Source organism: Bacillus sp. HMA207 (assembly GCF_003402455.1).
Taxonomy (GTDB): Bacteria; Bacillota; Bacilli; order Bacillales; family Bacillaceae_G; genus Bacillus_A; species Bacillus_A cereus.
In genome coordinates, this window is record NZ_BEZT01000001.1 from 3742539 (window position 1) to 3800209 (window position 57671).

A 57671-nucleotide genomic window follows, 5' to 3' on the forward strand; every position below is an offset into this window, starting at 1 on the left:
CGCGCACCAAGAACGACAAAATCTCCTTCCTGAAGTCCACACGTCATCTTATTTAACGATGTATAACCAGTCTCAATACCGGTAATCTCTTTCACATCTTGATGAAGCTCCTCATACAAATCAACTAACGCATCCTTCAAATCAAACTCACATACAGAGTCTTTTTCCTCTAACTCACAAAGTGCCGTAATCGTCTCACCGATAACTTTCTCACTCTTCTCCGCAATAAGACGCTCTCCCATCTTGTGCCCGAGGACACCAGCCTGATACATTTTCCAGGCACCTCGAACAAGCCCCTCATAATAAGAGAAGTTGCTAGTAGTAGGCACACCATCCATTAACCCTATAAAATACTCCATTCCCCCGATCCCCTCTAAAAACTTCGGATCTACCCGAGAAATGAACGTCACAAGATCAATCGGTTGCCCCTCTCCTTCCATCTTTCGCATTAACTGAAATATAGACTTATGTACTGGCATAGAAAAATACTGCTCCGTCAAACGGCACTCCTTAATAAGCTCTCCATCAATTAATAGAGAACCTAACACCGTCTTCTCCGCCTCTACATTTTGAATACTCATGGCCGCCACCCGCGCTCCGCTAAAAAGCGCTGCAACTCTTCCTCAGGTGGCGCATTCTTCTCCCACTCCTCACACCTCGCCAAAAACTCCTCCGTCTCCCCCGTACTAACAGACAACTCCTTCTTCCGAAACTTAGCCGTATCCGCCTCAACCTCACACACTTTCGTAAACCCTTTTCCGTGCCATCCTCTCAAAATCCCCTTCACATAAGCAATCGTCCGCTTATTATTCTCAAACGCAATTTGAAGCGCCTTCAGCACAAGATCCTCAGACAAATCATCCATCCACGCACTCAGTTCCTCTACAGTATGAGGGGACAAACTACCGAAATGTTGCTCATAAAAAGAAAACACGCCACTTCCCGTTTCTTCCTCTATAACCTCTTCTCCATCTTCTGTCTCCTCGCAAACTGGATCAACATCATCCACAGCCAATTCACCAGGCATACCAAAATGTGCTAAAAGTATCGGAACACTCAGCTCCTCCTCAGCGCACTTCTGAAGAAACATATGTACAAACTCCTTATTCTTCACACCCTTAAGCTCACGTAGCACACACTTCTCCACATTCGTATTCGTCACAGGATTATAACGAAGCCAATTCAAAACGAATAACTCCCGAGTATCCGCATCATAAAGAATCTTCCCATAATCAATGAAGCGCTGCACAAGCTTATCAACAGTCTCCCTGTTATAACCCGTCTCCATCTCAGCTAACCGCTTCGGAAAAGGAAAAATCCCGCACTGCGTCGTCTTCGAACAAGTTAACAAATACACATAAAAATACCGCTCCTCCGGCGTCAAATCCAAAACAAAATCATCCTGCCAAAAATTCACCTGCACATTACGATACACCGCCATCCTAATTCCTCCCGTCTCCGTTCAAAATTAAAAGCCCCTTCATAATATATATGGGAGGATGGCCGGGTTTTTGGCGTGTTATTTCAAATTTTTTTCGACTCCTACTACGGTGTTTGTTGGTGTTTTTGTTTTGTTATGTTTTTTCTTAGTGATTTATTACTTGGTAGGGGCTTGTAAGGGGCTTAGGAGGGGTTAGTTATCGGTTACTTCGATTAGATAGACTCGATCTGAGAAGTCGCCTCGTTCTTCTGCTTTCTTTTTACGGATGCTGTTGATTTCTTCTAGTGTTGCGTCTTCATGTTCGGCTAGGGCGTTGATTAGTTCTAGGAGGTCGGATAGTTCTTCTAGTTTATGTTCTTTTGTGTCTGCTTCTAGATATTCGGTTAGTTCTTCTTGTGTTTTTTTGCAGAGTTCTTCTATGTATTCATCTTGGTTTAAGATTCTTGTTTTGGGTGTTTTTCCGTTAGCTTTTATGATTTGTGGGATTTTGTTTCGGATTAGTTTGTTGTAGGTTGGCATGGGATTTATTCAAGGCGTAGCACATGCACCAGTATTTGCTATATCCCTAGCTTTAGTAAACTATTTCTATGGTAATGGTGCGATCAAAGGTGAGGTAGAAATATTCGTCTCTGAGATTGAAAAAGCACTCGATACAGCGTTGGGAGAAGAAGAGGCTTACAAAAATTCTGTAATACGCAATTTAATGGGGCACTTAAACAGGGTAGATAATAAATTGTAACACCCACTACTTTGAGTAAACCGAACCTTTAGCACAATAAAGTCAACAAAAAAGGAGTTATTCCTCACTGGATTAACTCCCACTTTAGTTACACAGCTAAATAGAGAGAATAGCTCGTATTTTCATAAGGTCATTACTTATCTCATTGATTAAACATCTGTTCTCCTCAACAATTTCCCCAAGGTCATTAATCACTTTTTCAAGACGATAATCTATTTTCTCTGTTGCTCCATCTGAAGCGCCACCATCTTCATCAAAATTCATATATCCGTAATAGACTTTTACTTCACCATATGAAAGCCGATCTTCATTCTTATGAAGTTGTATCCAAATTGAATCTGTATCATCATTCCTAGGATCAAGTTGACCTACAACCGTAAGCTTAACAGTATTGTCATCCAAATCATTAAAAGTAAGTAACTCACTAATTTCGAAGTAATCCTTATATTTAATGCTATCCAGCGAGGATTCTAAGGATTCTACTGGACACAAATAATCATTCACAAATTCTAAAACAGAGTCTCTTACTTCTTTTTCTGTAAAGCTATTTTCATAACTAATTTGCAAAAAGGGTGAATTTACATTGTAAGTCTGTATTTTCACAATTAAGTCAGCTACAGGTTTTTCGTTCATATCCTTAACAAATTGGTCATACTCCTCAAGACTCTCCTCAATATCAACACTAAGAGAAGATAGTAATGATTCAGTGATACTGATAAACTCCTCCATTTCAGCGCTTTCACTAATTCTTTCAATATAAATTTGATCGGAGGATAATGAAGCTAAACCTGCCGATTCTCTCTCCATATCATGTAGCTCTTGACGTAAGTCCTCAATCATTGCTCTTCTTTCTTCTTCAGCCTCTTCCATTAATGATTGATAGATATTAGCCTCCTTGGCTTCTTCAGAAAAGTCCTCTAATAAAGTTTTGGTGTAGAGCGACCTATAGTGAAACAGCTGCAATAAGTCTTTTTCTATTAGTTGTTCTTCTATATGAGGATGAATTGAATCTCTTTCTTCCTTACTATTTCCTTTAGAAAAATCGGTGTGATTTCTGGTAACAAGATAAATTTGATCTTCGTCTTGAATTTCTATAAAATCACGGATATTAATTAGTGTCTCAATAATCATTGCGTCTGCCCAGGATTCCTTATCTTCAAGGTGAAACGGGCATAATTTATACAATTTTCTTTTCTGTACATTAAGCAGCAAACTGCTATTTTCTTCAATTCGTATTACATTTTTATATCGCATTAAGTCTGTTATTTTATGAGATGCATCATTAATGTACCGCTCTTCATTTTTACCAAATTCGTCAACCATATTTCCTAGTGTTTGGCTAAGCGGTTTAATTTTTTCGTTATATTTCTTGATTTCTTCAATATGATTAATCCAATAAATTTCATTTATTGATTTTCTAGCCTTTTGAACTAGTTTTCCAACATTATGAATCTCACTTGCAATATGCCTTTTAATCTCTGTTTCAATAATTGCAGGTAATAAGATTTTTACCTTATCATGATCTAACAACATCTTCAGTAGCTCATAGGAATCCGCACTATGTGAAGAGTTCCTTGAAACAATCATATCGATGTAAATATTGGTGTCAAGCAATAAATACTTCATTGAAGTCCCTCCAATTTCATTAAAATCTCAATCTATAAATGTAAGCCTTTCCCTGTGAAAAAGAAGTAAATAATAATCTCAAGCGAAAAAAACATCCATATTTATCACCAGATATTTTTAATAGCTGAAAAACCAATAATTTCTCTTAATTCATCGATTGAATAAGCTGGTTTACGTTTATGAAGCATTGCATGACAGTTAGGGCATACTGGTTTTAAATCGTTTATCGGATCAACTTCATACTCTTGTCCAATTGTACTAATCTCCACTTCATGGTGAACATGAATATAGCTTTTCCCTATATCTCCATAAACTTTTTCAAAGTTAACGCTACAAACTGTACAACTATAACCATAATAGTCTAGACATTCTTTTCTAGCAGCTGAATTTCGTTCATATCTAGTTACTGTCGATTCTATTCTAGCTCCTTCTATAAATTTTTTACGTTTTTCTCCTTTGAATTTTTCTGGAACATTTGATAAATCTTCTACAAGTCCCCACACTACATGAGCAGGTTTAGAATCCTCATAGTCTCTTACATAACCAAGCCCTTGAAAAACGAAATTGACATTACTACTATTTTCTCTAGTAAAAATATAAACCTCAGTTTTACCACTCATCATTTGCTTTAGAGTTGGTGTATAAAGTGAATCAGTTCTCTTACTAAACCAATATAAACTTCCATTAACCAGGAGATTAGGATAATCGTGACCCGTTCTGCCTGCAGTACCTAAATTTGCAAATATAAAGTAGGAATCTTCAAAAGGAGCATATCCTGTTCCCCATATACCTCCAACACTATCTGGCTCAGGATGATGAATATATGCTTTTACATCTTTTCTGCTGTATTCTTGACCAATTTTAAATTTAAACTTCATTCTCTATACTCCCTCTCTATAATACACATTTTTATTTCTCCATTCTTCAGCTATAAAGTGTCTTTAATCTTAATAAAATCGATATTTCATTAACTGCTTCAAAGTTGAAAAGCTAATAAAGTGTGCTTCCCCCTACTATATACTGGTTCACTAAATATGAAGCTATAATACGAGAAATCTCTACTTTACCATTTTAGTACTAAAAGACTTTTTTAAGGCTTATAAGTTAATATATTTATCTACCTTAAAATCCAATATCATAATATTGTTTAGGAGTCCAACCAGAACTTTTAATAGAAGATGCATACTTAAAAGTTGTTTTTAAAAATTCTGCTCTTAATTTCCTATCCTTTCCTGTCTTCATTATGATTGTTTCTTTAAGCGGATGATTACTTTCAATTAGATACTCATTACGCTTGTATAAGCGTTCTAGCAAAGATTCATGTGGTACTCTAGCAAATTTACCATTGTGTTCTCCCCTATTACATTCTTGACAAGTTAATACAAGATTCCATACACCATTTAAATCCATATCCACCGTTGATAAATATTGAATAGAGAGCGGTATAAAATGATCTACATCACAGGTATTTGGTTGACCACTCCCAATAGAAATACTTTTATAACAATAAAAACATTTTCCTTTTTGATATCCATTTAGCGGTTTTCTTACAGACGTTAAATTTACACGTTCATGAGAGTGCAAATATCTCTCTGGTGTAATAGACTTCAAAAAGAAGAATTGCTCAAGCTCCCCATCAAATCTAACTTCTAACTTTGGATTTCTTTCCGTCCAAGCGCTTTCTACTAAGTTCCATCTACCTTCAATCTCATTGAACAAATTCGCTCGTTGTTCACTTCCATTCAAGATATAGATACTATCAGTTAATGTGATACCTAACGTTTTTCCCTGAACAGATTTTTCATAGAATACTGTATTAAGTTCCCCATTAGGAATGTTATGAAAAGCATCTATTACATTATTGAAGCCTACTTTTTCAGTAACTTGCAACAACTGTTCCCATGTAATTTTCTGTTCATTGTACAATTCTAACGCATTAATAAACTTGGATGAGGCACTAGTAATTTGCCTTTTGCCATTCCCTATATGCTCTAACATATACTTAGCAAATATCGGTGACAACTCCTCAAGGCTTACAAAACTCTTATCACTTTTCCCTAGCTCTAATAGTGTCTTTGCAAAAGCAAACTTATATGTAGCTACATTTCTTCCAAACAAGTAAACCGATCGAAATTTAGATTCTAATGTTTGGTCATTCTCAAGGAAATTATTCATGCAATGCCCCTTAATAATTATTAGTCCTGTACATCAATAAGGTAGATAGCTTTCTCAAAACCACCTCGTTTTTCTTTTTTCTCCTTACGAATCGCTTCCAGCTCTTCAAACTTTACTCCATAAGCTCCCAATGAAGCATGAATTAATTCTAAAATATCTGCAAGTTCTTCAACAGCTTCCTTTTTTTCAACAGCTTCCTTAAACTCATGTGCTTCCTCAATCATTTTTGTTTTTATTTCCATTAGTAACTCATCAGGTGTGAGTATTCTTGAACTGTAGCTTAAACCCTCGGCTTTAATGATTTCTAAAATATTATCTCTTACTAATTTGTTATAGATAGGCATATTTACTCTCCTTTACTTCCGGCTCTTCTTCTCATGAACGTTCTTTTTGCACTCCCCATTATTACGTTAACTTTCTTATATGTATGTAAGTTTATTTCATTAGGTCTTAATCCATACATCACATATATTTTACCAGATCATATCCAGTATGTAATAACTTTCCATCCTTTTTTTCACCTAAATCATGGTGGAGCCACAGAATATTTATATCATAATTCTTCAAATAAGAAGCCACTTCTTTTATTGTTCTTGCTACTATAAACCCCTTTACATATCCCCTTAGATTATTCAAATATAACTTTACTTTTCCTTTTGGTTCTTACACTACGATCAACCTCTTTATACTAGTAAATAAATAACCCCTTTATACCAAGTACAACATGTAGTATAAAGGGGATTAATTAATCAACATTCCATTCATTTGTTATCCAAGAATAACAATTAATTCTAAATCCGATTTGTAATATTTTCAGTTAGCAAATTTACAATCATATTAATTCCTTTGCCACTTGAATATCCACCAAAGCTTTCACTTTTCCAATCAATTATTAATTCCACCTCATTTTCACCTTTTCCTATGCTTAAAAATTGCCTATTCCCTACTCCAGTCTCGAAAAGTTTCTCGTAAAAAAATTAGAACAGAGAATCGAACATCTTTACATAATCCACAATTAATTTAATGAACCGTAGTCGATTCAAATTAATCTGATTCTCTGATAAGAATTCTGAGATATCTGCATGGAGGCATGTCCTGTGCTCAACTTGTGCATATTTAGTGATAATTGAGATTTGTCCCCAGCTCACTACGTTGGATTAAAAATTTTTTTATTTTATCTAAAGAGATTTTATAGGTAACCTCCGTTGTCCCTTCTATAACTGGCTGACGGGGAAATCCTTCCTGTACCAAGTAGACTTCTTTCAATAGGTGGATAAAACGATACGTTTTTTCTTCTGATGGCAATTCCCCTATATACGAGAGTAAATCATAAAATTCCTCTAAATCTTCCACAGATAGCAATGGAATAATTTGATCAATCAAGTCATAGATCGATTCTCCATGATTATGTTCGATAAAATGTAGAACAGTTAAGAACAGTTCTTCATCATGATGGAGCTGTTCTGATCCATTTATTTTTATGAGCTCCTTTGATGTTGCTAAACGAGATTTCACTTCCAAGTGATGGTCTACACATTGAAAATCATGATGATCCCCAAAAGGTCCTCTCCAACATGAAAATGGTTTACCGTCTTTCAAATAACTAATTAGTATTTTTAATTCGCCAAGGAGACCCAACTGCTTTTCTTTTCCCATTACCTTATCAGACGTGCTTCTGTAATAGGATACCCAACGTAACAACTGATGACGAAGCCACGCAACATATTTCTCTTCTTGGTAGTTTTCGAATAATGCTTGTTGATTAGGCTGTAAAAGATCTGCTACTAGACTTAGCAGCAAATCGCTATCCTTAAAGGAAGAGATTAGTGTAAACGTATTGAGATCCGTTTTTGAAGTAATTCCCTTACAGAACAACACCGGAAATACATATTCCTTCTCAAATGTAAACCGGATAAACACATGTGTGACTCCATCACCAATTAAAACATGAACCGGAATATCGGAAATCTTGCGGTAAGATATACAAAGTCCATTCCCCTTTACTTCATCCAGCAGATGATTCAGTTCCATCTTCATACAAGGCATCCTTTCTTGTATGCTCATTTAAAAAGGCATTAAAAAGTTGTCGATATGTTTCTTGATAAACTTCGTTAACACGTAATTGTGCACTATTTTTAGGTCTTGGCAACAGTAAATGGTAACCAATTGCAGGTATACGAATTCCATTTACAATTCCATATTCTTTTTCAAGACCCTCATTAATACTGTCAACGTCAAACACGTAGATAAGGAAGAGAGCCCTTGGACCAGATGGGCTTTCCCACCTTACCCTGCTCACCACTTTTGATTCTGGGGTGGCTCTATCTTGGAAAGTGGTTCCACTGAGTTCTTCTGTCATCCGAACTTCTTCATCCGTTAATCCATATTGATAATGTCGGACGGATACTGCCCGTCCCTGTGTCAACTCGAATATTCCAGTTTCAGGGTTATATACTAGCTTATTTCGTTCTGCTGGTAACACTGCTATATTCTTTGCAAAAGAATAGCATCCGTTTTTCCCACTTCTTTTCATGGTTACTATTCCCACATCTATACTACTTAGCTGTCCCCCGGTGCGTAGAGCCTTTAATCGTATAGCAAGCTGTTCCCCCGGTAAACTACGATTATTGCCAATGTTAGGCCAGTGTTGAATCCAATCTGAAAAAGTTTCTACATCAACTTTTGGATATAAAAAAACACCCTTATGTTTTTCCGGCTCACCGAGTTTTTGAATGAGAATATTTATTCTTTCAATACGAGCTTCTAAGTTACTATTATCAATTGGAAAAATAGCATCATCGTAATCAAAGCGATAATGGAGTTTTCTACGAGTAGATGTACTATGAACCATTTTATTTCGAGCAGTAGGTAACATACCTCGTTTTTCTTCGATTGCAAATCCAAATTCCAGAGGTGTTTGCCCCCTATTGCACATTTCCTGAAATTGCTCGAACAATTGTGTCGTAATACCACTTGCATAACACATGACATTTAGGACTGTCTTGGTAGTGAATAATCTAATAAGGTCCTTATATAATTCATGGTATCCGAACCATCGGCAGCATTGAAGCATTAAATCCGCCTGCGAACTTTGCCTTGTAAAATAACTAACAGATAACCCTTTTAAGGTATAGCCTCTTGATAAAATGGTACCTCCTACTGCGATGGCATGAAGACCCTCCGGATATGCATCATAATTCAAAACATCATCACTATCTGAATTTACCATTACAATCTTAGAACGCCGACTGGTTAGATACTCCCTCACTGCATCCTTAACTTCATCGAATGAAAAGTTCAAATCGTAATTTTGCAAACCATGTTTACCCTGATAATCATTTATCTTTTGATTCTTTTCCATTGAATTTTGATAAATGTCCTTTATTTGACCCCAAAATTCTAAAGCAGTTCCATCTTTTACGCTTTTAATCAGGTCTTCAATATATTCATTCAAAAATTTCACGACGCTTTTATGTGGCGTTTTTCGGATATTGGTATGTACTAACATCGTATGATGCATTTTCCCATACCCGCGAAGTTTACATATACCACCGTTAAGTAAATATTGGTGTAGGGCACGTTTTAGACTTTGAGGCATAGACAACATTTTACCTTTCGAATCAAAATACTCTATTTCATCATCGTCGTATTCTTCAATTTCTTCAATGAAAGGTAATAAGCCTACTTTTGATTTAGGTGTACCAAAAAAATGGTGAAACCCTATATAATTCGTAGGTGTACTAATACATTGGATGAAATGCTTTGGAAATAAATCAAAGTCGACAATACGCCGATCAGGTGGATCGTTTGAAATAAAAATATTTGCGAAAGGCGTTGCAGTATACCCAATATAGATGCTCCGATCAAATGTATCCAGCAGCTCTCTTATACACTGGTTAGTTGATGTTGTTTCTCCATTATCTTTTGTATTAACACTGTAATAATCACACTCATCGTCCAAAATTACCAGTGTCACTTTACGGCATTTCCCTGAAGGTTTATGGAAAAATTCCTGGTCTTTAAACCAATTTGTAAGGGTTTCAAGAACGTTTGGAAGCTTTTTAATGATAAAAAGATACTTCCTCCCAGGTTCATATCGAGTCACGTGAGTCCACTGTGTAGACAAATCACCACTTTGAACAACAATCGGTTTTCCTTTCGAAAAATCAATTAAATCTTGAGCAGTACCACTAATGACTGCATCCATTTGATTATTTTTCAAGTACTCGTACAATGAATTAAATTGCTTTGTACTTGAGTTGTAGCCGGTTACATGTCTCTCTCCTCGGTCCTGTGTTTGATTGCGCAAAGTATTATTAGCACCGGATAAAATCACAATAAAATCGGTGTTCAGGTCAAATAATTTATTTGCCAGTGCCATCATGTGATTCGTTTTTCCGCTTTGTACCAGTCCCACGACCATGCCAAATACATGAAAAACTTTTTCTTTCCATATCTCTGGTAGGTATTTTAGAACATTGTTTGTATCAGTATTTAAGGTCTCCAAAACCTTTTCAGGCAAGCCCTCGCTACTCAAAACATTTTTCAAAGATTCAAACCGCTTCCATCTTCCTTCAAATCTCTTTAAATCCATTTTATTCCACTCATTACAAACCATCGTATCGCCGATTCCTTGTGTTGTATTGATTTGTTCTTGAATACAATTCTTTATATGTGTTATAAGCCCAGGGTTATTCCTTAAAAGTTCATCTACACTTTCTTCCATAAAGCCTGCTATCCTATCTACTATCTTGTCTGATTCCTTGACAATGTCACCCTCTAAAAGCGATTTACGTTTCATGTGCTTAATCCCCATACGAATCAATGGATTGAAGATTAAATAATTTGTCATGATTGACCTCCTTCCAAAATTTATCTTATCCACGGCCAGAAGAAAATATACCCATCTTTCATTCTGGCCGTAATACAAAAAAGAGGTAGTTCTACTGTCTAAAACAGCAGAACTACCTCCTATTATTTTTGGACTAAGCTTAGTTTAATGAAATAGAAAAGCCAACCACCATAAGGTTATTTGCCTCCTTTTTATGTATAAAAAATAACTCTCTTCTCCCTCTCGCATTTTAAAAAGTTTTCCGAGAATGGAGAGAAAAAGAAAAATATCTTTGTTGCTGATGGGGGTAAAAGAAGGCATTAGCAAAGCTGAGTTTGAACAAATTCAGAACGGAATGTCTTATGATGATGTAGTTGCAATTATCGGTGGCGGTGGCGATGGTGAACTTGGTTCTGAAGTCACTGCTGAGGAATATAAGATAAGCCTTTATACGTAGGTAGGTCAACGTGGAAATGGTTCTAACGCTAACGTAACATTCCAAAATGGTAAAGTAATGGCTAAGGCACAATTCCGTTTAAAATAGGACGCTAGAAATAGCGTTCTTTTTATTTTACATCTAAATAAAAATATATTAAAAAGGATTTTAAAAATATTTCGTGTAATTTCTTTCAAAAGCACAGCTTTTTACTAATAAATTCAATACTATCTATTTACTACGTAACCCATTTTAAATTTTAATTTCTTAAGTATTTCTTCTTCATCTCTCAAATATAACACTACTGTTTTCAGCATCATGTATCTGTTAAGATAGTGCAATATACTAATAAACAAACGTTAAATACTATACCACAAACAACATTCCTAGTATTTATAACCACCTATTACCTCTCACCTTAAGGAATATATCGTAACTCCTCTTTTTGCAGAGAAATAAATTTTAAAAACACTCTTAAACATAACAAAACGGTGATTTCAAGATTAGTCGGAACCACCGTTTTGTTATTTGAAAATTCTCTTCTGCATAATTATAAATATTTGATTACATTTTATTATAATTCATTTTGTTTTTCCCATTAAGAATAAACAAATTTAAATTCAATAATCCAACATTTCAATCCGTCTTCTGCACCTTTATCTATTTTTTCACAAAGAAGTAATACAATTCTCTCCTATCCTACATACCTCTTAAACTTCAGTAGCTCGAGACCAAAGTTGATTAAAATGTTCATTATAGTTGTTAGTTACTTCTTCATCTCGTATAAAGTGAAAGCTATTAACTTCAGAAAAAGTATTTCTAATAGGAGTACTTTGATTATTAATCAAGTATTCCATCAACCTGCCCTCTTGCCAAGCGAATTGTGTCGGAGTAAAATTTGCCGTGGTTACTAATACCGTATCGTCTACTATAATAAATTTATCATGTACAACGGGATGCCAACGCTTCTGCTGAATATTCTTAACTTTACCGAATTCAATTTCTGTTTTTTCAGTACGACTTCCTTGTTTTTGATGGCTAGCACTGGTTTGTTTCAAAACCTTTATGTCTAAATTTTCATTTAAACTTCCCATCTGAACTATTTTAGCTACTATACTTTGTTTATTAGTTCCATAGGAATCAATATCATTAATGTGCTGTGCGCATACATAAATCCTATTCTTAGCTGTATGGAGAAGTTCAATAATTTTTTGTTGAACATAATTGTTACTTCCAATACCATTGTATTTTATAAAAGGCGCAGTAAAATAGCAGCATAAAAAACTATCCTGTACATTAATTGGCTGAATAATATATTGACAGTCATAATTACTTTTTGAATATGTTTCATAGTTTTCTATTGGCAATGCATTTTGATCTAATAATGTAAAATATGTATTAAACATTGCTATTGTATTAGGACAATCTTCTACAACAATAAAATTCTCACTATGTTTTGGGTCCGCAAAAGCAAAGTTACATGATGAGGAGATACATTTTACCTTGTCCTCAGGAAAAATGGCCATAATTGATTTATTGTGTAAACTATATAAATCATTTCCTCTAGAATATTTTTGCTTGGACCATAGATAAGTATGCGGAAAAACTTTCATATTCATATTTTTTTTCATTTTTACCCTATCATAAGTTTTTTTAGCATACTCATGTTTAGACGAAGAGATATTTCTTTGAGAGTTCCTATAGTAAACAGTTACTGGTTGCATACTATATCCTGCTAGTGGTAAAGAATATATAGTTATGCGTGTCCCTTGATCACTTATTCCCTCAAAAAAGCTATGTAAATGTGGGTTATTATATAAAAATAAAGACACTTTTATTTCAATTGCCCCTTGTAGTTCTCTTACTAAATCATTAAGCAATTTTATAGAACTTCCCGATGAGTAATTTCCATTAAGAGCATTAGGAATATCAAAATAAGCTCGATAAACCATAGAAGATCCCTCCTTATTAATTATTACCCCTTTAATCCATTATAACTATATATTATATTTAACAATTATAAATCTTTCACTAAAAAATGCTAATATAAAGTTAAAAAGGAGAAAAATATGCGCAAGAAAAAAATAATCTTAAGTCGAAAAGGATTCGATGATAGCACTGGTGGTAATCCTAGCCCAATTATAAATGGCAAACTAGTTTCACTACCCATTCCCCGAGTAGAGTCAAATATTTTTTACAAAAATTTATTTTTTGATAAGCAAACTAATTATTTAAAAGTAATGCGGGATTTGAATATTAATTTCTTTTCCGAAGCCCATTTAGATCCTGATTTACGAAAATCTGTATTAATAGACCGTCCTGATAAGTGGAGAGGATTATTCGGACAAAGTGATAAAGCACAAATTTCCTTATTAAAAAGAGAAATTAATCATGGAGATATTTTTTTATTCTTCGGATGGTTTCGGCAAGTTAAAAATGAGAATGGCGTATATTCCTATGCAAAAAATGCTCCAGATATCCATGCTATTTTTGGTTATTTAGAAGTTGATGAAATGCTTGATTTACATTCTGAAGACCCTATTCCTAAATGGGCTTTATATCATCCACATATAAATGAAAAACATATTTATGAAAAAAAAGAAAATGGATTATATATAGCTACTGAACATGCTACATTTAATATAAATAAAAAGGGATGGGGGTGTTTCTATAACAACGAACAATTAATTTTAACAAAAAAAGGTCAGCATAAACGCTCAGTATGGGAACTCCCTCCTATATTCAAGGGAGAAGAAGAGAAATTTCAAGCATATACTATGTTTACACATTTACCAAATAAGAATATTGAAGTTAATTTCAAAGGACGTACAAACCAAGAACTTTATATAAGTGACAATAAACATGTTGTTGAATGGGCTGAAAACCTAATAAATACCTGTAAAACATACGAATAAAAAATTCTTAATAAAAGGAGTATGATAATAGTCATACTCCTTTTGCAATGCAATGCAATTCACATCACCTTTTTATAAATGAACAAATAAGCACCCATATGCAATTATATATTAAGGACCAATTGATCGTCCCGATTTATTGGTTGACTCACCGCATATTCAGCAATTGGTTTAACAACCGCACGAGCTAGTAAGACAGGAACAGCATTCCCAATTTGCTTATAAATCTTGTCTAACCGACCATTGACACTCATTTTTTGATTATCACCATCACTAAACTTATACCAATCCGGGAACGTTTGAATTCGTGCAATTTCTTTTACAGATAACCGACGATTATTTTCTTCTCCATCTGGGAAAATCCATTTATTTTTATCTATATTTTCCATTGGCAATCCACCTGGATGAATTGGTGCTTGGCGACCACTTGCTTGAATTGTAAAACTCTGTTGTTCCCAATTCTTTTTACGATTACGACTCATAAATATCGTTGAATAAGAACCTGTAAAATAAGGTCCTGGTTCATTTTCTAAATCACCAATTGCATCTCTTAAAGTAACATACGGTAGTAATCCCTCGCCTTCACCATGAGTTGGTTCAGGAAATTCATATACAAAATCTATATCATTTCTAACACCTACTAAAAATACTCGTTCTCTCAATTGAGGAACACCATAATCACGAGAATTCACTAGTTTTGTGTATACACGGTAACCAGCAGCCTCAAAATCCTGAACTATCTGTCTAAACACTTCCCCTTTACCTAACGTCAACATACCTTTGACATTTTCCGCAACGAAGAATTTAGGTTGAGTTTGTATTAGACATCTAATAAAGTGTAGATATAAAAAGTTTCGTTCATCATCAACTAATCGTGGACCAGCCTCACTGAAACCTGGACATGGAAATCCTCCCAATACAAGATCCGCATTTGGGAATGTATGGATTTTCCGTATATCTTTATTATGCAAATACACACTTTGAGGGAAATTTTCCCTATACGTTTGCAATGCCTCTTTAAAAAAGTCATTGGAATATGTTTTATGGAAGATGCTTTCATGACGAATAGCATTATACATTTCCTTGTTTTGAAAAGCTTGCATTGCTCGTTCCGTCCCTACAACTGCTTCTAATCCGGCCAACTCGACACCTAGATCTAAGCCGCCAGCTCCACAAAATAAACTTGTGACATTATATTTATTCTCATCGTAGCTCAAATCATCTCCAGCAAAGTCACTATGTGTATCGACTTTATTTTTTCGTTCTTCTTCAATTTTTTGTAATAAAGTTTCCCGAACCTCTTCCTGGCTATAATCAGGAGCTGGTTTAAATTTCCCTCGACCTCGTTCATCTATCTTTACCATTTAATACGCTCCCTTCGACATCTCTATCAATTAGTTTACGTTTTTCGAAACAATTTATCAATAAGAAAGACCACCCAATATAGGTGGTCTTAACAAGTTGAGATTTCAAAAAATTTTCAAAATAACGATAATTCCCCTTTACCTTTACGTGCTTCTTCTAAAGATTTATACAGCATATGTATAACTACAATTTGTTGTTGTACATCAATCTCAGTAGGGTGTGCAATATTAACATTTTCCACTTCTACATAAGGATTGTTTCGAACAAATTGTTCAAACTCTTCCTTATTTACATATGCATCATACTTATCTTTTTTAATAATGGAGATTATAGAAAAATCATTAGCTTTATCGAAACGAATCACTTCACTAAATGCTTTAATTGGATTTTGCAGTAACCACATGGAACGAACACGTAAATCCGTTAATCCCCTACTATCTATTTTATTAAAACGTGCCAATTCATTCGTTTTTGATGTCAAACCTTTAAATTCAGTTTCAATGAAGTTAGCTAAACGTCCAAATAATTCTTTATAAACTATATCGTCTGCAGCATATGTTTCGCCATCAATGAACCATAATAATTTGATTTTACTGCTACTCTTCGGAATAAAACCAATTGAATAAATCATATCCTTCTCAGTCCATTCTCCACCATCACAAGCGCGGCAATCATTAGAAATACGTGAATCATCCTGTCTCAACTTATTCTTAGGATATGAACTATTTAATTGAAGTTGTCCAGTGAGTGATTCCAATTTCTTCACTTCCACTCCTTCACCATTTTTAACAACGAAGTCCGGTGGATTTGAATCGTTACCTAAATATGAAAAATATTGTTCATGTATTGCTTTTTTCACTTCAATTCCTTCAACATTAAAAGAATTACAATATGAGTCTTTGATATAAAACTCTAATGCAGCTCCCTGACTATTCATGCGATTAGAACCTGAATAAATTTCTTTAATATCATTTTTTAAATATGTTCCTAAATTCATTAGTGCATTTAGTACATTAGTGGTAGCCATACTTTTCTCCCTTCACCAAAAACAAAATTCGCATTTTTATCTATGTAATATTCTACATAATTATGTAAAAACCGACTACCCCATATTGTTAATTTCTTTACAAAATTGTAAATATTAGCAGACGAATAAGATATATATTTGTATTCCCATAAAAAAGACGATTTACAGATCTTCTTTTATATACCTTTTGATTGATAAAATCTTCTTTATTCCCTCTTTTCTTTCTCAGTTCAATAAGTATCCGACCTTTAACAAACCAATCCTTAATTTTCATTCTAAACATTGTTCTCAACACACCATAAAATTCAATAATTCCTATTATTCCCCACTAGCTCCTTATACTCCTCACTACTCTGCTCAAGAAACACTCTACTCTCCCCACTCCCCTTATAAAAACTCTCCCAACCCCGCTCCCTCAAAATTCCCTTCCAACTATCACTCTCCACCATCCTCTTAATAACACTATCCCAATAAGCAACCTCTTCCTCCGTCATATCTTTCGGGCCCATAATTCCTTTCCAGTGCTGGAAGATGACGTTGATTCCTTGTTCTTTCCATGTTGGGATTTCTGGTAGTCGGTCTAGGCGTTTTGGTGCGGATACGGCTAGTATTTTTATTTTGCCGGCTTTGTATTGTTTTTCGGCTTCTGATAGGGTCATGGTTGCGGCGTCTATTTGTTTGTTCGTTAGGGCGTTTATGATTTTTTCTTTGTTTTCGTAGACGAAGAATTGTAGTTCGGCTGGGTTTATGCCGAATGCTTTGCTTACTTGTACGAAGGATAGGTGATCGTCGTTTCCTAGGCCTGGGGCAACGCCGATTTTGAAGTTTTTCTTGTTTTGTTTTAGTTGTTCCATGAGTTGTTTTGCGTTTTCTATGTTTGAGTCTTTTGATACGACAACAACTTCCCAATCTGATGCAAGTGTTGCGAGCGGTGTGAAGTCTTTATATGTTAGTTTACTGTGGCCTAGTAGGTTGTTCGTTATGAGTAAGCTTGAGTTAATCGCCAGTACGTGACCGCCTTTTTGTTTCGTATATTTCCATCCGACATCACCGCTGCCACCTACTTTGTTTGTGACTGTGATTGGTTTTGTGAAGATTTTTTCTTCTGTTAGTGTTTTTTGCATTGCTCGTGCTGTTAAGTCCCATCCTGCTCCTTGAACGTTTGGCGCAACGATTTCTAATTTGTCGATGTTCACTTTATTCGTATGGGATTTTTCCGAGGAACAACCAGCTATTACTATTACTATTACTCCTGTCATGATCCATATACATAGTAATAATCGTTTTTTCATAGTCCTCTTCCTATTCGGTATTTTCGTTCTGGTCGTCCGATAATGCCGTATGTGTACTCTACTGTGCATTCGCCGGTCGCTACTAAGTATTCTAAATATCTTCTTGCGGTTGTTCTGGAGGCCCCCATTTGTTCTCCCATTTCTTCTATTGTAATGCCCTCTTCAAATCCTTTTATAATCCCTTTCACTTTTTGCAGTGTTAACGGATCCACACCTGTCGGTAAGTTTTTTATGTCTTGTGTTTGCGAAGTCCCAAAGAAGTTATCGATGAGTGCTTGATTTACTTCATTGTTACTATGTAATAATTGCTTCTTTCTTTTATAGTCTTCAATGGTGCGAACGAATTTTTCTAACGTGACTGGTTTTATAAGGTAGTTACTTACGCCGTTTCGAATTGCTTTTTCTAACATGTGGTTTTCATTCGCCGCCGTTACCATAATGACGTCAACGTTTGGAAAGTCAGCATGAATTTGTGGTAATAAGTCAGTTCCAATTCCATCTGGTAAGTAATTATCTAATAGAAGTAAATCGATTTCTTCCTTTTGTAGTAGTTCTATCGTTTCTTTGGCGTTCAATGCTTTTCCAATCACTTTTACGTCCTTTATTTTTGATAAAAACTCTTCCTGAATTTGCGCGACGCGGAAATCATCTTCTGCAATTGCAACCTTCAACATATGCCCATCCCCCTGTTTGTCATGTACTTTCTTTCAATGTTTTCGGAAGGTAAATTGTAAAAATAGCTCCTCCATTTTTCTCGTTTTGAATTTCAATGGTTCCTTCTAGTACATCTACCATTTCTTTCACATTCGCTAGTCCGTAACCACGATTATTCCCTTTCGTCGAAAATCCTTTTTGAAAAATGGTACTTATTTTTTCTGCCGGCACTCCTATCCCACTATCTATTACTTCAAATACAATATCGTGCCCAATATCCGTAACGAAGAAGGAAACACTCTTTTCCTCTCGTTCACTCACCGCATCAAATGCATTGTCGATTATGTTTCCAAGAATCGTAATAAGGTGCGAAACTTTTATATGGCCTGGTAACGGATGAAGTGCACTATCTCCTTCAATATGAAAATAAATTTTCTTCTCAGACGCTGTTCCGAGTTTTCCTAATAAAATAGCTTGTACTTTTGCATCATGAATTTGATGGAATAAGATATGGTTTTGGCTTTGATGAATGTTAGATTCTTGCTGAATGAATTCAATTGCTTCTTTATAATGCCCTAACTGAAGTAATCCTGATAAGACGAAGAGCTTATTTGTAAATTCATGTGTTTGAGCACGTAAGTCCTCAGAATACTTTCTTACCTCAGATATCGTATTCACTAAGTTTTGCAGTTCTGTTTTATCTCTAAAACTACATACAACGCCTACTGTACTATTATTTTCGAGTATCGGTGTCATGTTTAAAATAAACACTTTATCTTGAAACGCGATTTCTTGATCGTTTTCTAGCACTCTTTCCATATTAAATTCCGGTAAAACCTTTGAAATGTGCTGCTGCATATAATCATCATTTACATGAAGCATTTCTTCTGCTGAGGTGTTCATCATCGTAATAAAACCATTTTGATCAATGGCGATGATCCCTTCTTTTATAGATAGTAGTATCGCGCTTCGTTCCCGGTATAGCGCTGCGATTTCATTCGGCTCTAAACCGAGTGTATCTTTCCTAATGCTACGCGCTAAAAGAATGCCACCAACAATGCCGGCTAATAATACTGCTAATGAAAAGAGGATAATTTCTTTCGTTCTACTCAATATGTTAGATTCAATTCCTTTTATTGAAAACTCTACTGTCACAACGCCTACTACTTGATCGTAATCTCCGTTATGAACAATAATAGGTGCCTTTGCCATTAAGGCTGGACCACTTACACCATTTCCTTCGAGCGTATAATAGCCACCAAAAGTGAGTGCTTCATAGTTATATGGATTGTTACTCTTTGTGCCAATTAAATCCGAATTAGAATGGGAATACATAACCCCAAAGCGATCTTCTATAATGACGTAATCTGCACCAGCTTGCTCACGAACTTGTTCCGCAATAGATTGAATCGTACTTTTATGCTCGTTATTTTGAAAAGCATCTTTTATAGCAGGCATAAAAGAAAGCGACTTCGCTGTTTGCAGTGCTAGTTGCTCCACTTGGTGCTTCGTATCAACGGACTGAATGTAAACAAATATTCCCGCTAATAGGAGAACGACAAATAAAATTAACGCGATAATTAAGCTTACTATTTTCGTTTGCAATGAAACTTTGCGTGATTTCTTCATACTCCATATCCTTTGATAAAATATTCAAAACTATCAATCTCCTTTTTCTATTATTATGACAAAACTGAAAATGAAGCAACTATTAAAAATATCCATGTTCATAAAGTACAAAAAGAATAAAATTGTCATAATATTGAGATTTCATTTAAAGAACAGTACAATTCAACTACAATGAACACGCTTTCATAATTATCTTTTTATTACTAAGCAAGAGGAGGAATTAGTATGGCTCAAGCAAAATCAAACCGAGTCGCCGGCAATATTTTCAAAGGTTCAGTCGGCAATTTAATCGAATGGTACGACTGGTACGTTTACTCTGCTTTCGCTGTTTATTTTTCAGCGGAGTTCTTTCCTAAAGGAGATCCAACGAGTCAATTACTGAACACAGCAGCTATTTTCGCAGTTGGGTTTTTAATGCGCCCTATTGGGAGTTTATTAATGGGACGTTATGCGGATCGGCACGGACGCCGGGCAGCATTAACGCTTTCGATTACGGTTATGGCCGGTGGTTCTTTCATTATTGCCTGTACACCGAGTTACGAAAGTATCGGTATTATGGCGCCAATTATTTTAGTTCTTGCTCGTTTACTTCAAGGGTTGTCACTCGGCGGAGAGTATGGAACTTCCGCAACGTATTTATCTGAAATGGCTAGTAGTGGACGCCGTGGTTTTTATTCAAGTTTCCAATATGTAACGCTCGTTGCTGGACAGATGGTTGCGTTAGGCGTTCAAATTGTTCTTCAGCAATTACTAAGCGAACCAGATATGAAAGCTTGGGGATGGCGTATTCCATTCATTATTGGAGCGATGGGTGCAGTAGCTGTATTATGGCTTCGCCGCACGATGGATGAGTCGGAACAGTTCTCAAACATGGAAACGAAAAACCGCGAAAGCGCAGGAACCGTTCGCGCTCTTATGAAACATCCGAAAGCTGTATTAACAGTAGTCGGCCTAACTTTAGGAGGCACTGTCGCTTTCTATACGTACACAACATATTTACAAAAGTTCATGGTAAACACAGTCGGCCTTCCGAAAGAAGTTGTAAGCTGGATTAACTTTGTCGCACTACTTATTTTCGTCGTACTTCAACCAATTGCAGGATTACTATCCGATAAAATCGGACGCCGTCCACTATTAATGGCATTCGGTATTCTCGGAACATTACTAACAGCACCGATCTTCTTCTTCATGGAAAAAACGACAGAACCAATCGTAGCATTTTTACTCATGATGGTCGGTCTCATTATCGTTACTGGTTACACTTCGATTAACGCAATTGTAAAAGCAGAACTCTTCCCGACCGAAATTCGCGCACTTGGCGTAGGTTTACCATATGCACTAACCGTTGCGATATTTGGTGGAACAGCTGAGTTCATCGCATTATGGCTAAAAAGTATCGGAATGGAATCACTATTCTACTTCTACGTAGCTGGATGTATCGCGATCAGCTTTATTACGTATTGGCGTATGGATGAGTCATCGAAGACTTCGCAGATTGAGGCGGAGCTTGGTGGTGGAGATACACTAGTTAATAATAAGTCTAGTTAAAATTATGTATTCTATGTTTTTCGTTAATCTGAACTCGATGAATCTCTTTCTTGGCAGGGTAAAGATGTTGTTGGTGCTTTAGAGGTAAGATTAGGATTTACCATTGATGTAAAGGTAACTGTGAATGGAGCGCCACAATACAAAGTACATAACAGCAAGGATAAAAGATACTATGTATCAGCAATTGAAGCCTATTTGTATGTAAAGTAAGAGGTACAAAAGGGCATCCACTTAAATGATACTTTTTAATTTAAATCAACAAAAGAGACCGCAAATGTTAGGTCTCTTTTGTTGATCATTCTCCATATGTAACTTTCTCTTCACTTACTCCAAGCTAGATAACATGGTTCATTGAAATATTCAACCTTAAAGAAGGCTTGTTCTTCAAAAAATTCATTTCTTGCCCTCAGAATCTAGCAAAGTAGCTATTCAATAAATTTTTTCTCTGAATCCAAAAATTTATAAAACCTATTTAACAAATCTTCCTTCGTAGTTGGGGTATCTTGGGGCATATAAGTAATAAAACTTGTCATATCTTCAGGATAATCATGTCTATCATAAAACTCTGCAATTCTATTTAATAGTTCATCCTCATCAGTAATCTTTTCTTTTAACTTAGATAAGTAAACGAATCTGAGTTTACTTATCTCATTCTGTAATTCTTCACTATTTTCTTCTAGATTAGGAAAGTGGAAATCTTTAATTTCAAACAAAATTTTATCTAAATCACTAGAATCTATTCCCCAAGCTAGTTCATTAACAAAAGCTTCATCATCACCGGCTTCCATTAGTTCCACCGCATAATCAGAAATGACATTCGGTTCGAAATATTTTTTATTTACACCGGTATAAATAGTTTTCCAATCATACTTAAGACCTTTGTTCTTAAAATCTATTAAATCCATATAATTCTCCTTTTACTTTTTTGGAACTTGATTTGGTTTCCCTGTAACAGTACCATTTTCAATAAATCTTCTATGACTTACATTTCCATTTGGTTCAACAATCCACTCAAAGACGCCTTTTTTACCACCATTGCTTCCTTCGATTTGGAAGAATCTTCTACTAATGCGATCTCCTCCCACTAATGGAAATTCATCAGCAAATCTTGAGTAATTATCAACAATATCAGAAAAGCCATGTTCCTTAGGGACATGAGGAAACTCTTTTACTATGATAGGCTTTCCTTTTTCATCTCTTCCCCAAATAGGTTTTACTTTATCAATCTTTTCTCCACTTCCAACTCGCTTTCCATCAATAACAGGTCCCTCTAATTCCTCAATTACTTTTGGATTATCTCCGCTGGTTTTATTACTGGTATTATCCATCCCTTTAGTAGCATTTTCCTCTTTATTAAGTTTACCATTCTCTTTAACTTTATTAATACGCTCACCAGAAGATGGAGAAGACTCGAATTTTTGAAGAGTATCCTTAGCATTTTGAATCGATTTATCCCAAACCAATCCACCATGTACAACAACACCAACACCAGCCACTGTAGCAACTGCATCTAATGGAAGAACAATTGGTGATGCTAACCCACCACTTCCTACTTCTGCGACGAATGTTAAGAAATTAGCCCCACCTATGAATGAAATACCTTCAAAAATTTCTACAATAGATCCTGCCGTTGATATAACATGTCCAGTAAATCTTCCAGCTTGATAAGTTGCTTTGCTTTCTAATTTATCATTATCAAGTGGTGTTAGTCCAATATAGTCTTCAGCTACTGCACTGCCAGCGCCTTGTATAAACTCCAAAGCACCTTCATAAATATCTTCGACACCATGTTTAAACGTATCTAGTAAAGATTCATCTTTTTTCTCACTATTTAACGGACCACACATTGTTCCTTCTTCAATTGAACTACCATTTAAATGATTATCGGCCTGACGCTTCCTATCTTCATTAATCGCTTGAATTGAAGTTGTCCATTCCATATTCAACCCTTGCGTACTAAATGTACCACTTGCAGGACTAAACCCTTTCCCACTTTGAACTTCTGCAAGACCTGCAGCAATACTAGCTGCTAATTGAAGGGCTGTACTATAATTATTACTAGAGGTCTGATTGAATTGATACAAATGATCCAGCTTTTCTTGCAGTTTTTTCCTCATCACAGTAAAAAGATTCGCCATAGCGTCCATACCTGGGATTGGCATAGCTTGACTGATGGCTTCCATACTTGCTTTCATTCGGTCAATTTCTCGAATTTGTTCTAATATTTCTTGTTCAATTACATCTGTGGAAGCGACTTGTGATTGAAATTGACTTGGAAAAGCATCGTTCTGGCGAATTAACTCTTCACACAGATAAATGATTCCTTGCGCTAAAGGACGAAAGGTTTGTACAAAAAATGATTTTGCACTGCTATAAGTTTGTCCTTGTAGAACAGTATCAATTGCAAAGGCATCAATTGACTGAATGACTTGTTCCATACCTTGAATAGTAGCGTTACATACAGCATTCATGCTTTGAGTTTGGCTTTGTACTTCTCCTAAATACATATTTAAACTCATGCATTGACCTCCCTCGCTAATTGTTGTTGTTGATAGGAAAGGTCGTTTTCTAAATCACTAAGCTTTCGTCTTTCTTTAAGCAGCGTTTCTTTTTTATTTTCCAATTCAAATGTGACTTTTCGTTCAATATGTTGTGCCTCTTGATATGTATTCATAAAAAACTGAGACATTTCTCTATCACCATGCCAAGTTCCTAAAATTCGATCAAACAAACGATGGTTTCGACCTCTCCATTCATAAAAATCTGCTTCCGCTTGCTCCTGAATGTGAATCGCGGATTGATTTCGGTCTTGTTCTTCAAATACACTTCTTAACTTTTGATTTACTTGATTGATTTGTTTTTCAATATCTTGACTCATTATATTCCTCCTACTATTTTACCTTTACGTAGGTTGTCACATTAGCGAAAAGTGTTGTGAAGTTCGTTATCCATTCTCTCAAACTCTTGGGCTACTGAATGAATATTATCGATCGCTTGTTGAAAGGCAGTGGAAAATTGTTTCGTAAAATCTAACATTTGTTGATTCGCTTCTTGTGCTTTGGAATTAACAGATAGTGTTGTACGCGTCGCCTTTGTTATAGAACGATTTGTTGCACTTTGGATTATATTCGAAGCTGTTCTCATCTGCGTAGCAATTTGTTGTGCCGTTTGAAAATTACTTTGAAATTGTCCCATCACTCAAATCCTTTCTCTAATTTTCAGAAGATGCCAAAAAAATCCCAATAAATATATGAAAATTCCCTATTAATATCACTCTTTTTAAACGTGTGTCCAGCTAAGTTGGGCATGCAATCAAATGAGCCATACACTATAAGCTGTATGGCTCATTTGAAATGCCTGTTATATAGAGTATGACAATTTTTATTTCAAACCGAAATTACGTGATAATTCTTCATCATGAGAAGCAACAGCTTCTGCAGTTTTATTAAGCTGCATATTAATTTCTTGTAATAGCTGTGCGAAGTTTTGTACTTTTGGCTTTAATTGATTGAACTGTTGGTCAAAACCTTCAAAAGCACGACCTTCCCATTCTCCTCTTAATTCATTTTGTAAGTTTTGTAGTTGACTTAAAATGTCCTCAATTTGATTTGCACCTTGTCCATATCGAGCCGCTTTCGATTTAAGCTCCTCTGGTGACATACGAATTTGTCCAGCCATTTTCATTTCCCCTTTAATACATAATGAGCAAAATATAAATTGGTTAATTTTACTAAATATATTATAATGTATTATTTTGAACTTTAAAACATTTTATCTTTCTATTGAATATTAGAATATTAATATTCAACTTTTTCTTACTTTACAAGATTTTATGCAAAAAAGACCACCAAAAGGCAGTCCCTCAAAACTCAATCCCATCCCGCGCTCCACTACTTTCTCATACAAATAATTCGCAACGATAGTATCTACTACAGCCAAACCAACTGATTTGAAAATAGTAATCTCTTCATCATTTTCGTGACCAGCTTTTCCCCCTTATAATTTAACCAATTTCGGCGTGGAGATTGCTAGTTTTATCAAAATTTGAAGATTACCTGTTTCTAGATCCTATTCAATTAAGCAATCCTACAAATGTATAATCAGGATTAATGTATTCTTCTGGATAAAAACAGCCAATATAGTCATACATCACAAGTTCTTTAATCCCAAGTTTTTGTTTTCTTCCATAGTTATTTATGTGAATTCAGCTCGTTTTTTTGTTTTGGGTGAAAAAAATTTTTAACTTGATGGCAATGTGGTGCTGCCCCTATTAGGCAAATTCGACAAAGAAAAGACACCCAAAGGTGCCTTCCTCCGACTTGAACCATCTTAATTTTATTGTGTTGTTATTATATAAGAAAAGAAGACATCGCTTAAGATGTCTTCTTTTCTTGTACACTTGGTGTTAAGAAGGTATTTATTGCTTAAAAACCATAAAAAAATATAACAATCATCGAGTAAACCTATTATAGCATCAATAAATAGAGTTTTTATATGCATTTTTACATATATATAGATTTATTTATGTTTTATCTATATAGTTAAATTGTCTGTTTCTTGTTTTAATTCGTTTGTTTATTTTGAGTGCTCCAGCAATGGAGCCTTTTTTTTATGCAATAAAATATTTTCTTAGCATTACTTAGTTGATCTATATTAACTTTACCCTCTTAAATTATATCTATATTTTACCAAATGATTATATAGATAACCAGTTTTTTCTAATAATCTAGTGGATTGATAATTTTAATGGTAGTTATTAATACTTACAGGAAAATTCAGTATGCAATGAAAATTGAGAAATCAAGAATTATAAAAAACTTATAGTATCTTTTGTAAAAGTATATTTATAATTTGTATATTAATATGTTATAATTTAATTTCTAAAACTACCAAAAAAGGACTGCCAGTAATGGTGGTCCTTTTTTATATTGGTGAGATTGTACTAGTATAATAAAATAGGATTAACTGTTTATTGTGAGGGTGATTGGTTATCCCTTCTTTCCATTTGGAAGGAAAATGGATCGTTGTCAGTTTTTGATTTAAGTAAGCAAACAAGAATTACAGAGGATTTGATTGTACAACATTTGCGTAAATTAGCCTTTGGAAATATTGTAATTAGTGAACGTATAGGGAAAAGACTTCACTTTAAAATAAAAGATAATAAAACAATGGAGATTATTAGGGTTACAAAGTTAATTTTAATTACTTTCGATATAAATGCTTTTGCTATAACTTAATTGTGTAAAATCACAAGTAGTCCACCTACGGAAATAGGTGGGCTTGAAATTCATAAAAAAAAGACACCTAAAGGTGCCTTCTGCCGACTTGAACTATCTTAATTTTAATAATATGTATTGGATTCTGTCCCAAATATTATTGTGCCATGTTAAGTTATTGTATTTTATTTTTGCACCAGAACTGTTTTCTTTTCATAGGGTAATTTGTCCAATTAAAAACTACTTCCACTACAAAGATCAACTCTTTAATAGAGTTGATCTTTTTTAATTTTGAATATTTTAATTTTTAATAACAATACAATCCTATATTATGTTAACATATAAGTATATCCCAATATTACCAATAATTATTAAATTTTCCACAGTAATATTTGTTACTAGAAACTTCTATTTCACTGCTTTTTTCGCTGTTGTTCTCTCATAAAATAATAATAAAACCTCTTAACTTATTTGAAAGGCGTTATTATTTCAACTAACATTTAAATCTTAAAATACCCTTTCTTGATCCCGCAAAAATAATAAAGATGAATATATGAACAATGAATTAAAAACAATTATTATAAACTGAAAATTTACTTTTTATTTACAAAAAAATGAGGATATGGTAAATTTAAATTGTAAGATTTTCCATTAGTGTAAAATCTTAACAAAATATAAACTGATAGAAATGGGGAATTAGTATGAAAAAAGCTATTATCGGTGCAATTGCTGCAGGTGTTTTAGTAGTTCCAGCTTCAATGAATGTATTTGCCGCAGAAAAAACAGTTGGAAAGTCCGAAATTGTGACAGCGGATAGCACAATAACTGAAGGATTTGTAGCAGATGAAAACAATTCTGGCAATAAACCACAGTTATACGCAGGTGTAACGTCTGGTAAAGCAGACGGTGGGTATTGGATTAGAGGAAAAAGAGATGGAAACGTCATTTCCGAATATAAACATTATACAAAACAAGGTAGAGCAACAGTTACAAATGGAAAAGGCGTCTACAATGATGGAAAATGGCAGAAGAAAGATGTATTTAGCAAAGCAAAAGCTACATGGACATCTAGTGGTACAAATAAAGCGAATTACGATAATAAATAATATTCAAAAACAAGAGAAGTTTAAAAACTTCTCTTGTTTTTGAATATAGATAATTAGTGATATTAGATTTTTCTAAGAGGTGTTTGCATGAAAAAAATCATTTTTATTTTAATGGCAGCAACGCTGGCATTAACTGCATTTTTATCTTTAAATATTTTTAAAGAATATAAAACACAACAGTTATTCTATAAAAATACAACTAGTATTACTTTAAATTTTGAAGAAGAGAAAAGTTACACTAAGAATTACATTGAATTTTTACAAATTTTAGCAAAGAAATATAATGTGAATATTTCAAAATACATATACCCGGGAGAAAATGATTTACATATTTTTACAACTGATACTGGTTTAAATAACCATATCAAGTTAAAATCAGGGAAGTTTCCAGAAGTAAATTCAAACAAATTTATAAGTACTTCTGAAATTGAGAGCACAGATCAAATTGGTATTATAAAAAGAATAGATTCGAAAACTAAAATAACTATCCAACCTTTAAGTGCAGATGAAAATTTTGATGGAAGTGGTATGTACTATATCTCGACTCAAGATAAAGAAAAAATAAATGCCATGTTAAAAGAACTAAATGAAAATGTAGCTAAAACAGAAATTTTTGGCGAAAATAAAGCCAATTTTATATATTTACTTGAGAGCAATGGGTTTCAAATATTTTGTATATTTTTGATTGTATTATGCATCTTTGTTGCGATTATTCACTATATCATTCGTAGATTGAAAGATATAGCTATCATGCAAACATTGGGCTATACAAGAAAAAAAATAGTTAGCTTCTTTATCTTTAATTTAGGGAAAATCATGATACTATCAAGTCTTATGATTTATGTATTATTTATTATGTATTGTATATTTACAGATAGTACAGATTTTTATTTTGAATTATCATGTATTTTTTGGATTATAGCAATTACATTGAGTTTTATTTTAATTATACCTATCACAATAATTACGATAGTAGCCTTTACTAGAAATATAAATGTTTCAAAAATAAAAGGTAACAAGCCATATATATTAGTTAGCACATTAAATTTCACTTTAAAATTTCTATTTATAGTCGTAATGTTATTGTCCACGTATCATTGGAAAATCCTATCGAATGAACTCAATCAAAAGATAGATAATTTATCTAATTGGTCAAAAACTAAACATATTTATAAAACTCAAGTTACTTTCGCTAAGGGCGACGATTTAGGTGCGGAAGAAAAAATTAGCAAAAAAATGAAAGACCTTTACTTGGATATGGAAAAACAACATGGTGGCTTTCTAATTAGTACGTCAAATTATGACAAAATAGATGGAAAGTATATCTATGATTTAAATAATGAAAATGGGGATCCGAAGTTAGAACCTTCTGGAAATAGTGTTACTATAAATTCAAACTATTTATCTTATAATCCTATTAAATCAGTTAAAAAAACAATCAAAGAGCAAATTATTCATGATTCGAATACTATGAATATATTAGTGCCTGAAAAATTAAAGGAATATGAGAAGGAAATATATAAGAATTATAGAAAACATTTTTATTTCCAAAAAGTTGAAGTTGATAACATTTATAATGAGGAACTAGGAAGAGAGAAAAATAATACTAAAGAACAAGAGTTAAATATAAATATTATATATGTAAAAAATAATCAAGATTATTTTACTTATGATTCAACTATAAAAGCGGAAGATAAAAATCTCATTAGAGATCCTATTGCAATTATTGATACAGGTATCTTCAATCAATCCTTTTATTTGTCATATGTTGCATCTGAATTTTATTTTAAAACTAATAGTGAGCAACCATACGATAGTATAAGGGCTACTATTACTAAAAATGAGGCTCAATCAACTATACAAAATATCACCTCAGTATATGATCGTTTAGCGTTTGAAATTCAAAACCTAAAAACAGAAAAAGAAAATTTATTGATCGCAATGATCATATTAATCGTCTCGAATTTTCTAATAACTTATAACACTATTTCTAGTTACTATGAAAAAAACAAGTTCAATTTGTATATTAAACAGTTATTTGGATTTAGCGCTATAAAGCGCAATAAAATTATGATTACTTTATTGTTATTAGTAAATATTATACCTATTATATCTGTATCTATATATGTTATTGATACTTATGTGATTTCTATAGGTATTTTGATCCTAATCTTAGAAATTTTAATAAGCTATTTCTTTGATAAGAAATTAAGCAATCAAACATTCAATGCTATCATAAAAGGAGAACATTAGTAATGATTGAATTAGTGAATATAAATAAGAAATTTGGTAATAAAGTTGTATTAAAAGACTTCTCATTGAAGATTGAAGATACAGACTTCATCGCAATCGTTGGGGAAAGTGGAAAAGGAAAAACGACGTTATTAAATATTATTGGTTTATTAGAACAAAGCGACTCTGGAGATATAATTATAGAAGAACAAATGAATCCAAACAAAAAGCAAACCTTACTATTGCAACGTGAAAAATTAGCTTATCTATTTCAAAATTACGCTTTAATGGAAAACGAAACGGTAGAGAAAAATTTATTAATAGCCCTAGAATATCAAAAAAATATCGATAAAAGAAAAATAATAAAAGAAGCTTTACAAAAAGTGAATTTGCCTAATTATGAGAAGAAAAAAATTTTTGAGCTTAGTGGTGGAGAACAACAAAGAATCGCTTTAGCAAGAATACTTATTAAAAAATGCGACTACATTTTAGCTGATGAGCCAACTGGTAATTTAGATAACAATAATCGAGATTTAGTGTTTAATATATTAAAAGACCTTAATGAAGATGGAAAAACGATAATATTTGTTACACATGATATGGAATTGGCCTCTAGAGCAAAAAAAATTATAACAATTTAGCGTAGGTTAAAAAGAAACTATTTTTACCCCTACCATTAAAATAGTATGAGACTGATATTAATGCATCATTTGCAAAACGAAAGGACGATTCTTATGTATTTATAGAATCGTCTCTTCGTTACTATACGTATCCTTATTAAAGTCATTAAAATGGGGCCTGTTGCAAAAAATCGAGAAGCTGATATTGTTGTATGAAATATTGTATAAAAGAAGCTTATAACGATTTAATAGTGATGAATTATTAAATCAGTTGAAATCTGTTCGTAAAAAAGTAAGGTATGTAGAAAACAGCGCTAGTAATTGGGCTAGGATTAATCCCACTCTGTTCTTAATTTAAGGAATTCCAAAACGTTCTAACTTCAATGGAAGACCGCCTGCACCACAAGCTTAATTGTTCTGCAAAGAAAGTCATACTACTTGTATGGCTTTTTCTTTATTTTAGTTACTTAAGCCCTACATTTTTATCTGATTTGCTTCTGCTGGTGTAGAAGAGGGAAAAGATATAGAAGCATAAAGTGAAACTTTAATCAGCCCTCACCAATTGGGCTTTTACGGGCAGCCCGCCCCCCCACCTAATTTCTTTGCTTCCGCTGAATTTTGAAATGGGGATCTTACCGCCCGTTAATGCGGGATAAAAGAAAACCGCCTGAAATGATATGTACTTGAATAGTAGTACATAAAAAAATACAAATAACAATAAATTAAATATCGTTAAAACAAAAAGGAGATGTCCCAGGCATGGTACTAGGACATCTCCTTTACTTATCTAAATTTCTAAACTCTATACAGCACTATCATTTAAACAATTATTAAATATATCTTCTAACTAAAACATCGTATTATCATTAGCTACTTCACTTGGAATCTCTTGAATTACATCCCAGTGTTCGACAATCTTTCCATCCTTGATACGAAATATATCCACTATAGCAACTCCCTTATCTTGAGAATTAGTACGAGAGTGTACATGAAGAGCAACTGTATCCCCTTCAGCTACTACACGTTTAATCTCTGCAGAGGAATTAGGATTTTTAACAAAATCCTCCTTAAAGAAATCCATGAAGGCTTTTCGTCCATCAGCAACAAAAGGATTATGTTGCTTATAATCTTCGCTAACATATTTAGGGATAATATCGATATTATGTTTGTTAAAAACTTCATTATAGAAATCAACTACCATCTTTTTATTCTTTTCATTTTCTTTTACTTCTTTTGATACAGAAGCGACATTTTCACTCTTTATTGAGTTCCCTTTGTTATTACCGTTGGAAGCTTGATATACCAAAGTCGAAACTACTCCTAAAATAAATACAGAAATAATTGTTATGATTAAACTTTTCTCTAATTTCATATATACCTACCTCTTCTACTTAAATAAGTTTTCTTCTATAAAAAGTTTGAAGAAGGAGAAACCTTCCCCAAAATGTAATATCAGGGGTAATGTTAGGAATTTCATTTATCCTAACCTCCCCCTATACAAGGCATATTAGAAACGATTAATTCTAACTTAATACCTCATTAACAGTTGCACTGTCCACAATTTGAATAAACTTCTTAACCTTATCGTTCTCATCAAACTTATAAAGGTGACAAAAATCTGCTACAAATGACTTCCCTGTAGCTTTATATGTTCCACTATATTTTCCATAAACGATAACAGTATTGTTATTAAAAGCATAAATTTCATCTTTAGCGCTATAGTCATCCCATTCTGTGCCAAGACGTTCATGTACGTTTTGAACGCATCCAATTTCCCTTCGCCAGTTAACACATACGTTTCATGTAATAGTTTTTGATATTTATTCATATCATTAACCCCAAGGCATTTCTTTTGTTACAACTTTTGCACTTAATTCTAATACACCTTTATTTGCATAGCCTGGATATGCTGCTTCAAGTTTTGCCACAAAATCTTTTGAAGTTCCACTTTCCTCAGAAGCTTGAACCGCCGTTCTTAGATAATCCATTGTCGCAGTAAGTGCTTGATTATTTAGGGATTTTTCGATTGATCCATGGCTAGGCACAATTATGTCAGCATGTAATGCTTGTAATACTTTCAAGTTCTCAATCCATGCCTCCATATCCGCTTTTGAGCTAGTATCCGCTAAGAATACATGTATTTCGTTAAATACATCGATACCACCAATTAATACTTTTAGTTCTTTATTAAATAGGCTAGTTCTGTAATGATCTAAGCCTACTAGTTCAAATGTTAACCCCTGAAAATCAATCGCTTTTTCTTTAAATACTTGAGGTAATACCACGTTACTTGGTGCATTTTCTCCAAGGACGTCTTTCCAAACTTTTAATTTCCCTAAGACAGAATGAACGATATGTTCAACAGTAGACTCTGTTGCATACGCTATAGCTTCTGGGTAAAAGGCTTTAATGCTCTCTAATCCAAAGTAGTAGTCTGGATCCCCATGAATAATAAAGATTTTATCTAGAGATAAGTTGTTTTTTTTCAAATACTCTACAATTTCTTTCGAATCAGACTGCGTAAATTTTGAGTTTATTAAAAATGCATGTCCTGCTTTCTCAACTAATGTTGCTGTGACCATAAAGCTTTTTTCGTCCGAACTAAACACCGTTAATTTCACATCTTTTTGATTTGTATCGATTGTTTTAAACATAGTATGTTATTCTCCTTTTGTTAAAGTTATTAACTAATCATCATATTTTTATCTTGTTCCGATAAAGTGAAACTTTAATCAGTGGGGGTTTTGTTCATCCCCCACTGATTATTAGTTGAACCAATCGGACTTTTACGGACAGTTGATCCCCCACCTAACTTCTTTGCTTCCACTGAATTTTGAGGTGGGGGTCTTACTGCCCGTTAAAGCGGGATAAAATCTCCCACTCCCATTTATCTGAAAGTGTAATAGTACTAGCAAATATTCCGGAGATGAATGTCAGATGGCCTAAGATAACATGTTTGCTACTATATCCTAAATTTTCTTAATATAAATTTTTAAAACGCGCTTCAATTTTATCCGGTGTCATTACGCCACCACCAATAGGAATAATTTGATTATCCTTTTGTAAAAGTAATGAAGGATAGCTATTAACATCAAGCTGTCGAACTTTATTGAAATCATTTTGGACATCTATTATTGTTTCTTGAGCGTTTAAACGTTCCAATACTTGTTCAGGGTCCAAACCATGCTCGATTGCAATTTTGCGATATGTTTCAGGATCACTCAGACTTTGGCCCTCATAATAAAACGCTTTTTGCATAACCGAAGTGAATTCTAATAAACGGTCTGGCGCTAATGAGCGTAAAGCTGAAAAGCCAATTGCAGCATCTTTCGAATTCATTTTAAAAGTCCCTTCCTCCACCAATTTTTGATATGAAGGACCAAATTCAGCACCTGTAAGTTGATTAATTCTTTTATTTCCTTCTTCTATATATGAGAAGTTTTTCATTGGTAAATTATCTAAAAATAACCCTCCACATAAAACCGTTAATGGTACTTCAGTGTGGTTTTTGTAAAATCCTTTAATACTTTCTGAAAAACCATAGCACCATCCACAATATGCATCCCATACGTAAATAAGATTATCTTGTTTCGTCTCCATTTAAATCTCCTACCTTTTTTTTATTATCCAGCTCAACTAAATTTTTGGTTTATATAGGTACATCTTTTTATACCTTGTTCTTTTTTAGATACCTTACTATATTTCCCCAAAACTAATATTTCCAAAGAAAGATCCACCAAGGTTTTTAACAAAAGATAACATTGCACCTTATTGCCCCGTAACAGAAAATACTAAAGCTTGGAATATGCATTGATTTGAATGTGTTAGTAACTTTCTACACCGGGTGGCAACGTATGGACCACCATCCTTAATTAAATATATAAATCATATTTTTAGCAGATATTAGTTGTAACTAAATTAATTACATCTTTATGTAACCATTTTAGTTACAACTAATATAGAAGTCAATTCTTTTTTTCGAAAACATTAAATTTCTACATTATAACGAAATTCTGTGTTAACTTGTAAAAAAAAAGAGGAGCCATCTCCTCTTCATAAATAAACACTATTTAATTTGTTCCTTATACTCATGGTTAACAACTACATACCACTTTCCTGTATCAAATTTTTCTTTATTAATCACGTAAACTTTACTTTCTCTCATTACCTCCCCTGGTTTTAATCCCTTAGTAATAGTAGATGTCTCGCCTTTTTCAACCGCATAACTACTAGCTGCCAACACATCACTTTGGTAAGCATTATCATTTTCATCCACTAAATCCACTGATGGTAAAACGGCTAATTTCATCGGTTCGTTTGTGATATTTTTCCCTTCTGCTTCTACAACAATAAAGACATGTCCATCTTCAGGTTTTTGGAATCCTATACTCTCTTTACCAACCTTATCTCTTTCTACAACTCTTTTTACAGTTACATCAAATTTAGGTGTATGAAAATCCTTGTTTACAGCATACTCTTTTTCTTTTATTTTTGATTTCTCTTTTGTTTGTTCTGTATTTTTCTGCTTTGTATTCTCTTTCGTTTTCGCCTCATCAGTTGTTTCCACTTTCTTTTCTTCTTGTTTAGAATTGGTTTCTTTAGATTCTGAAGAAGTTTTGTCGGATGTATTGCCGCAACCAGATAAATTGAATACTAAAGCGCCACCTAAAATACATGTAGTAAATTTTTTCAACATCTCTTTTATCCCCCAATAACACGATATGTAAATTCCTTACTTATCATAGCAAAAAACAAGATCTTAAATTGTTGCATCTTGTCGAATGATTAAGAATAATCAAGTTACTCCACATCTTCTTTTATTATAAAGGTAAATATAACGTCTATAAAACCTGCTATAATAGGTTTTTACACCCTTAGCATACAATTTTTTACTTTCGGTAATGTGCCCCCCATTTGAAGGATAATTGAAATATTAAGACCAACTGATAGAGGTGTTTGCGTGGAATTATTTGAGTATTATAAAAAAAGGGGGAAGTTGAAGTGTTTAATTGGAACTGGGCTTTTTCTTTATGGATTAATTGGTATGTATAATACTTGGGGTAATATTAATTGGGGACCAGTAATCTTAATTATTATAGCTTCTCTTGTATTTTTTAGTATTGGATTTTGGCAATTAAGAAAAGGAAATTTACTAGAAAAAAATATAGTTAAAAATGATTTAACATTTTGGGATATTGGTACTTATGTTTTGTTAGAATTACCCAGCAATAATAAACATTTAGGTTTATATACTCCTGATGGAAGATATGTAGCAGGAACAAAGATGATTTCTTCAACATTACCTATTGTAAAAAACAAAAAAGTTTTTGGATTAGAAGCAAGTGATGGAGAAATTCTTGCATATTTTCATAGTGAAGTTGAAAATTATGATTGGGCTATTTATGATTCGAATTATAATTGTGTAGGTATGTTTAAAGAAAATATGATACAAGGATTTGGAATGGTACGTGGTTCTTTGATGAATGAAAAAGAGATAAAAATTTCTGAGATAGAAGTGGAATTTGATTTTTTCGAAACGTCTTTTCGTACAATGGATGATCGTATATTAATAAACTGCAAGAGGGGATATATGCCTTTAGAATGGGGTGAAAGATTTGGCTTAAATGTACCGATTATTAAATTAGGTAATAATATTTCTAATGCTGAAAAAATATTTGGTTTAGGTATTCTTCTTTATATTTTAGAAACAATTAAAGTAAGAAAAAGTAGGATTTTTAATGATTAGAATTAATTATTTATATTATGAAATTTATTGAATCTTTTATTAGAGATTACATCGCCGAAAGTGAAATATTGTATATTTTAGAATTACTTTACGTTTACTTTTTAAAATTGATGAGCATCTGTTATGCCAGAACCAACTGGAAATGGAAACGGCAAGCGGGTATACTCCGCTTGCCGTTTTTTCATAGCTTCGTATGTATTTGAATCCCTTTCGCTTTCTCTTCTTCACCCTTCACGCGTACAATTAAATCATATGACCTGGGTTTTGGCGCTTCAAAAGAAATCAAACCTTCTTTTTGAGAAGTGACTTCTTCTTCATAAATGACCTTATCATCTTTTGTGACTTGCAATAAAATCGTACCTTCTTCAACTGCTGCCTCATAAGGAATTTCCACATTTCCTTTTTCAGCTTTAAGCGTTTGTAAATCGTAATACCCCTGCAAAGAAAAAAGCACCAGGTCCCCCCGATGCTTTCCCCCACTCTAAAACAAATGACAAGCCACCTCATGCCCCTTCGCAATCTCAACCATCTTCGGTACTTCCTGTGCGCATTTTTCAGTGGCGAATTTGCAGCGTGTTCTGAATTTGCAGCCGGACGGTGAGTTGAGCGGGCTTGGAACTTCCCCCTCTAGGATGATCCGTTCTTTGCCTGTGTTTGTTGGATCTAGTTCTGGCATGGATGAGAGTAGTGCTTGTGTGTATGGATGTGCCGGTTTTGTGTATAAGTCTTCGCTGTCGGCAATTTCTACTATGTTTCCTAAGTACATGACTCCGATGCGGTCTGATATGTGTCTTACCATAGATAGGTCATGTGCGATGAATAAATATGTGACTTCTGTTTCTTCTTGGATGTCTTGCAGCATATTTACGACTTGTGCTTGGACTGAGACATCGAGTGCTGAGATCGGTTCGTCACATAGGATAAAGTCTGGTTTTACAGATAGTGCGCGCGCGATGCTAATGCGCTGGCGCTGGCCCCCGCTAAATTCGTGCGGGTAGCGATATAAATGTTCTTCTTTTAAGCCTACCTTTTTGAGCAGGTCTAATATGATTTCTTTTTGTTCTTCTTTTTCGTAAGAGCCGTGAATGTTCATTGGCTCGCTAATAATTTGGAATACGTTCATTGCTGGGTTTAATGATGCGTATGGATCTTGGAAAATGATTTGCATTCGTTTTCGATATTCTTTTAGTTCACTTTCCTTTAAACTTGCGATGTCTTTTCCGTCGAATAAAACGTTACCTGAAGTGACATCGTGTAAACGAATGATGCTTCTTCCCGTCGTTGACTTTCCGCAGCCAGATTCTCCTACTAATCCGAATGTTTCACCCTTTTTAATTGTGAAGCTTAAATCATCGACTGCTTTTAATTGCTCTGTTTTTCTGCCGAATAGTCCTTTTTTAATAGGAAAATACTTTTTTAAGTTCCGAACTTCAATTAAGTTTTCTTCATGCATGAAAATCACCTACCGCCCTATCGTTTAGCCAGCACATGGAACGTCTTTCGTTTCCGATTTCAAAATATGGTGGACGTTCTTTTTCACAAATGTCCATCGCATGCGGGCAACGCTCTGCGAACGGGCAACCTTGTGGTGGGTTTAATAAGTTTGGCGTTACACCTTGAATGGGAGAAAGTCTTTCTTTTACGCCGTTTGCGATTTTTGGCAGAGAGTTTAATAACCCTTTCGTATATGGATGATTCGGCGATTGGAAAATATCAAGTACAGGTCCTTCTTCCATAATAAGTCCGCCATACATAACGATAACGCGTGTACAGTTTTGTGCGACTATTCCTAAGTCATGCGTAATAAGAAGTAACGCCATGTTCGTTTCGTTTTTTAAGTTTTTCATTAAATCTAGTATTTGTGCTTGTATCGTTACATCAAGTGCTGTCGTCGGTTCGTCCGCAATGAGAAGGTCAGGGTTACAAGACATCGCCATTGCGATCATAACTCGCTGCTTCATACCTCCGCTTAGTTCATGCGGATATTGTTTCACCCTTTCTTCTGGTGAAGAAAGACCGACTTGTTTTAACAAGTTGACCGCGATTTGCTCTGCTTCTTTCTTTTTCACTTTTTGATGACGTATAATTACTTCCATCATTTGTTTCCCAATTTTCACGACCGGATTTAGCGCTGACATTGGGTCTTGAGAGATAAGTGAAATTTGATTTCCTCTAATAGAACGCAATTCTTTTTCAGATTTAGAAAGTATGTTTTCATTATGAAAAAGGATTTCCCCTTCTTTCACTTTTCCTGGTGACGTAACGAGAGACATAACGGACTTCGCCATTACACTCTTTCCGCTTCCAGATTCCCCAACGATACCAACTACTTCTCCTTTATTTAAGCGAAATGTAACGCCGCGAACCGCTTCAACTTCGCCACTTTCTATGAAAAAAGAAGTCTTTAAATTTTTCACTTCTAGTAGTTTTTCAGACACGCTTCTCACTCCCTTCACTTAACACTTTAGTTTTCATGTCCGGCTCCTTTTGGTGCGAAAGCTTTCTTCAATGCTTCACCAATTACGTTAAAACTAAGTACCGTTAAAAGGATAAGGAATCCTGGGAAGAGTGTTAAATACCAAGCTTCACCAATATATCCTTGCGCATTGTTTAGCATGCTGCCCCAAGAAGAATCTGGTTCTCTAATACCTAAACCTAAAAAACTAAGTGATGATTCCATTAAAATCGATGTCGCAATTGTTAATGTCGCAGCGATAATAATGGTTGATAAGATGTTAGGAATGATATGTCTTACAATAATCATAAGTGATTTTTGTCCTGATACTTTTGCGTATAAAACGTACTCACGCTCTTTTACAGATAACGTTTCTGCCCTTACAATACGAGCGGTGTCCATCCATGTTAGTAATCCAATAATAAGAACTAACGTCGTAATCCCTGGTTTTAAATAAGCATTTAATAACAGCATTAAGAAGAATGATGGGATTGACATAAGTACTTCCACAATTCGCATTAAGAAGTTGTCTAACTTTCCGCCAAAATATCCGCTAATTGTTCCGACTGCGGTTCCGATTGTAATGGAAACAACCATCGCAAGGAAACCGACCGCAAGTGAAACTCTTCCGCCATATAATGCCCTCGTTAAGTAATCCCTTCCGTAATCATCCGTGCCGAAAGGATGACTCATACTTGGTTCTTGTAAGCGATCTGGAATCGACATTTTGCTAGGATCGTACGGCGATACGAATGCGAATATCGATGCAATTGTTAAAACCGCAAGTATAATAACTCCTATTAGTACAAACTTATTTTTCGTAAAGCTATGTTTTATCGTTTGAAATCTCCTATTATTCATTCCAAATCACCCCCTCATTCGAATGCGCGGATCTACTACGCCATATAAAATATCAGCAATTAAGTTACCGAGAATTAACATGAATGATGATAGTAATGTAATTGCCATGATAATCGGATAATCAAATCTAAAAATAGCATTTACCCCAAGTGAACCAAGACCCGGCCATGAAAATACTGTTTCCGTAATAAATGCTCCGCCTACTAAACTTGGAATCGATAATCCGAAAATTGTAATGATTGGTATTAATACATTTCGAAGTACGTGATTAAATAAAACCGTTTTCTTTGAAGCACCGTACGCATATTGAATTTGTACATATTCTTCTTCTAATTGCTGAATCGTACTTGAACGAATATATCTCATATAAACAGATACGTTTTGGAACGCTAGCACCATACAAGGTAAAATGCCGTGTTGCACAATATCCCAAACAGAATCTTTACCTACGGTGCGCATACCCATACTCGGAAGTAGGTTCAATTTTAAGGAGAATAAGTAAATTAATAGTAAAGCGAACCAAAAGACTGGCATTGAAATTCCCACATAAGAGATAAAGTTCACAATGCGATCAAAGATAGAATTCTTTTTCACACCTGTAAATAGTCCAAGCGGGATTGCGATTACGAATGAGACGAGTAAAGATGATCCCATTAACCCAATTGTTGCGGGTAATCTTTCTGCGATAAGATCTAAAACAGGACGATGATTTTGAAGTGAGTAACCAAAGTTTCCTGTTAAAATATTTTTTAACCATAAAATATACTGCACGTAAATTGGTTGATCTAGTCCTAAACTTTTGCGAATACGCTCCACATCAATTGGACTCATATTTGGCGTTACAAAGTTTCGAACAGGATCCCCCGGCGCTAGCTTTATTAATAGAAAAGAAATAATAGAAATAACAAATAAAAGCGGAATTGCATTTAAAAGCCTCTTCGCAATTACTTTATACACAAACTTCCCCCCTCAAGCTAAAGAAGCTGATTTCCACCAGCTTCTTTACTGTTTCTTATTTCACTTCATAAATCTTAGATAGATCTTCAAACATTGTGACAGGAATTGCTTTTGCTTCTTTTAATCCATCAAACTTTTTATCTACTGCAATAACTGCTTTCGGATATGCGATTGGTAGATAAGGTACGTCTTCTCTAGCTGTTTCTTGAATTTTATGGTATAGCTCTGCACGTTTTGTTTTATCCGTTTCAACTGCAGCTTCTTCCCATAACTTATCGAAATCAGCGTTTTTATATCGTGCATAATTGTATTCAGCATTACTTAAGAATAAGCTCTTATATGAATCTGGCTCAGGTCCCATTATGTAACCACCAAATGTAATGTCATATTCTTTATTCTCTTTATCTAAGCCTTTTTCACTTGCCGCACTAGCATCTAATGCATTTAGTTCAACTTCTAAGCCAACTTCTTTTAATTTTTGTTGTGTATAAAGCGCTAAGCTTTCCATGATTTTATTATTCGTTACATACATCACACGTACTTTTTCTTTATCTTTCACGCCAGCTTTTGCTAATAAATCTTTCGCTTCTTTTTTATCATACTTATAGTCTTTAATATCTTTCGCATAATACATAGCGTCTGGCGTTAAGATTGAATTTGCTGGTTCTGCAAATTCACCCGAAACGAATGCTGAGTTAATCATTTCTTTTTTATCTAACGCATGCGCAATTGCTTGGCGCACTTCTTTTTTCTTCATCAAATCTGTATTCATGTTATAAGATAAGTAGAATAATCTACCTTCAGGGAATGTTACCATTGAGAAGTTCCCAGTGCTATCTAATTTCTTAAAATCTTGTGGCTCAATCATCTTCATGTTGATTTGACCATTTTGCAGTGAAACATTTGCTGTATTACGGTCTTTTACAACGCGATATACGATAGAGTCTAATTTAGCTTTTCCACCTACATAATCATCGAATCGATCTAATGCAACGTACTCATCTGATTTATATTCTTTAAACTTAAACGGACCTGACCCTACAGGTTGTAAGTTTTTCTTACTCTTCGCTAAATCTGCTTCCCCTTCAAATACATGTTTCGGAATTGGGAAGAAATCATTCATCACACCTTCGAAAGATGCGCTTACTTGTGGTAAGACGAATTGAGTTGTTAACTCATCCACTTTTTTCACCTCAAGCGGCTTTCCTTTAAAAATAAAGTTTTCACGGCTTGAACTATTTTGCTTCTCATCTAAAATAGATTGGAATGTAAATGCAATATCGTCTGATGTAATTTTCTTACCGTCATGCCATTTCAAATTATCTTTTAGTTTCAATGTCCACGTTAATTGATCTTCTGAAGGCGTAAAGCTCTCAGCAAGAACAAACTTTTTCTTACCGTCTTCCATATGATATAGCGGCGCATATAAAGCTTGCTGCACAGTTAATGACACACGATCATTCGCATAAAGCGGATTCATCGTATCTGGATTATCGCTAACACCAATCGTTAACGCCCCTCCATCTTTCGGAGTCCCTGATTTACTAGTGCCCGCTTGCTTCGAATCTTTTTCCCCTGAACAAGCAGCTAATGCAATAAATAATAGTAGGACAAATGGTAATACAAACAACTTCTTCTTCATATTTCGACCCCTCTCGACTATTTACACCTATAAGAAAACTCGGAATTAATACCGAGTTTTCTTATAGGTTTTAAATTACCACTACCGGTATGTATTGTCAAACTTTTTCGCAAAGGTAGAAAGTTTGTAATCTATTAATGCATTCTTGCGATAAACTATATTTATGCGGAGGAGAAAATAAAAAGACCACGAATAAGTATCCTCATAAAATGAGTTAAAAAACTAGCAGCTTACAGAAAACCCCTCTAAAATGATTGTTTTATATGATCGAAAATGTAGAATGGGATTAAAGACAAAAAACACATTTAGGCGGTTATCATGACATTTGATGAATTGAAAAAAAGACCACCAAAAGGCAGTCTCAAAACTCAATCTTATTCCCCATCCCTTGCTCCACCGCTTTCTCATACAAATACTTCGCAACGATAATATCTACTACCGCCAAACCAACTGATTTGAAAATAGTAATCTCTTCATCATTTTCGCGTCCAGCTTTTTCTTTGCTTATAATTTGACCAAGTTCAGCGTGAATGGCGTTTGCTTTGAATAGACCTTCTTTTATCGGAACTTGAAGGTCTCCTGTTTCGTCTAGTGCTGCTTCTTTTGATTCGACTACTACTTTGTTTGCGCTTGTGATGGCGTGTGAGGGTAGTTCTTGCATGCTCGGTCTGAATGAGCCGACGGCGTTTATGTGGACGCCTTTTTGTAGTTTTTCTGAGAAGACTGGTGTGGATGCATTCGTAGTTGTGACGATGATGTCTGCTTCACATATCGCTTCATTTGGATCCTTGTAAACGTAAGCTGGTTTGCCTAATTTCTCTTGTATATATTGCGCAAATGCATACGCTTTTTCTTCTGTTCGATTGTATAAAATGACTTTTTCAATAGCTCTTACCGCAAATACAGCTTCAGCAATCCCCTTCGCCTGTTCTCCTGTCCCGATTATGCATAAAGTTTTTGCGTTATGACGAGCTAAATATTTTGTCGCTACTCCTGATAAGGCGCCTGTTCGGATCATCGTTAAGTACGATCCTTCTAAAAGTGCGAGCGGTTCTCCCGTTTGAAAGTCTGATAGCATCACAATCCCGTTTATCGTTTTCTTTCCTACCTGTTTATTTTGCGGGACTACCGTTACTATTTTTACTCCAAGTGCTTCAAGTCCTTCCGCTACTGAAGGCATAATTAATGCCGTATTTTGCTCGTTCGCAAATGGTAATGAGCCTCTTATTGGTGTAATTGTTCTTTCTGCGGAAAATTCTTTTAAAGCAAGCGCCGCGTATTCAATAACTTCATTCATATTTACTAAGTTTCTTTGTTCGTTCGCGCTTATGACTAGCATATCTTTCCACCCCCTCCTCTTATCCTAACAAAAATCCTCGATTCAAATCATCTCTCGGGTCTACAACGAACTGATGAAATCCTGTAATAAAGGCATTCCCCGTTACTTTTGGAACGACAGCTTCATATGTATCTACTGCGGTTACCGACAATACTTCCCCCTCGAATTTCCCGTCAGTAATGCATTCATGGACGAAAATTTCTCCCTTTTGTAAAGCATCTTTTCCAAAAAGAGTTGCGATTCTTGCGGAAGTTCCTGTACCGCAAGGAGAACGATCTACTTGCCCATCAGCAAAAATCGTTACATTTCGTAGCGTAGCACCTTTGTCTTTCGGTTCATCTGAAAAAATAACGCCGTATATTCCTTTTAAACCTTCTTCAAGTGGATGCTTCACTTCCATTTTGCTCTCTATATAATGTTTAATTTTACCGCCCCACGTTTGAATAGCAGGCAAGTCTTTAAAATCAACTTTCAAACCAAATTCTTTACAGTCTACAACAGCGTAAAATGCTCCTCCAAACGCGATATCTACTTGAAATTCATAGTTATCTATTTTAATAGGAACGTCTTTTTTGTATACAAATGAAGGGACATTTTCAAATGATACAGATTCTACTTCACTCCCGTTATATTTTGCATACGCAATGACTTCCCCAGCCGGGCTATCAATAATGAACTTTTGTTTTTCCCCCTTCACTTCAAACATGCCTGTTTCAATTCCAACTGTAATGACAGCAATAATGCCATGACCACACATCGTACTCCATCCTTCATTGTGCATAAATAAAACACCAAAATCAGCGTGGGCACTTGCAGGCGGGGTAATAATACAACCATACATCCCGTGATGCCCCCTCGGTTCATACATAAGAACTTCACGAAGGTAATCCAAATGTTCCATACAGTAGGCGCGTCTTTCCAGCTGCATTTCTCCTTTTATTTCTGGCACACCACCCGTAATAATTCGAAGCGGCTCCCCAGCTACGTGTGCATCAATCGTTGTATATATTTTACTAACCTTCATTTCGATCTCTCCCCTATACGTTGATACTCTTTTCATTGCAAATATCATGCCAACGCATAGGGTATAAATTTGTATGCATTGTTTAGAAAAACATACACTACTGTCTATTTTTTTATACACTGTCCAGAGGCTATGTTATAGGGGCCCCCTTGATACAACCAGTCTTATTATTTTCAATGTAAAGTTACTTCGCCCCCCAACATATACTGTTCAAAAACAAAAAGGAAGTGATCCCATGTATTACGGAACAAAGGGCTGGTACGTAGCTGAACTAAAAAAATTAGGCGTACGCTATCATCAAGGACGAAAATTAGAAAGTTACCGCGGACACGTATTACGCAATTTATTAATCGCACAACAAGAAAAATTAAAAGAACAGTAATATTCTAATGTAACGATATCGACGATTCTCGGAATATATCAGCGATTCAACACAATATATCGGCGATTTGCCATGGAATATCGACTTACCGACAAATTCCGCTAATTCATCTATCTACACCACCAATCAATCACACATCAAACTACACTAAAAAGGTCACCCAAACGGGTGACCTTCCTTTCTTATTCACAAACAAGAATTTGTCTAGTAAATGATCCTTTTCTTGTAATACAGCGATCCTTAATTTCAAATCCTGCTTCATGGATCATGTCGTCCATTGTTTCCATCGTGACAACGACTACCTTTTTAGCGATGCGGCGTGCACTTGAAAGAATGGAGAGCTGGTCTTCTGGTGTGGCATGCGTAAATAGGTCGTACGGCATATCGATAATGGCAACGTCGTAGTTCTCAGTAATTTCCTCGATTGGTCCTTTTGTTACTGTTCCTTCAAATCCGAAATGTGCGATATTTTTTCTTGTTCCAAGAACTACAAGTGGATTTATATCTCTACCAACGATGTTAATCCCCATAGAAAGTGCTTCTACTACTACTGTTCCAATACCGCAGCACGGGTCAATTGCTCGTACTCCCTCTGGATTTGGTACAGCGATATTTGCAACCGATCTCGCAACACGTGTGCTAAGTGATGTCGAATAACTATGCGGTTTTTTTATGTGATGATACCAAACTGGTTCGCTTTCTACATAGTGCCCGAAGTACCAGCGTCCTCCAAGAGGAACAATCCCGAATACACGCTCTGGATTACGAACATCCGCTTCTCCTTCAATATGCATGCCAAGGTCTCGTTCAATAAGACGTCTTTCTCCATATTCAATTTTATTTTCTCCAACGAGGTCATTGATTTTAACGAAGATAACTTTAAACGACGCCCCCGCTAAATCAATTTGTTCCACTTGTTTTAAAATGCTTTCTAAGTCGTCCCCTTCATACATAACCTCAACGCGCTCTTTCATAAACGCACTTCTACTCGGGTCAATTTTTACATCACTTTTTAAAATATTAACGTGCGACTCCATTCCAAAGAACGAGCGCATTTCCAAGTAACATAAAGCACGCTCCTCCTCACGAAATGCATACGTATATATACAGGCAGGTGTTTTACTATGATTATTCAATCTATTATCATCCTCTATCGTTTAAAATTGTTATGATTACAATTACTCAAATACTTTTTTGTATATAAAATTAAATGATATCATATGCCGGAAATAAAGAGAAACGTTAATAAATAAAAGAGACTGCCAATGGCAATCTCTTATTATTTATTAACGGAAAGAAGACACGTTGTTACCCATTTCTTCATAGTAATCTAAAATACCTTGATAAATAGCTTCCGCTGCATTTTGTCTTTGCGCTGGTGTAGCTATTTTATCTGCATCACTTTTATTATCTACAAATGCTAATTCTGCTAATACAGCTGGCATTGTATTTTCTCTAATTACGTATAAATCGCCTTTTTTCACACCACGATCTTTTGTTCCCAGTGCATCTACAAGACGCTCTTGAATTTTTTCTGCTAATAAACGACTTTCTGATACGTTAGGATTTGTTCCTCTTGCTGTCGCTGATTCATAGTAGAATGTTTCTGTACCTTGTCCATTTTTCTCTTCCGTGCCATTACCATGAATACTTACAAAAATATCCCCATTATTTTTTTGAGCAAATTCTACACGTTTCTTTAAAGAATCAGAAGCACTTGTTCCTGGACGTGTATCATCTGTACGAGTGAATAACACAGTAAATGGTGTCTTTTTCTCAAATATTTTCTGTAATCGTAATGATACATCTAATACAGTTTCACTTTCTTTCTCATAATAACCTGGATTACCTGAATCTGCTCCACCATGACCTGGATCAATAATAATCGCTTTTCCTTCTAAGAAATTCCCTTGCTTCACTGGATTTAATTGATTTTTATTAACCCATTGGAAACCAGCGCCCATGCGGATACGAATCCAGCTGCCGTTCTCTTCAATAACAGTTACTTGCTGTGCGTTATGTGTTCCCATTACTTTTGACGAAGAAGAAGCTTCTGCATAAGTAGTGAATCCTTCATTAATAACTTCCGTTTTCTCTACTAAAGGTGTCCATTTATCACCGTTACTTGTTGCAATTTTGATCCATCCATCTCGTTCTTCTTTAATTTCTACCGTTTGTGGATTATGCTGATTCGCACTAATCCCAGAACTTAATGATGGTGCGTGATATGTAATGAATTTTCTATCTATGTACATTTTCTTTGTTTCTACTGGACGATCACTATTCTTGCTAAATTTATCTGTTTGCGCAGTAAGCTGAGCTGCTTGTTCACGCGTAATAGAATCATTCGGTTTCCAGCCATTCTCTGTACCTAAAGAAAGTTTTAATTCTACTAAAATATTAACTTCTTCTTTACCCCAATGATTCTCTAAATCAGCGAATTTTGTAGGAACTGGTCCTGTTACTTTGCTTTTCAGATTATATGCTCTTACAAGCATAGCTGCCATTTCAGCACGAGTTACTTTTCCTTCAGGATCAAATACTCCTGGTTCTCGCCCTTTAATAATATTCTCTTTTTCCATGGCTGCAATAAATGAAGCTGCCCAATTATTTTTTGCATCATTATAAGACGGCTTTGCATTCGGATCTACTTTAGCACCAATTGCTGTTGCGATAATCTTTGCTGCTTGGGCACGTGTTAAATTTCCGTATGGCATAAAGTTACCATCTGGCATACCGTTAATTACATTTCTCTCTACTAAATAATAAATTGCGTCTTTCGACCACGCACTATCTGAAACATCAGGAAATTTCTTCGTTTCTGCTAAACTACTAATTGGATGTGCTAGTAAATTTGCTGCTAATAAACCTGCGGCTATTGCTTTGTACTTCATGAAAAATAAATCTCCTCTCAAAACTTCATATTCATACAATTTTTTTATTCAAGCTAACTAAAAAATATTAACTATTAATTAATTCCTTTCATAGTGTATAACATTATATATCTATAGTAAATACGTTTCCGGCCGTATAACAAAAATCGCATATATATAACTTATAATGAATGTATATAAAAAACTTTAATCAGCCCTCACCAATCGGGCTTTTACAGGCAGCCCGGTCCCCATCTAACTTTTTTGCTTTCGCTGAATTTTGAGGTAGGGGTCTTACTACTCGGCAAATAGCGGGATAAAAAAGCGATTAGAACATGTCTCCTAATCGCTTTGCCAAATAAAAAGCTGATTAAAAATAATATCTTTAATCAGCTCTCTATTATCTATGAAATTATTCTTCAATTAAATTAGACATTACATATGCATACACTAATGCTTCTGTATGCGCAATAGAACTTTCATGTGTACGTTCAAATGCGTGAGAAGAATCAATACCCGCTCCAATTAAAGCATGTTTCACATCAAATCCCGCGCGAATCGCAGCTGATGCATCAGATCCGTAGTATGGATAAATATCTACTTTATATTCAATATGATTCGTTTTCGCAAGCTCTACTAAATGTTTACGCAGTGCGTAATGATACGGGCCGCTAGAGTCTTTTGCACAAATAGATACTGTATATTCATCAGATGCTTGTCCATCACCTAACGCTCCCATATCAACTGCTAAGTATTCAACAGTTTCTTCAGGAATGTTAGAATTACCACCGTATCCAATCTCTTCATTATTAGAAATTAAGAAATGCGTCGTATATGGTAATGTTACGTTTTCATCTTGTAATCTTTTAATTAATTTTAATAAAATCGCAACACTTACTTTGTCATCTAAATGACGGGATTTTATGTATCCACTCTCTGTAATTTGAACACGCGGATCAAATGAAACGAAGTCTCCTACTTCAATTCCTAATTCGCGTACTTCATCAGCTGAAAATACGCGCTCATCAATACGAACTTCAATATTTTTCTCATCGCGTTTTGCTTCACCTGCATCTTTATATACATGTACAGATGTTTGATGCATTAAAATCGTTCCTGTATATGTCTTGCCACTTGATGTTTCAATTTCGCAATATTCTCCTTCTACAGAGTTCCAGCGAAATCCACCAATCATAGAAAGACTCAGGCGACCGTCAGGCTTAATTTCTTTCACCATCGCACCTAACGTATCAACGTGTGCCGTTAATAAGCGGTGCTGCGCATCATTCTTCCCTTTTACCGTTAAAATAAGAGCTCCCTTATTATTACGTTTCGTTTCTACGTTCCACTCACTGACATAGTTTTCAATGAAATTAATAATTTTTGCTGTATTTCCAGATGGACTCGGAATAGAGACAAGCTCCTTAATCAGTTCCATCGTTTCTTTCGTATGGTGTGCCATTGTCGTTTCCTCCTCATTTTCTCTACTATTCAGTATACAAAATTCGCCAGAAAACCTCTACTTATATAGCTAAATTTTCTAAATTGTAGTAAAATTCTTTTTAGTATACAAAAGGAGTCCTGAAATATGAATATATCAAAAAAATATATACACATTGCACTCATTTGGTTTTTAGCATCATTATTTTGTTTACAAATCTCTTATGCCATTCATACTACTACTTCTATTACAATCGGCTGGATATTAACAGCTATCTTCTTCATTATTAGCTTCATTGCAACAAGAAAGCATAGCGTTACTCAGTAACGCTATGCTTTTCCTATAAAACTATTCTTCTGAAACATCTAATAAATAAATACCTCTTTCAAATCCACCGCGCTCTATCTCTTTTTGCTTACGAAGGCGTTCCACATCTTCAATCGATGCACCTTCTGCACGTGCTAATGAAATGATAACCTCTAGCGCATCTGCAAGAGAATCTAGTGCATGTTCGCGTTCTTTCATAGAAGCAAATTCACGAATTTCTTCCGTTCCAATTTTCGCTAAAGCTTGTATGTAGGCTTGACCTGTTAATTTTTGTGCTGTATATGTTTTTCCAGACATTAAAATCTTCTCTGGAACACGATCTCTGACTAACTTGTTATATGCTGACATCATTCATCCTCCTATATTTAATAACATCCGAGCTCTGCTTTATAGAAAAACCATTTTTTCTTCACGCATGCACTTAACATATCAATTCCTGATCCATGTGCTCTTACATGTGGAAAGAAATAGTGCTCTAAGTCTTCGTCCTTACCATATAGAGTTTGATACTCATCTGGAATCGCTTCTTTTTTCACATCTTTTTCTTTCGTCACCCCGTCAGAAAATGCAACACTTGGATGTCCCTCAAAAAATAACGCAGTCCGAACTGCCAAAGATGGTGTACTATGCAAAGCAGAATATGTAAGCAAAATAATAGTGATAACACCAATTATTCTCTTCATGTATTACTCCTAAAAAAAAGTGCTAACACAATTATACTAAAATGTGTTAGCACTTTCTCCCCTTTATCCCGAATTAACGAGCTAATAATCAGTGAGGAATGGACAAACTTTATTCCCCTTTAAATGCTGGTAAACGTTTCTCTAAAAACGCAGCAATACCTTCTTTATGATCCGCTGTTTGTCTCATTGCATATTGACCACGCTTTTCTAATTGCAATGTTTGCTCTAAATTAGAGCGATTTACTTCACATAAAATTTGCTTCGTTTGAATCATTGCTTTAATCGGTTTTTGTGACCATTCATTAATTTTTTGTTTCACAGCCGTTTGGAAATCTTCGCCGATTACTTCATCAATTAAGCCGATATCAAGCGCTTCTGTCGCTGATAACTTCTTACCTTCCCAAATAATTTGCTTCGTCATATTTTCACCGACGCGCTTTTGAAGGAAGAAATGACCGCCTCCATCTGGAATTAAAGCGATTCCAATAAAGTTCATTGCAATAACAGATGATATATCCGCCATTACATAATCAGCTGTTAACGCAATACTTAACCCAAGACCTGCAGTTGGTCCATGAATTGCACTAATAACAAGCTTTGGCATCGTATATAATGTCACGACAACTTCAGAAATGGTATTCATAATACCATCAAACTTACTTTCATCATTACTTGAAAGCATCGATTTAATATCCCCACCCGCAGAAAAACCACGACCGTTCCCGCATAACACAACGATATGCGCAGAACTTTCCGCTACTTCTTTCAACTTTTGTAATAACTCTTTTAAGGTCGGCTCATCTAACGCATTTAACACCTCTGGGCGGTTGACCATAACCGTTGCAACGTGCCCTTCATATTTCACAACGACAGATTCTGTTTTACTTGTTATTTCCATTATATATACCCCTCTTTTCTCCATAAAGATTATACTTATATAATTATAGAAAACCACTGAAAAATCCTTCTTTTTTCTCAATTTTCCGTCTAATAATCTCACAATTTGTACATATACCGTATAAAACATACAATTCCGTTGAAAAATATAGAAATTAAAGTCGGTTTATCCATGCTTTTCATCTATTTACCATTACAATGAAATGGTGTATTCTTAAGTTTGATAAAGTGAGACTTTAATCAGTGGGGGGTGTTCATCCCCCACTGATTATTAGTCCTCACCAATCGGGCTTTTACGGGCAGCCCGCCCCCACCTAACTTCTTTGCTTCCGCTGTATTGTATTTTGAGGCGGGGTCTTACTGCCCGGCAAATAGCAGGATAAAAAAACAAATATTGAAATTCATTCGCCTTACTATGTAAAAAAGGCTTTATACCCATCTTTTGGGTGTTGTAATAAAGGAATGAAGAACTGGAGGAACATATGGTTAATAAGTTGAAACAAACGGATAACTACTTCCCACATTTCCTATTGCTATTCATTGTGTTTCAACCAATTTTAGATTTATTAACATCTTTTTCAATCTATATACTACACATGAGCGCAACAGTTGGAGTTGTAGTCCGTTTCGCCTTTATGCTTCTTGCATTAGGATACCTACTTCTTCATCACAAACAACAAGATGCGAAAAAGTACATCTTCTATTTATGTTTACTCGGAATCGCACTCGCAATCGGTCTTGTAAATAATATGATGGTTAAATCTCCAGTTTCATTTGGAGAAGAAGTTAAATTTATCTTAAAGAGCGTATATCCAATTGTGCTACTGTTTGGATATATTATCGCCTTTAAAGAGCTAAAAAATAAAGAGTATGTATTTCATAAAATCATTACATATTTCTTATATGCAACTTTAATTTTAAGCATCACAATGATTGTCGCAATGCAAACTGGAACGGATTTCCCAAGCTATCCTCACTCAAAAATCGGTTCAAGAGGTTGGTTCTTCGCTGGAAATGATTTAAGTTCTCTTTTCGCCATTATGTTCCCAATCATTGTCTTATATTCGATTCATAAAACAACTTCTTTCTCAAAAATATATTACTGGATTCCAACAATACTTGCGATGTATGCAAGTATTATGGTCGGAACGAAAGTCGGATATGGCGCAATTGTTATTACATTAGGCGTAGCACTTTTCTTCTCATTCATTGAATATATGATAAATCGTAAAAAAGAAGGAAAAGGATTCACACATATTGTAAATACCGTTGTTGCCGCTGTTATACTAGGAGGTTTAATTGCTCTTACACCACATACTCCTATCGCAAAAAATATGGGCATTCACATGCAAATATACGAATACAAAAAATCAGTACAAGAAGAGAAAGATCGAAAAGAAGGAAAAGTAATTAAAGAAGATCCAGAAGATGCAAAAAAACATGCAAAAGGTGAACTTACAGATTCTGAAGTAAAAAGTTTAATTTACAGCGATCGCGACAAATTCTTAAAAACATACAAACAGTACTATAAAGACGCACCGCTTTCACAAAAACTATTCGGAATGGGTTACGCTGGTAACTACACAGATAAAATTAAATTAATTGAAATGGACTTCCATGACCTATTTTTCGCATTTGGAATTGTCGGTTTCCTTATTTACTTAATACCACTTCTATACTTTGGTATTAAATTATTCATCCGCATGATCACAAACTTTAAGAAAATCATGAGCGTAAAGTATATGCTATTAGCGAGCACACTCATTCTATCACTTGGCATTGGCTTTATGTCTGGCCACGTATTAACAGCGCCAGCCGTTAGCATTTTCTTCGTTGTTATACTCGCCTATATCATTGTTGATTTTGAAATTGAATAAAGTGAAACTTTAATCAGTGGGGGTTTTGTTCATCCCCCACTGATTATTAGTTGAACCAATCGGGCTTTTACGGGCAGTTCATTCCCCACCTAACTTCCTTGCTTCCACTGAATTTTGAGGTGGGGGATTACTGCCCGGCAAATAGCGGGATAAAAAGAAGGTGCTACGAAATATTAGTAGCACCTTCTTTTTTATTTAATTAATGTTTTACGTACTCTAAGCTTTCTTTTGCAATATACGCTTCTGTTACAGTAGGATTATCTGAAATAACTTTAACCCACGCTTTTCCATTTATTATTTCTTCACCAGTAACTGTGACAACTACATTTGTATTTAAACGATACAGTCGCTCATTTGATATACTAGGATTCTTTTTCACTTCCACGTTATTCATCACACGTGCAAGTTTGTACTTGTTGTATTCTTTTTTACCTAAATAAGAATCAAAACGGTTCATATGCCCCGCTACTTTTTTACCCCAGTTCGCATCAGATGCATATTTCGCATTTAAACCAGCAGCTTTATCACCTGTATATGTTGCTGTATAACGCCAATGTCCTGGATTTAAATATCCTTCATTCATGTATAATTTTGCTGCATGTTCAATACAATCTTCTTTTGAATTGAATGCTTCTCCGTTACCATATGGACTATCGTCTGTTGCTTTTAAACCAAATAAATTATTTTTGTCTTTTGCAAGAGCGCTTGTTCCATAATAACTTTCATGAATTGCTAATGAATATAAGAATAATGCATTTACATTATACTTGCTTTCTACTTCTTTAAATTTCTTTCCTAAACCAATTAATGGAGAGTCTGGCTTAATCGATTTCACATAACTATCTAGTTGTTCAGCTGTATAATCTGTTTTCGAACGTAATGATAAATAATTGAAATATTGATAGAAAGTTTCGTCTCCAAATGTCTTTCCATCTACACTATACATTTGCTGTCCTTGCTTCATGAAAGAAGGTGCCACACCATATCTAAATTCTGTATATCCAGGTGAACTTGTATTATATGTATAATATTTATGGTATAAATATCCATCTGATTTCACATAATAAGACGACTGTTTCATTTCATTGGTAGGAATTAAAGTGATTTCATTCTTCTTCACATAACCTGTCAAACCAGAAAGTTGAACTTTCACACGATCTTCGCCAACTTCTAACACTTTCAATTCTGTTCCATACTGAATATACGTATATACTGTTGATAAATTCTCATCATAAATATTAATGATGTTTTGCCCAGTTATTCTTTTCGCACTTGCAAAACCATCTTTAATCCATAAAAATTCGTTCTCGTATTTTACCGCATTCATACCTTTATTTTGAGCAGCGGTAACCGCTTCTTTATACGTATTATAGCGCTCTACTTCTTGCTCTGTTCCGTTTTCTCTTACATTTGTCACGACATATTTCTTAGTTTCTACAGGATTGCTATTTCCGTTTTTTTCAATCGTCTGAAGCATGCGATCCAACATAGCTGAAGCCATCCCTCTTGTAGCTGATAAATGTGGTCTAAATGTATTATCTTCTGGATACCCTTTAATAATTTGAGTAGCCACCATAACTTGCACATGCTCTTTATAGTTAATACTATCTTTATCAGTAAAGGTAAGCGGACTTACAGCTACTTTAATATTTTTATAGTCTAACGCTCGCTTTACCATTATCGACATTTCTTCACGTGTAATCACATCATTTGGTGAGAACGTCTCGTTCGTACGACCATTAATAATTTTCGCTCCATATGCTCTACTTACACCATCATATAAACCGTAAGTCTTCGGCACATCCTCGAAATTCGAATCAGCTTTCGGTAAATTTAAAGCCCTCGCTATGAATGTAGCAAACTCTGCTCTTGTTACTAATTTATCAGGCGCATATACATTGTCTCCATACCCCATTAAAACTCCTTTAGTAATAAGTGAGCGCATATTCGTCTCAAACATATGTCCTGTAATATCATCATTTGCCGCATAACTTGAAATAGGAGTTAAAAGTAATGATCCCGTTAATGCCACTGCTGTTATACCTTTTGAAAAAGTCTTCAAGGTTATCCTCCTCGTAATCTACGAATTTATTATCACAAATTTGATTATATAATAATCACAATCATTTTAGCATAATAAATAGGAATTAAAATAAAACGTTTTTTAATTTGAATTTTCATTACATTCAAAACAAAATAAAAGACACTTTACTTTTTTAATAAAGTGCCTTTTTCCATATGATCAATGAGTTTCTTTGTTGCCTGTTTGCCTTGCAACCGAAGCTCATCTATTGTCAATTGTAACTCTTGCTGCACAGTTCCTTGTTGCATTAATTGCTTTTTCGCAATTTCATATAAATATTCAGCACTCCATTCGCCATCCACACTTCCTATAACTGGCTGATTCACTTGACTTAAAAACGAATCAATTTTTGGATCGTATGAAATCCCGACCATTGGAGTTTTGGCTACAGCAGAAAAAACTAGTGCATGAAGACGCATACCAATTAGTAATGAACATTGTGATAAAATGAATATTTTCTCGTCGATATCCATTTTATATGGAAGCATATACGTCTCTTCTCCCATTAAGTCTACTACTTCACGCGAAGCTTTTTGATCAAATGGCTCATGCATTGGAACAAATAGAATTTGGTATCCTTCTTGCTTTAATTTTTTTAATGCCGCAGCTAATTTTTTTATATAATCTTCTTTTGCATTCCAATAACGCACACTAACCGCAATTACTTTTCCATGTATCGAATGCTTTTGCAACCAATCCGATTGTTTTGTCCGTTTCCATGTTAAAACAGGGTCTGGAACAATTTCAATATCGTTTTTTATGCCAAGTTCTTTTAAATATAAAAACGAATCCTCATCTCGAACTGATACATAGGAAGCTTTTGACAAGTTCCATTTTACTAATAGACGATTATATCCTTTTGTAATTGGACCTATTCCTTGTGAATAAATATAATACGGCTTTTTTAATAATCGAGCGAGTCCCATAATACCCGTATAATATAGAATACTCTTCGTACTTGTCTGATCTTGAAGAAGGCTCCCGCCACCGCTAATAACTCCATCACTGTTTTTTATCGCATGATAAACAGCTTTTATATCCCAGCGATCTACCGATTCTACACCATACATTTCCTTTGTATATTTAGAATCATTTGATAGTACTACTAGTTCTATATCCGGGTTCTCTTTACTTAACGATTCAATAATTGATTGTAGAATCGCCTCGTCTCCAACATTATAAAAACCATAATATCCTGATAAGACTAAACGCACCCTAAATCTCCTCCAAAACTAGGTAACCATTTATTTCATCTAACATAAACTAGTACCCATTCCTTACCTAAACACTTGATACCCTACATAGTTTCCTCTTTATCAGTTCATATGAATTATAATAAAAAATTAAATTTCTATATTTATCTTTTTAAAAATGGTATTTTGTTTATTGATATCCATTTTAATTTCAAAGCACATACACCATACAAAATGGTTGTAATACTTAATGCTATACCACTGAATAATAACGTCATAATTCTTGAAGATGTAATATTTATCACATTACATAATTCATACAATCCTAGTCCCAAAATACATGCTATTGCTAGCACACCAAAAAAGCTTTTTAAATGAATAGAATAGGCAATATAGCTTCGAATATACAAATGATTTACAATACAAATCAATACGTAAGTAATTAATGTACTATACGCCGCTCCATCTATGCCAAACTTCTGCACGAACATAATGTTTAACACGACTTTCACACAACTCGCACCAATAACAATCCATGCAGCTTGTGCAGAACGGTTAATGCCCTGTAAAACACCTATTGATAATACCATAACCGCAGTAAAATACGAACTGCCAATCATAACTGTTAACATACTACTGCCTTTTACATCTGTGAACAATCCGACATTTAACGGTACTGTTAATGCCATCAACCATATTGTTAACGGTGCTGTCAAAACATGCGCTAGTCGATTTGTATTTTGAATTGTTATTTTCGCCAAATTTATATCTCTTTTGGCCAATGCGGAAGTTAAGAGTGGTATTAACGGAAATACAATTGCACTTGCAAAAATAACAATTATTTGCGTGAATGCAAAACCGCGACTGTATATTCCAAATTGTTCTTGAATTTCTGTTGATGATCCTTGTAATACATGCGGTATTGTAAGCGAGTCTACTAAATTTAAAAGTGGCATTGATAAAGCTCCGATAGCGATTGGGATCGATACCCGCAATATCTTTTTGCTGTTTTCTCTTAAATCTCGGAGCGAATAGGAAT

The 57671-nt window shown here is 34.7% G+C and carries 52 protein-coding genes and 6 pseudogenes (2 of these 58 cut by a window edge); 13 read left to right on the forward strand and 45 right to left on the reverse strand.

All coding sequences use genetic code 11. From position 1 onward, the window contains the following. The 3 genes from dnaB to HMAS_RS19385 all read right to left on the reverse strand — a co-directional run. Positions 1–581: the 5' portion of a replicative DNA helicase gene (gene dnaB, locus HMAS_RS19375; RefSeq protein WP_069604426.1), read on the reverse strand. Its footprint begins 706 nt before the window's first position; 581 of the gene's 1287 nt are visible here — the first part of the coding sequence; it begins with the start codon at positions 579–581; its stop codon lies beyond the left edge, outside the window. Continuing rightward, the gene (locus HMAS_RS19380; RefSeq protein ID WP_116344964.1) at positions 578–1441 is read right to left on the reverse strand and encodes a DnaD domain-containing protein; all 864 of its coding nucleotides are present in this window, start codon (positions 1439–1441) and stop codon (positions 578–580) included. Before HMAS_RS19380 ends, dnaB begins: the two co-directional genes overlap by 4 nt. Before the next feature lie 192 nt (positions 1442–1633). Continuing rightward, positions 1634–1960 (reverse strand): nucleoside triphosphate pyrophosphohydrolase, encoded by a 327-nt coding sequence (locus HMAS_RS19385; RefSeq protein WP_116344965.1) that lies wholly within the window; start codon positions 1958–1960, stop codon positions 1634–1636. On the opposite strand from HMAS_RS19385, the gene HMAS_RS19390 reads away from it, so the two are divergent. Beyond that, complete coding sequence (locus tag HMAS_RS19390; protein ID WP_116344966.1) at positions 1959–2180, forward strand: hypothetical protein; 222 nt, start codon at positions 1959–1961, stop codon at positions 2178–2180. The genes HMAS_RS19385 and HMAS_RS19390 overlap by 2 nt on opposite strands. Before the next feature lie 96 nt (positions 2181–2276). On the opposite strand, the gene HMAS_RS19395 is transcribed toward HMAS_RS19390, so the two are convergent. The 7 genes from HMAS_RS19395 to HMAS_RS19420 form a co-directional block, all read right to left on the reverse strand. Continuing rightward, positions 2277–3806: a PIN domain-containing protein gene (locus tag HMAS_RS19395; RefSeq protein ID WP_116344967.1), complete on the reverse strand. Its 1530-nt coding sequence runs from the start codon at positions 3804–3806 to the stop codon at positions 2277–2279. Between the two features lie 104 nt (positions 3807–3910). Continuing rightward, positions 3911–4684 carry an HNH endonuclease gene (locus HMAS_RS19400; protein ID WP_116344968.1) on the reverse strand — a complete coding sequence of 258 codons (774 nt, stop codon included), beginning with the start codon at positions 4682–4684 and terminating at the stop codon, positions 3911–3913. Positions 4685–4928: 244 nt separating this feature from the next. After that, on the reverse strand, positions 4929–5981 hold the full coding sequence (locus HMAS_RS19405; RefSeq protein ID WP_116344969.1) for an HNH endonuclease domain-containing protein: 1053 nt from the start codon (positions 5979–5981) through the stop codon (positions 4929–4931). A gap of 20 nt (positions 5982–6001) precedes the next feature. Further along, on the reverse strand, positions 6002–6325 hold the full coding sequence (locus HMAS_RS19410; protein ID WP_116344970.1) for a nucleoside triphosphate pyrophosphohydrolase: 324 nt from the start codon (positions 6323–6325) through the stop codon (positions 6002–6004). A gap of 118 nt (positions 6326–6443) precedes the next feature. Beyond that, on the reverse strand, positions 6444–6617 hold the full coding sequence (locus HMAS_RS28430) for a cyclic-phosphate processing receiver domain-containing protein (RefSeq protein WP_414635042.1): 174 nt from the start codon (positions 6615–6617) through the stop codon (positions 6444–6446). Positions 6618–7097: 480 nt separating this feature from the next. After that, on the reverse strand, positions 7098–8018 hold the full coding sequence (locus tag HMAS_RS19415) for a PD-(D/E)XK motif protein (protein WP_162871157.1): 921 nt from the start codon (positions 8016–8018) through the stop codon (positions 7098–7100). Next, entirely contained in the window at positions 7987–10833 is a 2847-nt protein-coding gene (locus HMAS_RS19420; RefSeq protein WP_116344972.1) for a Z1 domain-containing protein, read from the reverse strand. Before HMAS_RS19420 ends, HMAS_RS19415 begins: the two co-directional genes overlap by 32 nt. A gap of 271 nt (positions 10834–11104) precedes the next feature. On the opposite strand from HMAS_RS19420, the gene HMAS_RS28135 reads away from it, so the two are divergent. Then, entirely contained in the window at positions 11105–11269 is a 165-nt protein-coding gene (locus tag HMAS_RS28135; protein WP_240325948.1) for a hypothetical protein, read from the forward strand. A 689-nt stretch (positions 11270–11958) separates the two neighbouring features. Here the strand turns inward: HMAS_RS28135 and HMAS_RS19430 are convergent. Next, entirely contained in the window at positions 11959–13200 is a 1242-nt protein-coding gene (locus HMAS_RS19430) for a hypothetical protein (RefSeq protein ID WP_116344973.1), read from the reverse strand. A gap of 117 nt (positions 13201–13317) precedes the next feature. Here HMAS_RS19430 and HMAS_RS19435 point away from each other — a divergent pair, with 117 nt between their 5' ends. Further along, positions 13318–14163: a hypothetical protein gene (locus HMAS_RS19435; RefSeq protein WP_116344974.1), complete on the forward strand. Its 846-nt coding sequence runs from the start codon at positions 13318–13320 to the stop codon at positions 14161–14163. Between the two features lie 104 nt (positions 14164–14267). On the opposite strand, the gene HMAS_RS19440 is transcribed toward HMAS_RS19435, so the two are convergent. The 5 genes from HMAS_RS19440 to HMAS_RS19465 all read right to left on the reverse strand — a co-directional run bounded on the left by HMAS_RS19440 (position 14268) and on the right by HMAS_RS19465 (position 20130). Next, positions 14268–15527 carry a DNA cytosine methyltransferase gene (locus HMAS_RS19440; protein WP_116344975.1) on the reverse strand — a complete coding sequence of 420 codons (1260 nt, stop codon included), beginning with the start codon at positions 15525–15527 and terminating at the stop codon, positions 14268–14270. Between the two features lie 116 nt (positions 15528–15643). After that, positions 15644–16555, reverse strand: coding sequence for an NgoPII family restriction endonuclease (locus HMAS_RS19445; protein ID WP_116344976.1), 912 nt, complete (start codon positions 16553–16555; stop codon positions 15644–15646). Positions 16556–16860: 305 nt separating this feature from the next. Continuing rightward, positions 16861–17847: a tripartite tricarboxylate transporter substrate binding protein gene (locus HMAS_RS19455; protein WP_116344978.1), complete on the reverse strand. Its 987-nt coding sequence runs from the start codon at positions 17845–17847 to the stop codon at positions 16861–16863. Continuing rightward, a complete protein-coding gene (locus tag HMAS_RS19460; protein ID WP_025710338.1) occupies positions 17844–18521 on the reverse strand; it encodes a response regulator in 678 nt (225 codons plus the stop codon). The genes HMAS_RS19455 and HMAS_RS19460 overlap by 4 nt, the downstream gene beginning before the upstream one ends. Positions 18522–18540: 19 nt before the next feature. After that, a complete protein-coding gene (locus HMAS_RS19465; RefSeq protein WP_025710339.1) occupies positions 18541–20130 on the reverse strand; it encodes an ATP-binding protein in 1590 nt (529 codons plus the stop codon). 225 nt (positions 20131–20355) lie between these two features. On the opposite strand from HMAS_RS19465, the gene HMAS_RS19470 reads away from it, so the two are divergent. Then, on the forward strand, positions 20356–21678 hold the full coding sequence (locus HMAS_RS19470; protein ID WP_025710340.1) for an MFS transporter: 1323 nt from the start codon (positions 20356–20358) through the stop codon (positions 21676–21678). A 39-nt stretch (positions 21679–21717) separates the two neighbouring features. Next, positions 21718–21888 (forward strand): annotated as a pseudogene (locus HMAS_RS28360) (N-acetylmuramoyl-L-alanine amidase); the annotation flags it as partial. A 215-nt stretch (positions 21889–22103) separates the two neighbouring features. On the opposite strand, the gene HMAS_RS19480 reads toward HMAS_RS28360, so the two are convergent. The 7 genes and pseudogenes from HMAS_RS19480 to HMAS_RS28140 all read right to left on the reverse strand — a co-directional run. Next, positions 22104–22583 carry a DUF2247 family protein gene (locus HMAS_RS19480; protein ID WP_000364132.1) on the reverse strand — a complete coding sequence of 160 codons (480 nt, stop codon included), beginning with the start codon at positions 22581–22583 and terminating at the stop codon, positions 22104–22106. Positions 22584–22595: 12 nt separating this feature from the next. After that, on the reverse strand, positions 22596–24197 hold the full coding sequence (locus tag HMAS_RS19485; protein ID WP_025710341.1) for a T7SS effector LXG polymorphic toxin: 1602 nt from the start codon (positions 24195–24197) through the stop codon (positions 22596–22598). Further along, a complete protein-coding gene (locus HMAS_RS19490) occupies positions 24194–24556 on the reverse strand; it encodes a DUF3958 family protein (protein ID WP_000076118.1) in 363 nt (120 codons plus the stop codon). The genes HMAS_RS19485 and HMAS_RS19490 overlap by 4 nt, the downstream gene beginning before the upstream one ends. 41 nt (positions 24557–24597) lie before the next feature. Further along, entirely contained in the window at positions 24598–24873 is a 276-nt protein-coding gene (locus HMAS_RS19495; RefSeq protein WP_016121983.1) for a TIGR04197 family type VII secretion effector, read from the reverse strand. A gap of 186 nt (positions 24874–25059) precedes the next feature. Further along, complete coding sequence (locus HMAS_RS19500) at positions 25060–25356, reverse strand: WXG100 family type VII secretion target (protein ID WP_000918591.1); 297 nt, start codon at positions 25354–25356, stop codon at positions 25060–25062. 126 nt (positions 25357–25482) lie between these two features. After that, positions 25483–25674 (reverse strand): annotated as a pseudogene (locus HMAS_RS28365) (hypothetical protein); the annotation flags it as partial. Between the two features lie 91 nt (positions 25675–25765). Beyond that, positions 25766–25882, reverse strand: a pseudogene (locus HMAS_RS28140) (DUF4176 domain-containing protein); the annotation flags it as partial. A gap of 814 nt (positions 25883–26696) precedes the next feature. Between HMAS_RS28140 and HMAS_RS19515 the strand changes: the two are divergent. From HMAS_RS19515 to HMAS_RS19530, 4 genes and pseudogenes are all read left to right on the forward strand, one after another. Further along, positions 26697–26915 (forward strand): annotated as a pseudogene (locus HMAS_RS19515) (helix-turn-helix domain-containing protein); the annotation flags it as partial. A 680-nt stretch (positions 26916–27595) separates the two neighbouring features. Beyond that, positions 27596–28000, forward strand: coding sequence for a lactococcin 972 family bacteriocin (locus HMAS_RS19520; protein WP_000709112.1), 405 nt, complete (start codon positions 27596–27598; stop codon positions 27998–28000). An 87-nt stretch (positions 28001–28087) separates the two neighbouring features. After that, on the forward strand, positions 28088–30253 hold the full coding sequence (locus tag HMAS_RS19525) for a DUF1430 domain-containing protein (protein ID WP_016117281.1): 2166 nt from the start codon (positions 28088–28090) through the stop codon (positions 30251–30253). A 2-nt stretch (positions 30254–30255) separates the two neighbouring features. Continuing rightward, positions 30256–30873, forward strand: a complete 618-nt coding sequence (locus tag HMAS_RS19530) for a putative bacteriocin export ABC transporter (RefSeq protein ID WP_000571715.1) — start codon at positions 30256–30258, stop codon at positions 30871–30873. Between the two features lie 826 nt (positions 30874–31699). On the opposite strand, the gene HMAS_RS19535 is transcribed toward HMAS_RS19530, so the two are convergent. The 5 genes and pseudogenes from HMAS_RS19535 to HMAS_RS19555 form a co-directional block, all read right to left on the reverse strand. After that, positions 31700–32224 carry a nuclear transport factor 2 family protein gene (locus HMAS_RS19535; protein ID WP_025709972.1) on the reverse strand — a complete coding sequence of 175 codons (525 nt, stop codon included), beginning with the start codon at positions 32222–32224 and terminating at the stop codon, positions 31700–31702. A 151-nt stretch (positions 32225–32375) separates the two neighbouring features. After that, positions 32376–32680, reverse strand: a pseudogene (locus HMAS_RS19540) (nuclear transport factor 2 family protein). A 4-nt stretch (positions 32681–32684) separates the two neighbouring features. Then, complete coding sequence (locus tag HMAS_RS19545; RefSeq protein ID WP_000477267.1) at positions 32685–33506, reverse strand: hypothetical protein; 822 nt, start codon at positions 33504–33506, stop codon at positions 32685–32687. A gap of 325 nt (positions 33507–33831) precedes the next feature. Continuing rightward, a complete protein-coding gene (locus HMAS_RS19550) occupies positions 33832–34452 on the reverse strand; it encodes a DsbA family protein (RefSeq protein WP_116344979.1) in 621 nt (206 codons plus the stop codon). A gap of 466 nt (positions 34453–34918) precedes the next feature. After that, the gene (locus HMAS_RS19555; protein WP_000913400.1) at positions 34919–35548 is read right to left on the reverse strand and encodes a hypothetical protein; all 630 of its coding nucleotides are present in this window, start codon (positions 35546–35548) and stop codon (positions 34919–34921) included. 264 nt (positions 35549–35812) lie between these two features. Between HMAS_RS19555 and HMAS_RS19560 the strand changes: the two genes are divergently transcribed. Beyond that, positions 35813–36598, forward strand: a complete 786-nt coding sequence (locus HMAS_RS19560; protein WP_116344980.1) for an ABC transporter ATP-binding protein — start codon at positions 35813–35815, stop codon at positions 36596–36598. Positions 36599–36779: 181 nt separating this feature from the next. Here HMAS_RS19560 and HMAS_RS19565 read toward each other — a convergent pair. The 8 genes and pseudogenes from HMAS_RS19565 to HMAS_RS19600 form a co-directional block, all read right to left on the reverse strand. Beyond that, a pseudogene (locus HMAS_RS19565) lies at positions 36780–37055 on the reverse strand (hypothetical protein); the annotation flags it as partial. A 24-nt stretch (positions 37056–37079) separates the two neighbouring features. Continuing rightward, the gene (locus HMAS_RS19570; RefSeq protein WP_000544121.1) at positions 37080–38051 is read right to left on the reverse strand and encodes an ABC transporter ATP-binding protein; all 972 of its coding nucleotides are present in this window, start codon (positions 38049–38051) and stop codon (positions 37080–37082) included. Beyond that, positions 38044–39036 (reverse strand): ABC transporter ATP-binding protein, encoded by a 993-nt coding sequence (locus HMAS_RS19575; RefSeq protein WP_001291151.1) that lies wholly within the window; start codon positions 39034–39036, stop codon positions 38044–38046. The genes HMAS_RS19570 and HMAS_RS19575 overlap by 8 nt, the downstream gene beginning before the upstream one ends. Positions 39037–39062: 26 nt before the next feature. Then, complete coding sequence (locus HMAS_RS19580) at positions 39063–39914, reverse strand: ABC transporter permease (protein ID WP_001065292.1); 852 nt, start codon at positions 39912–39914, stop codon at positions 39063–39065. A gap of 6 nt (positions 39915–39920) precedes the next feature. Then, positions 39921–40871 (reverse strand): ABC transporter permease, encoded by a 951-nt coding sequence (locus HMAS_RS19585; protein ID WP_000278789.1) that lies wholly within the window; start codon positions 40869–40871, stop codon positions 39921–39923. Between the two features lie 55 nt (positions 40872–40926). Beyond that, on the reverse strand, positions 40927–42513 hold the full coding sequence (locus HMAS_RS19590; RefSeq protein WP_046392390.1) for an ABC transporter substrate-binding protein: 1587 nt from the start codon (positions 42511–42513) through the stop codon (positions 40927–40929). Between the two features lie 361 nt (positions 42514–42874). Continuing rightward, on the reverse strand, positions 42875–43852 hold the full coding sequence (locus tag HMAS_RS19595; RefSeq protein WP_025709967.1) for an ornithine cyclodeaminase family protein: 978 nt from the start codon (positions 43850–43852) through the stop codon (positions 42875–42877). A 19-nt stretch (positions 43853–43871) separates the two neighbouring features. After that, a complete protein-coding gene (locus HMAS_RS19600; RefSeq protein ID WP_025709966.1) occupies positions 43872–44876 on the reverse strand; it encodes a proline racemase family protein in 1005 nt (334 codons plus the stop codon). 106 nt (positions 44877–44982) lie between these two features. On the opposite strand from HMAS_RS19600, the gene HMAS_RS19605 reads away from it, so the two are divergent. Then, entirely contained in the window at positions 44983–45258 is a 276-nt protein-coding gene (locus HMAS_RS19605) for a YflJ family protein (RefSeq protein ID WP_116344996.1), read from the forward strand. Between the two features lie 182 nt (positions 45259–45440). Here HMAS_RS19605 and HMAS_RS19610 read toward each other — a convergent pair whose 3' ends face one another. The 3 genes from HMAS_RS19610 to HMAS_RS19620 form a co-directional block, all read right to left on the reverse strand. Further along, positions 45441–46394, reverse strand: a complete 954-nt coding sequence (locus HMAS_RS19610) for a TRM11 family SAM-dependent methyltransferase (protein ID WP_025709965.1) — start codon at positions 46392–46394, stop codon at positions 45441–45443. Positions 46395–46544: 150 nt separating this feature from the next. Beyond that, positions 46545–48152: an N-acetylmuramoyl-L-alanine amidase gene (locus tag HMAS_RS19615; protein ID WP_000875328.1), complete on the reverse strand. Its 1608-nt coding sequence runs from the start codon at positions 48150–48152 to the stop codon at positions 46545–46547. A gap of 391 nt (positions 48153–48543) precedes the next feature. Next, the gene (locus HMAS_RS19620) at positions 48544–49593 is read right to left on the reverse strand and encodes a M42 family metallopeptidase (protein WP_000930085.1); all 1050 of its coding nucleotides are present in this window, start codon (positions 49591–49593) and stop codon (positions 48544–48546) included. A 126-nt stretch (positions 49594–49719) separates the two neighbouring features. On the opposite strand from HMAS_RS19620, the gene HMAS_RS19625 reads away from it, so the two are divergent. After that, positions 49720–49899: a hypothetical protein gene (locus HMAS_RS19625; RefSeq protein ID WP_001027085.1), complete on the forward strand. Its 180-nt coding sequence runs from the start codon at positions 49720–49722 to the stop codon at positions 49897–49899. Positions 49900–49920: 21 nt separating this feature from the next. On the opposite strand, the gene HMAS_RS19630 is transcribed toward HMAS_RS19625, so the two are convergent. The 3 genes from HMAS_RS19630 to HMAS_RS19640 all read right to left on the reverse strand — a co-directional run bounded on the left by HMAS_RS19630 (position 49921) and on the right by HMAS_RS19640 (position 51504). Beyond that, positions 49921–50247 (reverse strand): nucleoside triphosphate pyrophosphohydrolase, encoded by a 327-nt coding sequence (locus HMAS_RS19630; protein WP_001277350.1) that lies wholly within the window; start codon positions 50245–50247, stop codon positions 49921–49923. A gap of 17 nt (positions 50248–50264) precedes the next feature. Next, positions 50265–50582: a hypothetical protein gene (locus HMAS_RS19635; protein ID WP_116344981.1), complete on the reverse strand. Its 318-nt coding sequence runs from the start codon at positions 50580–50582 to the stop codon at positions 50265–50267. 109 nt (positions 50583–50691) lie between these two features. Further along, complete coding sequence (locus HMAS_RS19640; protein WP_001999174.1) at positions 50692–51504, reverse strand: enoyl-CoA hydratase; 813 nt, start codon at positions 51502–51504, stop codon at positions 50692–50694. Positions 51505–51961: 457 nt separating this feature from the next. On the opposite strand from HMAS_RS19640, the gene HMAS_RS19650 reads away from it, so the two are divergent. Next, on the forward strand, positions 51962–53356 hold the full coding sequence (locus HMAS_RS19650; RefSeq protein WP_016121969.1) for an O-antigen ligase family protein: 1395 nt from the start codon (positions 51962–51964) through the stop codon (positions 53354–53356). Between the two features lie 199 nt (positions 53357–53555). On the opposite strand, the gene HMAS_RS19655 is transcribed toward HMAS_RS19650, so the two are convergent. The 3 genes from HMAS_RS19655 to HMAS_RS19665 all read right to left on the reverse strand — a co-directional run. After that, positions 53556–55418: an S-layer homology domain-containing protein gene (locus HMAS_RS19655; protein ID WP_000847506.1), complete on the reverse strand. Its 1863-nt coding sequence runs from the start codon at positions 55416–55418 to the stop codon at positions 53556–53558. 146 nt (positions 55419–55564) lie between these two features. Continuing rightward, entirely contained in the window at positions 55565–56653 is a 1089-nt protein-coding gene (gene csaB, locus HMAS_RS19660) for a polysaccharide pyruvyl transferase CsaB (RefSeq protein ID WP_001241591.1), read from the reverse strand. A gap of 143 nt (positions 56654–56796) precedes the next feature. Beyond that, a protein-coding gene (locus HMAS_RS19665) for a putative polysaccharide biosynthesis protein (RefSeq protein ID WP_116344982.1) crosses the window boundary here: on the reverse strand, positions 56797–57671 show its 3' portion. Its footprint extends 646 nt past the window's final position; only the last 875 of its 1521 coding nucleotides appear in the window; the start codon falls outside the window, past its right edge; its stop codon occupies positions 56797–56799.

Coding starts and splice junctions, on each gene's coding strand:
- HMAS_RS19480 (WP_000364132.1), bottom strand. CDS start 22,583: ATGGATTTAATAGATTTTAAGAACAAAGGTCTTAAGTATGATTGGAAA.
- HMAS_RS19420 (WP_116344972.1), bottom strand. CDS start 10,833: ATGACAAATTATTTAATCTTCAATCCATTGATTCGTATGGGGATTAAG.
- HMAS_RS19550 (WP_116344979.1), bottom strand. CDS start 34,452: ATGGAGACGAAACAAGATAATCTTATTTACGTATGGGATGCATATTGT.
- HMAS_RS19465 (WP_025710339.1), bottom strand. CDS start 20,130: ATGAAGAAATCACGCAAAGTTTCATTGCAAACGAAAATAGTAAGCTTA.
- HMAS_RS19390 (WP_116344966.1), top strand. CDS start 1,959: ATGGGATTTATTCAAGGCGTAGCACATGCACCAGTATTTGCTATATCC.
- HMAS_RS19455 (WP_116344978.1), bottom strand. CDS start 17,847: ATGAAAAAACGATTATTACTATGTATATGGATCATGACAGGAGTAATA.
- HMAS_RS19410 (WP_116344970.1), bottom strand. CDS start 6,325: ATGCCTATCTATAACAAATTAGTAAGAGATAATATTTTAGAAATCATT.
- HMAS_RS19430 (WP_116344973.1), bottom strand. CDS start 13,200: ATGGTTTATCGAGCTTATTTTGATATTCCTAATGCTCTTAATGGAAAT.
- HMAS_RS19385 (WP_116344965.1), bottom strand. CDS start 1,960: ATGCCAACCTACAACAAACTAATCCGAAACAAAATCCCACAAATCATA.
- HMAS_RS19545 (WP_000477267.1), bottom strand. CDS start 33,506: ATGTTTAAAACAATCGATACAAATCAAAAAGATGTGAAATTAACGGTG.
- HMAS_RS19445 (WP_116344976.1), bottom strand. CDS start 16,555: ATGGCTACCACTAATGTACTAAATGCACTAATGAATTTAGGAACATAT.
- HMAS_RS19635 (WP_116344981.1), bottom strand. CDS start 50,582: ATGAAGAGAATAATTGGTGTTATCACTATTATTTTGCTTACATATTCT.
- HMAS_RS19405 (WP_116344969.1), bottom strand. CDS start 5,981: ATGAATAATTTCCTTGAGAATGACCAAACATTAGAATCTAAATTTCGA.
- HMAS_RS19495 (WP_016121983.1), bottom strand. CDS start 24,873: ATGGGACAATTTCAAAGTAATTTTCAAACGGCACAACAAATTGCTACG.
- HMAS_RS19625 (WP_001027085.1), top strand. CDS start 49,720: ATGAATATATCAAAAAAATATATACACATTGCACTCATTTGGTTTTTA.
- HMAS_RS19595 (WP_025709967.1), bottom strand. CDS start 43,852: ATGCTAGTCATAAGCGCGAACGAACAAAGAAACTTAGTAAATATGAAT.
- HMAS_RS19400 (WP_116344968.1), bottom strand. CDS start 4,684: ATGAAGTTTAAATTTAAAATTGGTCAAGAATACAGCAGAAAAGATGTA.
- HMAS_RS19470 (WP_025710340.1), top strand. CDS start 20,356: ATGGCTCAAGCAAAATCAAACCGAGTCGCCGGCAATATTTTCAAAGGT.
- HMAS_RS19395 (WP_116344967.1), bottom strand. CDS start 3,806: ATGAAGTATTTATTGCTTGACACCAATATTTACATCGATATGATTGTT.
- HMAS_RS19630 (WP_001277350.1), bottom strand. CDS start 50,247: ATGTCAGCATATAACAAGTTAGTCAGAGATCGTGTTCCAGAGAAGATT.
- HMAS_RS19535 (WP_025709972.1), bottom strand. CDS start 32,224: ATGAAATTAGAGAAAAGTTTAATCATAACAATTATTTCTGTATTTATT.
- HMAS_RS19415 (WP_162871157.1), bottom strand. CDS start 8,018: ATGAAGATGGAACTGAATCATCTGCTGGATGAAGTAAAGGGGAATGGA.
- HMAS_RS19640 (WP_001999174.1), bottom strand. CDS start 51,504: ATGGAGAAAAGAGGGGTATATATAATGGAAATAACAAGTAAAACAGAA.
- HMAS_RS19530 (WP_000571715.1), top strand. CDS start 30,256: ATGATTGAATTAGTGAATATAAATAAGAAATTTGGTAATAAAGTTGTA.
- HMAS_RS19620 (WP_000930085.1), bottom strand. CDS start 49,593: ATGGCACACCATACGAAAGAAACGATGGAACTGATTAAGGAGCTTGTC.
- HMAS_RS19490 (WP_000076118.1), bottom strand. CDS start 24,556: ATGAGTCAAGATATTGAAAAACAAATCAATCAAGTAAATCAAAAGTTA.
- HMAS_RS19525 (WP_016117281.1), top strand. CDS start 28,088: ATGAAAAAAATCATTTTTATTTTAATGGCAGCAACGCTGGCATTAACT.
- HMAS_RS19435 (WP_116344974.1), top strand. CDS start 13,318: ATGCGCAAGAAAAAAATAATCTTAAGTCGAAAAGGATTCGATGATAGC.
- HMAS_RS19570 (WP_000544121.1), bottom strand. CDS start 38,051: ATGCATGAAGAAAACTTAATTGAAGTTCGGAACTTAAAAAAGTATTTT.
- HMAS_RS19600 (WP_025709966.1), bottom strand. CDS start 44,876: ATGAAGGTTAGTAAAATATATACAACGATTGATGCACACGTAGCTGGG.
- HMAS_RS19440 (WP_116344975.1), bottom strand. CDS start 15,527: ATGGTAAAGATAGATGAACGAGGTCGAGGGAAATTTAAACCAGCTCCT.
- HMAS_RS19615 (WP_000875328.1), bottom strand. CDS start 48,152: ATGAAGTACAAAGCAATAGCCGCAGGTTTATTAGCAGCAAATTTACTA.
- HMAS_RS19500 (WP_000918591.1), bottom strand. CDS start 25,356: ATGGCTGGACAAATTCGTATGTCACCAGAGGAGCTTAAATCGAAAGCG.
- HMAS_RS19580 (WP_001065292.1), bottom strand. CDS start 39,914: ATGAATAATAGGAGATTTCAAACGATAAAACATAGCTTTACGAAAAAT.
- HMAS_RS19590 (WP_046392390.1), bottom strand. CDS start 42,513: ATGAAGAAGAAGTTGTTTGTATTACCATTTGTCCTACTATTATTTATT.
- HMAS_RS19380 (WP_116344964.1), bottom strand. CDS start 1,441: ATGGCGGTGTATCGTAATGTGCAGGTGAATTTTTGGCAGGATGATTTT.
- HMAS_RS19485 (WP_025710341.1), bottom strand. CDS start 24,197: ATGAGTTTAAATATGTATTTAGGAGAAGTACAAAGCCAAACTCAAAGC.
- HMAS_RS19520 (WP_000709112.1), top strand. CDS start 27,596: ATGAAAAAAGCTATTATCGGTGCAATTGCTGCAGGTGTTTTAGTAGTT.
- HMAS_RS19460 (WP_025710338.1), bottom strand. CDS start 18,521: ATGTTGAAGGTTGCAATTGCAGAAGATGATTTCCGCGTCGCGCAAATT.
- HMAS_RS19650 (WP_016121969.1), top strand. CDS start 51,962: ATGGTTAATAAGTTGAAACAAACGGATAACTACTTCCCACATTTCCTA.
- HMAS_RS19555 (WP_000913400.1), bottom strand. CDS start 35,548: ATGTTGAAAAAATTTACTACATGTATTTTAGGTGGCGCTTTAGTATTC.